We start from the raw sequence: 45132 nt of genomic DNA, 5'->3' as shown, positions 1-45132 counted from the left end.
CGCGCCACCGGCGAGCTCCTGGTCGCCGAGAAGTTCGATCCGGTGGTGAACTGGGCTTCCAAGGTCGACATGGACAAGGGCTCCAAGACCTACGGTCGCCCCCTGGTCCAGGCCAAGTACTCCACCGAGCAGAACGGCGAAGATACCAACTCCAAGGGTATCTGCCCCGCGGCCCTCGGCACCAAGGACCAGCAGCCTGCTGCGTTCTCGCCGAAGACCAACCTGTTCTACGTGCCCACCAACCACGTCTGCATGGACTACGAGCCGTTCCGGGTCTCCTACACCCCGGGTCAGCCCTATGTCGGCGCGACGCTGGCCATGTACCCGGCCCCCAACAGCCACGGCGGCATGGGTAACTTCATCGCCTGGGACGGCGTGGCTGGTAAGATCAAGTGGTCGAACCAGGAGCAGTTCTCGGTGTGGTCGGGCGCCCTCGCCACCGCTGGCGACATCGTGTTCTACGGTACCCTCGAGGGTTACCTGAAGGCCGTTGACTCCAAGACCGGCAAGGAACTCTACAAGTTCAAGACCCCGTCGGGCATCATCGGCAACGTGATGACCTACCAGCACAAGGGCAAGCAGTTCGTCGGCATCCTGTCGGGTGTCGGTGGCTGGGCCGGCATCGGCCTCGCGGCCGGCCTGACCGACCCGAACGCCGGTCTCGGCGCGGTGGGTGGTTACGCTGCCCTCTCGAACTACACCAACCTCGGTGGTCAGCTGACCGTCTTCTCGCTGCCGAACTAATCGGTCGCACGAAGTCTGAGACAATAGGGTGCCGGCGCGGGTTTCCGCGCCGGCACCTTTATGATTAGATCGTTATTAAGAACACTTCGAACGTCGGTCGAACGGGCCGACGGTTGCTCCTGGGAGAAACGTCGTTGCAGTATCAAAGCAAAGCCGCCATCCGTCCGCTCGTGGCCGCCCTCGTTTTCGCATTCGCTTCCGCCGGCGCCGTTCAGGCCCAGGATGCCAAGCCCGCCGCTGATCCTGCCGTTGCGAACCAGCTCGATCCGAATGCTCCTGAAAAGGACGCCAAGCTGATCGACAAGTATCAGGCGGTGAAGGTCGAAGACGGCAAGTATTCCGACGGGGATGGCGCCCCGACCTACCACATCACCAACGACGGCAAGAAGTTCGACTGGTACGCCTATTCCGGCTACCGCCGCTACCATGCCGAGTGCCACGTCTGCCACGGCCCCGACGCCATGGGTTCGACCTACGCGCCCGCCCTCAAGGACTCGCTGAAGCGCCTGTCTTATGAGGAGTTCGTCGGCATCATCGCCGGTGGCAAGCAGGACATCAGTTCGAGCGGCACCAACGTGATGCCCGCCTTCGGCGATAACAAGAACGTGATGTGCTACGCCGACGACCTCTACGTCTACCTGAAGGCCCGCGCCTCCGGTGCCATGCCGCGCGTGCGACCGACCGACAAGGAAGACAAGCCGGAAGCGGCCAAGAAGGCCGAGAAGGAGTGCCTGGGCGGCTAATGGCACGCTTTGGCTCCTTTACCACGACGGTTTGCGCGCTCCTGCTGATCTCGGCAGGGGCGCGTCCCGCGTTGGCGCAGTCGCTTCCCGACCTCGTCACCACGGATGTCCTGCGCGTCTGCGGCGACCCGGGCAACATGCCGTTCTCCGAACGCAAGGAGAATGGATTCGAGAATAAGATCGCGGCGATCCTCGCCGACGAGCTCAAGGTCAAGCTCCGCTATTACTGGCTGACGCAGGGGCCCGGATTCGTTCGCAATACGCTCGGGACCGGGTTGTGCGACCTGATCATCGGCTCGGCTGCCGGCGGTGAACTCGTCCAGCACACCAATCCCTATTACCGCTCCAGTTATGCCCTGGTCGTCCGCAGCGGCGAGTTCGACGACGTGACCCGGCTCGACGATCCGAAGCTCAAGGGCAAGTCCATCGGTGTCATCGGGGGGACGCCACCCGTGAACCGGATGGGTGAGCTCGGCTTGATCGCGTCGATGAAGGCCTACGCTCCCTACCAGCTCGATCCTTCGCGCAAGTACCAGACGGTCTCCGCCGAGGTCATCGGTGATCTCGCCGAGAAGACAATCGACGCCGCGATCCTGTGGGGGCCGGCCGCGGGTTGGCTCGCCAAGCAGAGCGGTGTCGCCATGAAGGTCGTGCCGCTTCTGCAGGAGCCTGATCGTCCTGCACTCACCTTCCGCATCGCCATGGGCGTGCGGATGGAGGAGAACGATTGGAAGCGCAGCCTCAACACGATCCTGCGCAAGCGCCGGGCCGATATCGAGAAGGTTCTGCGCGACTACGACGTCCCGTTGCTGGAGGACGAAGGCAACAAGCTGCTCGAACCGGCCGCGCCCTGACAGGTCGTCAGGACTCGCGGGGTTTGGTATGAGCCCCCCAGGTTCGAGCGGAGAGAGTGGCAATGCGACGATGGCGGATCGGCTTTGCGGTCGGAGCTCTCTTCGCCTTGGGTGCGGTGGGGATCGTCGCGGTCGATCGCGCCCAGATCGGCCGCGTCGCACCCGAGCTCGTCGCAGAGCCTGAACGGGCCGACCGTGTTCTCGTCGAGAAGTCGGCCCGCCGCCTGACTCTTCTGCGTGAGGGCCGCGTTCTGGCGACCTATCCCGTCTCTCTCGGATTCTCGCCCATCGGTCACAAGCAGCGGGAGGGCGACGGGCGTACGCCTGAGGGGCTGTATTCCATCGCCTACCGCAACCCGCTCAGCGTCGCCCATCTTTCCCTGAAAGTGTCCTATCCGAACGAAGCCGATACGCTGGCCGCCCATGACGGCGGCTACGAGCCGGGCGGCGACATCATGATCCACGGGATCATGAACGGCTTCTCCTGGCTCGGCCGGCTCCATCGGCTGAAGGACTGGACCAGCGGCTGCGTCGGCGTGGCCAATGACGAGATGGCGGCCATCTACGCGCGGGTGGATGTGGGAACGCCCGTCGAACTGCGTCCGTGAGTGGGCGAATCTCAGTCCCGCACGATACCGGTGGTGTCGAGCTTCGACAGGGCTTGGCTCACGGTCTCCGGCCCGATGACCAGATCCGGCGCGATCTCGGCGAGCGGAACGAGGACAAAGGCGCGCTCCCGCACGAAACGATGCGGTAGGACGAGACGCTCGTCGGAGATCGCCGCCCCCTCATACGAGAGCACATCGATATCGATGACGCGTGGCCCCCAGCGCCGCTCGCGCACGCGACCCATCGCGGTCTCGATGGTGAGACCTGTCTCCAGCAGGTCGTGGGGAGTCAGGTCGGTCTCGACGGCGATGGCCGCGTTGAGGAACCAGTCCTGATCGGTATCGCCCCAGGGGGGCGTGCGGTAATCGCTTGACCGTGCCGTGAGACTGATGCCCGGGCTGGCTTCGAGCCGCCGGATGGCTTCGGCGATGGTCGCGGCCTTGTCGCCGATATTGCTGCCGAGACCGAGATAGGCGGCACTCATCGCGGGAGTCCGGCCCGGCTGCGCAGGATCGAGATGGCGACGCCGTCGATCACCGCCGGTACCGGCGCGCTCGGCTTGTCGACGCGCACGACGATGCTGTCCACGCCCTCGAACCGCTCGAGGATCTCGGCGGCGATGGCCTCGGCCAGAGCTTCGATGAGGGCGAAGCGCCGGGTGGTGGCGATGCGCACGACGATCTCGGTGAGGTCGGCATAGCTCACGGTCTTCGCCACGTCGTCCGACAGACCGGCCGGCCGCAGGTCGATCCGGCAGTCGAGGGAAATGTAGAAGCGCTGCCCTATCCGCGCTTCCTCCTCGAGGAGGCCGTGATAGGCGAAGACGGCGATGCGTTCGACCAGGATGCGGTCGGTCATGGAGCTGTCCGCATCACGGCGTCGACCACGCGAAGGGCGTCGACATGGGGCGCCACATCGTGGACGCGGACGATGTCGGCCCCCAGCGTGGCGGCGAGGACGTGGCTCGAGAGCGAGCCGAACAGGCGATCCACCGGCTTCGTCTCGGCATTGTGCAGGCGCCCGAGCATCGACTTGCGCGAGACGCCGACGAGGACGGGAAAGCCCAGCGCCTTGATCTCGGGCAGGCGCCGCATGGCTTCGAGATGCTGGGCCCAGCTCTTGCCGAAACCGATCCCCGGATCGAGTACGATGTCCCTATCCGAGATGCCGGCGCGGCGGGCGATGTCGAGGGATCGCTCGAAGAAGCGCAGCATGTCGGCGATGATGTCGATCGCGGGATCGATGGTCTCGCGATTGTGCATTACCATGACGGGCGCGCCATGGGCAGCCGCCACGCGGGCGATGTCGGGCTCGCGCTGCAGGCCCCAGACATCGTTGACGATGCGCGCGCCGGCCGCCAGCGCCGCATCGGCGGTGGAGGCCTTGTAGGTGTCCACCGAGATGGGGACCGCAAGGCGCGGGGCGAGATCGCGGATGACGGGCAGGATGCGGGCCTGCTCCTCCTCGGCCGACACGGGCGTATGGCCCGGCCGCGTCGATTCTCCGCCGATATCGACGAGGGCCGCCCCTTCCGCCACGAGCGCGCCGGCCTGGGAGCGTGCCGCCTCGACACCCTCGAAACGTCCGCCATCGGAGAAGGAGTCCGGGGTGACGTTGAGGATACCCATGACGAGCACGCGCTCTCCGAGACCGGGCAGAAGGGTTTTCAGGATCGGAGGAGAAGACGTCACGGGAGCTCTTCGACGAGGGATCGATCTCTATGCTGTAGACCAGGATGGTCCCATTCTTCCACCTCATCCTGAGGTGCCGAAGCAAAGCGAAGGCCTCGAAGGAGGCCTCCAGGTCGCGTCGCGAGCATTGGAGGGCGCCTTCGAGGCCACTTCGCGGAGCCTCAGGATGAGGTGGGTGGATAGGGGCGCCGTATCTGGGGTGGATCCCGCCGGTTACACTCCGCCGCGATAGCAGCGGATCTCGGCTTCGGCCTGGGCGCGGCGAAGATCCGCGACCTTGTCGTCGAACACTTTGGTCGATTTGAATTCGTTCGAGCGGGCGCCGATGCCTTGGCGCATGGACAGGACCGTGCTCGCCTGGACGTATTTGTCATAGGTCAGGATCGACGCGAGGGCGTCGATGGAGCAGGAGCAGCGAGAGAGCGCTTCCCGCGATTGTCCGTTGGCCGCCATGCAGCCGAACACGTAATCGGCCCGTGCCTCGGTAGGGTAGTCGTTCTCGCTCTCCACGGCCTGGGCCGGTGCGGCGGCGACGCCGAGCGCGAGCGCGATAAGGCCGCCTTTAGCCAGCATTCGGATCATAGGTCAGGTTCTCCTGGAGAAGCTCGCCGCCATCCTTGGACTTCGACTGCGCTTCGATGGAGAGCAGCTCGCCGGGCACGGCAGACGAAGTCACGAAGGTGTATTTCAGGTTCTCGAGGCCGCGCATGCGGTCCTTCATCTTGTCGTCGATGAAGGGCTGCACCTCAACGCGCCAGGCATCCACGGTCTGCCCCTTCACGGTCGCCGTCGTCGCGGTCACCGTCGCGTTGTCTCGCAGGGCCTTGCGGATTCCGTTCTTGATGTAGCGTGGGTTGGCCGAGAGCACCTTGGCGAGGTCGATGAGGTGATGTTCCAGAAAAAGGGTCATCACCGGGTTGCCGGGCATGTCGTTGAACGGGCCGGCGGGGAAGCGGTTCGCGCCCGAAAACATCTGTACGCGGATCGTCCGGTTTTCCGGCGCCGCACCGGGCTCGATGGTGAGCTTGATCTGGTCGTCCATGGTCGGGCCGAACGGACCCTTGGAGATGCCGCTGCGCCGGAGATAGGCGTAGGTGAGGGTCGAGCCCGGCGGCACGTTCTTCATCTGCGGCTCTTCGAAGAGCAGGTCCGAGGCGTTGGGCGGGGTGGCGGTGTTGGCCTTGGTGACAGCGGGCGCATCGGCCGGGGGCGTACCCTGCGCCACGGCGGGCAGGCCGGCAAACGAAAGAGCGAACGCGACGAGAACGGGCTTCACAGGGGAGCATCCTCTTTCAGGGGCGGCGGCGCAACACGGTCCACGTTGCTGCCGATCGTCCGGTAGACATAATCGGGCGGTGTCTCGGCCGCCTCTTCCTTGGCGAGTTCCCGCACCTTCGAATGGAGGGGGGAGAGCGAGCAGGCTGGGTCGGTGGCGGCGGCATCGCCGGCCAGAGCCAGCGCCTGACAGCGGCAGCCGCCCCAATCCTTCTCACGCCGGTCGCAGGAGCGGCACGGCTCCTTCATCCAATCCGTCCCGCGATAGGCGGTGAAGGCCGGGGAATTCGCCCAGATATCGGCGAGCGAATGGTCGGAGACGTACCAGAATTCGAGATGCTTGATGGTCTCGGCGGCGTGGCAGGGGAGCACCTTGCCAGCGGGCGTGACGTTCATCAGCTTGCGGCCCCAGCCGCCGGCGCAGGCCTTGGGGTACTTCGCGTAGTAATCGGGCACGACCAGATCGATGACGAGCTGGCCCTTCAGCCGCTCGCGCGCCGCCTCGACGATACGGATCGACTGATCGACCTGGGCCTTGTCCGGCATCAGAGCGGCGCGGTTCACATAGGCCCAGCCGTAATACTGGGTGTGGGCGACCTCCAGGCGCTTGGCGCCGAGCTTGACGGCCAAGTCGATGAAGCCCTCGACCTCGTGGATGTTGCCCCGATGGATCACGGAATTCAGCGTCAGCGGAAGGCCGAGCTGCGTCACGCGTTCGGCAAAGGCGAATTTCTGCGGCTGAGCGTTCTTCAGGCCGCCGATTTTCTCCGCGTTGGCCGCGTCGACGCCTTGCACCGACAGCTGCACATGGTCGAGGCCCGCGTCGTAGAGGGCGTCGAGCTTGGCCAGAGCACCGCCGACGCCCGACGTGATGAGATTGGAATACAGGCCCAGCTTGGCGCAGGTCTGGGTGATCTCGACGATGTCGCTGCGGGCCGTGGGCTCGCCGCCGGAGAGGTGGACATGCAGCACGCCGAGACCCGCCGCCTCCGTCAGCACGCGCTGCCATGTCGCCGTGTCGAGCTCGCCCGAGCGCCGGTCGAGTTCGAGCGGGTTCGAGCAATAGGGACAGCGCAGGGGACAGCGATGGGTCAGCTCCGCGAGGAGCCCGACCGGAGCCGGCAGGGAAGGGGTATTCGGCGTGATGGCGTTCATCGCTCCAGAACCCGTTTCGTGGCGAGGTCGTTGAGCATGGCCAGGACGTCGACCTCGATCACGTCCGGGTCGGCGGTGAAGGTCTCGGCGAGCTTCACCGCAATGTCTCGCACGCTGCGCTGCCCATCCACGAGGGACAGGACCGCCACGGCATTGGCGTCGAGGTCGAAGGTGCGCTCGGGCGCCAGCAAGACGTGCTGGCCGCGGACCTCGTCGTGGCGCAGGCGGACGCCGCGAGGCAGACGAGGCACGTCGCCCGACCGGATCGTGCCGGTGCCGGCCGCCTGCGCCACCTCGGGCACGAGGCCGGTGCCGGGCGTCCAGGCATCCGGCGGGGTCATGCCCGGAGCCACATAGGAGAAGTAGAGCGCGTCGAGCTGCGTCCAGAGCACGTTGCACTTGAAGGTCAGCGCGGCCATGGCCTGACGCTGCAGTTCGGGCGTCGTGGCGTGCTGCTTGACGTAGTCGATGGCGAATTCCGCATCGCGGGGGGCCTGGGTCAGGCGCTTGTCGAAATAGGCCAGCGTGTCCTTGGTGATGAAATCGTAGTTCTTTAGCATCCCGGCCACGCGCTCGGAGATGATTGTCGGCGAGAACATCTCGGTGAGCGAGGAGGCGATGGCCTCCAGCAGCGAGCGCTCCTTCACGAAATGCACGTAGGCATCCACCGAGAAGCGCGTCGCCGACAGGATACCTTGCGTGGATTCCACGTAGTCGCGACGGAAGCCGACGCCCTCGGCCAGCTTGAGCCAGCGCTCGATGCCGCCATCGCCGGGTGCGTCGCCATCATGATCGACGATGCGCTGGCGCCAGACGCGGCGCAGGCTCGCATCCTCCATGCGGGCGAGCACGGCGGCGTCCTTCACCGGGATCATGGCCTGGTAATAGTAGCGGTTGAGGGCCCAGGCCCGGACCTGATCCTTGTTCAGCTTGCCGTCGTGAAGCAGGCGGTGGAACGGATGCAGGTTGTGATAGCGCCTCGCGCCGATGTCTCGAAGCGCCGCTTCGAGTTCTTCGGGGCTGAGCAGGCGCTGGGACTCGTCGGTCTTGGGCGTGGGGAAAGGCGCGGTCATGGCGTAGCTCGGCGTTTCGACGAAGGGCGGCGAAGAGAACTTTTCTTATAGATGGCGCCGATTTCCGTGAAGGCCACGGACATGGACCGCACAATTCCATTGGACACAATATAAGATGGCGGCATTAAAATGCCAGCCGGGCGCCGATCTAGAGCGCCAGCGTCAGCCCGTCATGGGCGACGGTCCAGCCTTCCGCCTCCACCGATCGGCGTTCGTCCGATTCTTCCACCAGCACAGGATTGGTGTTGTTGATATGAACGAAGACGCGGCGACCGATTTCCACATCGGCGAGCGCGGCGATCGATCCGCCCTGTCCCGTCATCGGCACGTGGCCCATGCGCCATCCGGTCTTCACGCCGACCCCGGCGCGGATCATGTCGTCGTCGAGCAGCACGGTCCCGTCGAACAGAAGCGCGTCGACACCCGATATGCGTCGCTTCAGCCCGTCCGTGACGCGGGCGCAGCCGGGAATATAGGCGAGGCGACGCCCACCGGACTCGATCATCGCACCCACGGTGGTCTCGGTCTCTGCGCCGATCTCCATGGTCTCGTCCTCGAGCCAGAGCGGCACCTTTCCCGGCACCGAGAACAGTGTGACGGTCAGGCCGGGAACCGGCTCGAAGGCATGGTCGAGGGCGATCTTCTCGCGCGACACCACGTCGGCGGCCATCACGTCGAAGACCCGGTTGGCGTTGACCGAATCGAGGATGCCGGAGGTGGCGTAGAGCGTGTAGGGCTGGCCTTCGCGCAGGGTGAGCAGCCCCGCCACGTGGTCGACATCGCCATTCGTCAGAAGCACGGCATGGATTGGCGAATGGCGCAGGCCTTCGCGCGGATGCATGGCCGGATTGTCGAAGAGTTGCTGCCGGATGTCCGGCGAGGCGTTCACCAGGAGCCAGCGCTCGCCATCGGGCGACACGGCGATGCTCGACTGGGTTCGAGGGCGCACCTTCGAGGAATCCTCGCGGGCGAGCGAGCAGATGGGGCAGCGGCAATTCCACTGGGGAAGGCCGCCGCCCGCGGCCGAGCCGAGGATCACGACATGCATGGCTGAACCGGCGCTGCCTCGATCCTCAAGCACGACATGATGTCTTAGTTGAAGGTGTCGATCTCAGCCGACTCGTAGCTGGTGACTTCCATGCCGACACAGATCTCGGAAACGACGGGGGCAGCCCAGGTCATGGTGTTTCTCCTAGATGGTTTCTTGAACGTCAGCAGCGTCCAGATCTCGCTTAAGAAGATCCTAAGACACTGACGGCGCAGTCATTTCTGTCGCGGGAGCTATATCGACAATTCCGCCGGACTCTTCAAGCGATAAATTGCCGGATCGTCCCGGAACAGGCCGAGAAAGCGCATCGTGCTCAGTGGCGGAAATCCTGGCCCCGCAGGTCGAGCATGAAGCCCCGGCCCCGCACGGTAACGATGACCGGCCCGCCGAAGCGCACGAAATCGGACAGCTTGGTACGTAGGTAACCCACGTAGACATCGACGACATTCAGCGACAGGCCGCCCTGGCCCGCCCATAATTTGTCGAAGATGTCGCCGCGCGACACCGGCTGGTTGGCCTTGTCCATGAGGAGAGCGAGGAGCTCCGCCTCGCGCGGCGTGAGGCGCGCCGTCGCATCCCCGAGGGAGACCTGACGAATGTTGAGATCGAGGACGAGCTTGCCTGCGGTGACGATGGTGCGCGGCTGGTCCGATTCCTTGCGGCGCAGGAGATGCGTCTGCAGCCGGGCGAGGAGTTCGTCGAAGACGAAGGGCTTGACGATGTAGTCGTCGGCCCCGAGCGCCAATCCTTCCGCCCGGTCACGGACCTCGTCGCGCGCCGAAAGGAACAGGATCGGGCCGGGATAGCCGCCTTCGCGCAGGGAGCGGCAGACATCGTGGCCGGACCCGTCTGGCAGGGTGATGTCGAGGACGACGGCGCCGGGCGCCTCGTCACGGGCGGAGGTGAGGGCGTCGTCCACGCAACCGGCTACGCCCACGGAGAACCCTTCGGCCTCCAGGCCCCGCGCCAGCATGGCCCTGATGTCGCTGTCGTCCTCGACGATGAGCACTCGCGTCATGCGGCGCTGTCCTTCCGCTTCGTTTCCTGTCCGTCCCCGGGATCGAGGTCGAGGATGGGCAGGACGAGCGTCACGCGCGCACCCTTCCCGTCCTCGCCCGCACCGAGGCTGATCGCCCCATCATGGCGCTCTGTCACCCAGCGCGCCAGTGCCAAGCCGATGCCAAAGCCCGATTCCCCGGAATGGCCCTCCCGCCGGAAGCGCTCGAACAGATCCGCACCCGCCGACGGGAAGCCCGCGCCGTCATCCGTCACCGTGATCGTGGCGGAACGCGCCTCGTCCACGGTGAGTCCCACGACCACCCGCGTCAGGCCCGTCGCGTGCCGCAAGGCGTTGTCAATAAGGCTCTCCACCACCTGCCGCAGCCATTCCCTGTCCGCCAGGAGCGTGACGTCGCGGCGCCCCGGTTCGAGGGTCAGGGTCACCCGCCGGCGCGCCGCCTCAGAGGCCGCGCTGTCCACCGCATCGGTGAGGATGGCCACGGCGCTGGTGGCGCGCCGGTCGAGCTCGATCTGGCCGGATTCGGAGCGTGCGACCCGTAGGAGATCCTCGACGCGGCGCTGCAGGCGGAGTGCCCGCTTGCGGATGGTGGCGAAGACCGGCGCGTAATCGACCCCCGGCCTGCCGGCCGAGCGGGCGGCAATGTCGCATTCGCCGAGGATGACCGTGAGCGGCGTGCGCAGCTCATGGCTGACATCGGCGAAGAAGCGCCGGCGCGACCGGTCCACCGCCTCCAGGCGCTCGTTGGCCGCCCGCAGGTCGGTGGTCCTCGCCTCCACCGTATCCTCGAGGGCAGCGCGGTCGGCGGCGAGCCGCCCCTCGCGCCGGGCGAGGCGTGCGGCCATGCGGTTGAAGTTCGCCACCAGCAGGCCGAGCTCGTCCCGCGTCGCCACCGACAGCCGCGTATCGAGCTCGCCGCGCCCGACGGCGCCCGCTGCGCGTCGCACCGCTTCGATCCGTGCCAGGGTCGGCCGGGTCACCGCCCGGTACAGGACGAAGACGAGGGCCAGCGCCAGGACGACGGCGGCAAGCGACGCGATCCGCAGGGTCGAGGACAGGTGGCGGGCCTCGTCCGAACCCGCGATCATCGAGCGGCGCTCGACTTCGATGAGAAACGAGAGCGGCTGGCCGGTCATGGCGCCGAATCCGTTCAGCGCGCCGCGAATGGTGTTACGCCGCTGCTCTTCCTCCGACTGGCGCAGGACCTGGGAGACCTGCCGGTCGAGGATGGCCCGGGCAGAACGGAGCTGAGCGAGGGGACGCGTGCGCGCCGCGTATTGCATCCGGTCGAGGGGATCGTCGCTGACGGCGATGCTCTTGCCGAGAGCCTCGTCGACAGCCACCAATGCCCGGTCGACATTGGCCCGGGCGATGGCGAGCCCTTCCGGCTGTGCATCGGGATTGCTCACCGCCTCCAGGGCAGCGAGCCCGTACTGGGTCATTCGCCCGGACAGTTCCACCAGTAATTCGAGCCGGCCCTGTGCCGCGAGCGTCCGATCAATGGTGCGTTCGGCCGCGCCGATGGAGCCCAGCACCCCCAATGCCGCCAGGACGACCAGAAGCGCTGCGCCCCCGAGCAGCAGCGCGAACCTCACCTTCAGAGAGCGCATCGCTTATGGCCGCCCGTGTCTCGCCGTTCCCCGGAGGGTGAGCGATAGCGCAATCCGCCAGGGCGTCCAGACCCATCACAGATGGGACCGGGTCACAGGTCTTTCGGCAGGCTCTCCCGCGCCGCGCAGCGCCACCGCGTCACGTGCCATTCGGGGTGGCTCTCCTGCCAGGTGGCGAGCGCGCTCTGAGCGGTGCGCAGGCAGATGAACGGGTTCGTCGCCTCGTAGGACAGGGAGATCCTGTCCTCCTTGCACTGGGAGGGCTGTGCCGCGAGGCAAATGGAGAGCAGGATCAGCATGGGGCGAAAGCCTCGAGCCGCGAATGACAATCCGGCAATGGTCCGCCAGACCGGCGGGCGGACGCAAGAGCGGATGAGGGCGTTCGCACGCGTAGGGTTGTCGCGGACGACAGGGCCGTCGGGAGCATCCCCCCTCTCGCCGAGTGCGGAGAGAGAGGGGGGATGCGCACCGTCGTTGCGTCGGTCTCGCCCCCGGAGAGGAGAGGCGAGCCGATGGATCAGGCCTTCTTGCGCGTGGCCGGCTTCTTCGCCGTAGTGGTTTTGGCAGCACTCGTCTTTGCTGCCGTCGCCGTGCTTTTCGCGGCCGTCCCGGCCGGTTCCTTGGCCGCCGTCGCCTTGGTCGCCGCCTTCTTGGCGGGAGCCTTCGCCGTCCCCGCCTTGGTCGTGGTCTTGGCTGCCGTCTTGGTCGCGGTCTTGCGGGCCGGAGCCTTCTTCTTGCTGCCGCCCGCCGCTTCGCGGGCGGCGATCAGTTCAAGCGCCTGGGGCAGGGCGATGTCCTCGGCGGCCATGGTCTTGGGCAGGGTCGCGTTGGTGGTGCCGTCGGTAACGTAGGGGCCGTACTTGCCCGATTTCACCACGATGGCCTTGCCCGTCTCGGGATGCGCCCCGAGGGAGCGGCCGGGATCGGAGGCTGGACCCCGACGACCGCCACCCTGCTCTTTGGCAACGATGAGATCGATGGCGCGGTTGGCGCCGATCTCCAGCACGTCGTCGTCGCGGCCGAGATTGGCGTACATCTTCCCGTGCTGGACGTAAGGTCCGAACCGCCCGAGATTGGCCAGGATCGGCTCACCGGTCTCGGGGTGCTTGGCGACTTCGCGGGGGAGGGAGAGCAGGCGCAGGGCCTTCTCCAGATCCACCGCGGAGGGGCTGAGCCCCTTGGGCAGAGAGGAGCGCTTCGGCTTCTCCGCGCCCTTCTCCGTCGACGCCTCGCCGAGCTGCACGAAGGGGCCGAAGCGGCCATCGCGCAAAGTTACCGGCAGGCCGCTGACGGGATCGTTGCCGAGCACGCGGGTGCCCGGCTGACTGCCGTTCTCGGACGAGCCATCGCCCTCGCTCTCGACGCCGGAGGCGGCGAGCTGGCGGGTGTACTTGCACTCCGGGTAGTTCGAACAGCCGACGAAGGCGCCGAACTTGCCGAGCTTGAGCGACAGCTGGCCTGAGCCGCAGGTCGGGCAGGTGCGCGGGTTCGAGCCGTCCGCCTTTTCGGGGAAGATATGCGCCCCGAGGAGATCGTTCAGCGCGTCCAGCACCTCGGTGACGCGGAGCTCCTTGGTTCCGGAGATCGCGGCCGAGAAATCCCGCCAGAAGTCCCGTAGCACTTCACGCCAGTCGATCTCGGCATTCGAGACCCGGTCGAGCTGGGTCTCGAGGTCGGCGGTGAAATCGTACTCGACGTAGCGCTTGAAGAAGCTCTCGAGGAAGCCGGTGACGAGGCGGCCTTTGTCCTCGGCGACCAAGCGCTTCTTCTCGATCTTCACGTATTCGCGGTCGCGCAGGGTCTGCAGCACGGCGGCGTAGGTCGAGGGCCGGCCGATGCCGAGTTCCTCCATGCGCTTGACGAGGCTGGCCTCGGAATAGCGCGGCGGCGGCTCGGTGAAGTGCTGAGTCGAGACGATGCGCTCGCGCTTCAGCGCGTCGCCCGCCTTCATCGGCGGCAGGCGCTTGCCGTCCTCGTCCTCCTCGTCGTCCTTGCCCTCCTGGTAGAGGGTCAGGAAGCCGTCGAACTTCACCACTTGACCGGTGGCCCGCAGCTCGATCCTGCGCGGGCCGACGGAGGCGACGATATCCACCGTGGTGCGTTCGAGCTCGGCCGATTCCATCTGGCTCGCCACCGTGCGGGTCCAGATCAACTCGTAGAGCTTGGCCTGTTCGGCATCCACGTAGCGGGCTACCGACTTCGGTAGCCGGCTCATGTCCGTAGGACGCACGGCCTCGTGGGCCTCCTGGGCGTTCTTCGCCTTGGCGCTGTAGCGGCGCGGCGCGGTGGGGAGGTAGCGCTCGCCGTATTCCTTGCCGATGACGCGACGGGCATCGGCGATGGCCTCCGGCGCCATGTCGACGCCGTCGGTCCGCATGTAGGTGATGAGACCCACCGTCTCGCCGCCGATCTCGACACCCTCGTACAGCTTCTGCGCGGCGCGCATGGTCTGGGCGGGAGCGAGGCCGAGCTTGCGCGAGGCCTCCTGCTGGAGCGTCGAGGTGGTGAAGGGCGGGGCGGGGTGGCGCTTGGCGGGCTTCGCCTCCACGCTGCCGACCTCGAACGTGGCGAGTTCGAGGTCGCGCTTGAACGCGGCGGCGTCCTCGCCGTTGCCGACGTCGAGACGCTGGATGCGCTTGCCGTCGGCACCGACGAGACGCGCCTCGAACACCGCGCCCTCCTGGGTCACCAGGGTCGCGACCAGAGACCAGTATTCGCGGGGCTTGAACGTCTCGATTTCGCGCTCGCGCTCGCAGACGAGGCGCAGGGCCACGGACTGGACGCGGCCGGCTGAGCGGGCTCCGGGCAGCTTACGCCACAGGACCGGCGAGAGGTTGAAGCCGACGAGATAATCCAGTGCCCGGCGCGCCAGATAGGCGTCGACCAGGGCTTGGTCGATCTGGCGCGGGTTGCGCATGGCGGTGTCCACCGCCGCCTTGGTGATGGCGTTGAAGGTCACGCGCTCGATCGGCATGCCCTTGATCGCCTTGCGGGCGTTCAGAGCCTCGACGACGTGCCACGAGATGGCCTCGCCCTCGCGATCCGGATCGGTGGCGAGGATCAGGCCGTCGGCACCTTTCAGTGCCCTGACGATCTCCGAAACGCGCTTCGAGCCGCGGTCGTCGAGCTCCCAGAGCATGCGGAAATCCGCCTCCGGGTCGACGGAGCCGTCTTTCGCCGGAAGGTCGCGGATATGGCCGAACGAGGCGAGCACCTCGTAGTCGCGGCCGAGATATTTGTTGATCGTCTTGGCCTTGGCCGGCGACTCGACGACGACGACTTTCATGTGCGGATCAGCCTCTCGTCAGCGCCCGAGCTGCCGCCGGGGCTCGCAGCCGGCGGGGTTCACACCCGTCGGGACTCACAAATTGTGTGCAAGACGTAAAACATGGCCTGGCACCATGGCCGGCCCGGCGCTTGGCGGGGGACAAGTGGGTCAAGGGCGCGGGGTTGTCAAATCGGAAGGAGCCCGGGCCTTTGCAAGATCCGGTACCTGTCAGATCCCCGCATACCATTCGTAGCCGCGATCCTCCCAATAACCGCCCTGGCCGTCTCCGATCCCGGACAGGCTGTCCACGACCTCGATCCGCATGACGTATTTGGCGTGTTTGTAGCCGAGCTGCCGCTCGACCCGCAGGCGCAGGGGCGCGCCGTTCGAGACGGGCAGGGCCTTGCCGTTCATGTCGTAGGCCAGGATCGTCTGCGGATGGAAGGCGTCGGTGAGGTCGATGCTCTCGTAGTACCGGATCGGACGACCGTTCGGACCGCCATCGCCGGCCTCTATCTCCGCCACGTCCCCACCCTCGAGACCGCCACCGGCCATCTCCATCGTGTCGGCGCAATGGAACACGACGTAGCGCGCATTCGGTTTCAGCCTCGCCCGGGTCAGGACTTCGCCGAGCGGAACGCCCGTCCACTTGCCGATGGCGCTCCACCCCTCGACGCAATCGTGCCGGGTGATCTGGGTCCGGGAGGGCAGGGCGCGCAGATCCGCGAGGGACAGGTCCTGCGGCTGTTCGACGAGGCCGTCGATTTTCAGCCTGAAGGTCGCGAACCCGGCCTTGGCCAGGGTCTTGTAGTCGTCGTCCGGAGGGTCGATCGTCCCGTTCGGCTTGAACCAGGGCGAGATGTCACCTTCGTAAAACTCGTGGGCGAGGGAGGTGGGCGTCAGCAGGAGACGCTGCACGAACAGGTTGGCATCCTCTCCGAGCTTCAGCGTGCGCCTTCCCCAACCGGTGCCGGCGATGCGGTCGCAGCCGCCGAGGAAGGCGGAACCCAGCAGGCCGGCCGCGCCGGTGAGGATGCCGCGACGGTTGGGAGCGCGCGTCATTGGCCCTTCCTCGGATCGGAGGTCTTGCCCGGGTAGGAAGTCTTGCCCGGATCGGAGGTCTTGGTGGTCTCGATCACGAACCAGCCGGTGACCATGCCGCGCAGGTTGTTCCAGGCCCCCGAGACCAGCACCAGCGCCACATGGACGAGGGTGAAGAGCACGAGCAGGTTCGTGACGATGAAATGGACGGTCCGTGCCGATTGCCGGCCGCCGAACAGGGCGGGCAGGGGCAGCACGGCGTTGAAACCCGGCGACATGGCGAGGCCCGTGAGCAGCATCAGCGGCAGGAAGAGGACGATGACGACGAAATAGCTCAGTTTCTGCAGCGTGTTGTAGCGCCGGGCCTCGTCGCCTTTCGGGAAGGTCAGGGTGAGGTGCTCGCGGACCGAGCCACCGAAATTCCGCAACTGGTCTCTCTGAGGCACGATCCGGCGGCGCAACTGGCCGCTCTCGAGGCCGTAGATGAGATAGATCAGCCCGTTGATCACGAAAGCCCAGGCGAACAGGAAGTGCCAGCGGCGCCCGGTGGCGAGGTCCTGCTGCGCCGGCAGGGTGATCCAGGCGGGGAAGGCCCGGCCCGTGGCCTGTCCCTGCACGGTGGAGAGGCCGAGCCAGCCGGTCGTGTCGATCGCGTGACCGGCGATCCTCACGATCCCCCGCGCCGCGCCCTCCGCCGTCTCGTCGTTCGTGATGGCGAGGAGCGGCGCGTCGAAGGTCGAGGCCGAGCCCCAGTACAAAGCCGGATGGGCGTTGAAGATCTGTAGCCCGCTCATCAGCAGCACGGCGAGGCAGACGAGGTTGATCCAGTGCGCGGCCCGGATCACCGCGGGGTGGCGGAAGATCCAGCGGCGTTGGATCGTCTCGATCCGCTCGTCGGGCCGTCTCGTCGTGCTGGCTGCCAAGGGGCGGACTCCGGCCTCGATCACGTCTCGCGCCCATCCCGAATCACCGGGTGCGCGCATGCTCGGCGAGACTACGAGCCAGGGGGTGGAAAGGTTACACGTCTCGGACTTCTTGCCGGGCTCCTTGCCGCTCCCCGTCCGCCTCCCTATAGCCATGGTCTCAGAATGACCGTCGCACCCGCCTCCTTCCCCCATCGGCACCTTCTCGGCATCGAGGGGCTGTCGCGCCCCGATATCGAGGCCCTCCTCGACCGGGCGGAGGATGCCGTGGCCCTCTCCCGCCAGGTGGAGAAGAAGCGCACCACCCTGCGTGGCCGCACCCAGATCAACCTGTTCTTCGAGCCCTCGACCCGCACCCAGAGTTCGTTCGAACTCGCGGGCAAGCGTCTCGGCGCCGACGTCATGAACATGTCGGTGGCCTCCTCCTCGGTGAAGAAGGGCGAGACCCTCATCGACACGGCCGCCACCCTCAACGCCATGCGGCCCGACATCATCGTCGTGCGCCACCACTCCGCCGGGGCCGTGCATCTCCTGGCCCGCAAGGTGGATTGTTCGGTGGTCAATGCCGGCGACGGCGCCCATGAGCATCCGACCCAGGCCCTCCTCGACGCGCTCACCATCCGCCGCAACAAGGGGCGGATCGAGGGCTTGAGGGTGGCGATCTGCGGCGACGTCCTGCACAGCCGCGTCGCCCGCTCCAACATCATCCTGCTCCAGGCGCTCGGCGCCCGCGTGCGGGTCATCGGCCCCTCGACGCTGCTCCCCACCGGGATCGAGCGCTTCGGCGTCGAGGTCTTCACCGACATGCGCAAGGGATTGGACGGCTGCGACATCGTGATGATGCTGCGGCTCCAGCGCGAGCGCATGAACGGCTCCTTCGTGCCCTCGGTGAAGGAGTATTTTCGTTATTTCGGCCTCGATGCCGAGAAGCTGGCGCTGGCCGCGCCCGACGCCCTGGTGATGCATCCGGGACCCATGAACCGCGGCGTCGAGATCTCGTCCGAGATCGCCGACGGGGCGCAATCCCTGATCCGCGAGCAGGTGGAGATGGGGGTCGCCGTCCGCATGGCGGTCCTCGAAGCCCTCGCGACGCATCTGCCGAACGCCTGATGGTCATGACCGGACACGTCCTCCTCACCCATGCCAGCCTCCTCGATCCCGCCACGAGCCGCGAGGGGCCGGGCCATGTCCTCGTCCATGACGGCCGCATCGCCGATATCGCCTGGGGCGCGGCACCCGCTGCCCCCGAGGGCGCCGAGATCGTCGATTGCGGCGGGCATGTCCTGAGCCCCGGCCTCATGGATCTCCGAGCCTTCGTCGGCGAGCCCGGCGCCGAGCACCGTGAGACCCTGGCCAGCGCCAGCGCAGCGGCGGCGGCCGGCGGGGTCACCACCCTCGTCTGCATGCCGGACACCAACCCGGTCATCGACGGGCCGGCCATCGTCGATTTCGTCCTGCGCCGCGCCCGCGACACGGCCTGCGTCACCGTCCTGCCGGCCGCCGCCATCACCAAGGGGCTGGCCGGCCAGGAGATGACCGAGTTCGGCCTGCTGCAGGAGGCGGGAGCCGTCGCCTTCACCGACGGCCTCAAGGCCGTTCGCAACGCCCAGGTGATGCGCCGCGCGCTCACCTATGCTCGCGATTTCGACGCCCTGCTGATGCAGCACGTGGAGGAGCCCGACCTCGTCGGCGAGGGCGTGATGAACGAGGGCGAGATGGCCTCGCGCCTCGGCCTCGTCGGCATCCCGCGGGAGGCCGAGACGGTGATGCTGGAGCGCGACATCCGCCTCGTTCGCCTCACCGGCGGCCGCTACCACGCCGCCATGATCTCCTGTGCCGATTCGGTGGAGATCGTGCGGCGGGCCAAGCACGACGGCCTGCCCGTCACCTGCGGCGCCTCGGTGAACAACCTCGTCCTCAACGAGGGCGATATCGGCCATTACCGCACCTTCTGCCGGCTCTCGCCGCCGCTGCGGCACGAGACCGACCGCCTCGCTTTGGTGGAGGCCCTGAACGAGGGCGTGATCGACGTCATCGTCTCAGACCACAACCCGCAGGATGTCGAGACCAAGCGCCTGCCCTTCGCCGAGGCCGCCGATGGGGCGCTCGGCATCGAGACCCTGCTCGGCGCGGCGCTCCGCCTCGTCCATACCGGCGACGTGGCGCTGCCTCGCCTGCTGGAGGCCCTCACCGTCACCCCGGCGGCGATCCTGCGGCGCGAGGCCGGGCGTCTCGCCGTCGGCGCGCCGGCCGATCTCGTGCTGATCGATCCCGACCTGCCCTACGTGCTCGACAAGCGGACCCTGAAGTCGCGCTCCAAGAACTCGCCCTTCGACGAGGCGCGGCTGCAAGGTGCTGCAATCCTGACCATGGTCGGCGGGCACGTCGTCTACCGGGCCGCGCAGGGTACGGAGGCGGCGGCGTGAACCCCCTGCTCGATGCCGGCTGGCCTCTCCTGCTCGCGAGCCTCGCCGGCGGCTATCTCGCCGGCTCGATCCCGTTCGGGCTGATCGTCACGCGTTTTGCCGGCCTCGGCGACGTCCGCGCCATCGGCTCGGGGAATATCGGTGCCACCAACGTGCTGCGCACCGGCCGCAAGGGGCTCGCCGCCGCGACCCTGCTCGGCGATGCGCTGAAGGGTACCCTCGCCGTGCTGGCGGCGAAACAATTCGGCGAGGGCGCGGCCCTGGCGGCCGGGCTCGGCGCCTTCCTCGGCCACCTCTTCCCGGTCTGGCTCGGGTTCAAGGGCGGCAAGGGCGTCGCCACCTTCCTCGGCGTGCTCCTCGCCTTCAGCCCTGTCGGGCTCGCCGCCTTCGCGGCAATCTGGCTCGGCCTCGCCTTCACATTGAAATACTCGTCGCTCGCCGCGCTCGCCGCCTCGGCCGCGACACCCATCGTCCTGTGGGTGGCGGGACAGCCTGCGGTTGCGCTGCTCTTCCTCATGCTCGCGATCCTGCTATGGTGGAAGCACGCTCCCAACATCCGCCGACTGCTCGACGGCTCCGAGGGGCGGATCGGGCAGAAGGGCTGACCTTCCGTCGAGGGAGGTCCGGGGCATGGGCATGCAACTCAACGCCGCCCAGCGCCTCGACTGGCTCCGGCTGATCCGCACGGAAGGCGTCGGCCCGCGCACCTTCCGCACCCTGATCAACCGCTTCGGCGGCGCCGGCGCGGCGTTGGAAGCCCTGCCGGACCTCGCGAAGCGCGGGGCCAAGCGCGTCGTGCCGGTGACGCGGGCGCAGGCGGAAGCCGAATTGGAGGCGGCGGCCAGGATCGGGGCCCGCCTCGTGGCCATGGGCGAGGACGATTACCCTAAGCTGCTCCAGGCCGCCGATTCGGCGCCGCCCCTGATCGCGATCCGGGGGCAGGCGGCGATCCTCTCCCGGCCCGCCATCGCCATCGTTGGCTCCCGCAACGCGTCGGCCGCCGGCCTCGGCTTCACCGAGCGTCTGGCGCGGGGCCTCGGCGAGGCCGGCCTCGTGGTGGTCTCGGGGCTGGCGCGCGGCATCGATGCCCGCGCGCACAAGGCGTCCCTGGCCTCGGGGACGGTGGCGGTGCTCGCCGGGGGCCATGACCGGATCTATCCGGCCAATCATCAGGCCCTGGTGGAAAGCATTCTCGATTCCGGCGGCGCGGTGCTGGCCGAGATGCCCATGGGCTGGGAGCCCCGCGGCCGGGACTTTCCCCGGCGCAACCGCATCATCTCCGGCCTCGCCTATGGGACCGTGGTGGTGGAGGCCGCGCGGCGCTCGGGCTCGCTCATCACCGCGCGCTTCGCCCTCGAACAGGGCAGGGAGGTCTTCGCCGTGCCCGGCTCGCCCCTCGACCCGCGCGCCGAGGGCACCAACGACCTCATCCGCCAGGGCGCGACCCTGGTCTCGGAGGTGGAGCACGTCACTTCCGCCATCGCGCCGCTGCTCGGGCGCGGGGATTTCGAGCAGGGGGCCGGACAATTGGCCCTCGACCGGCCCGATCTCGCCGACGCCCCGATCTTCTGGGACGAGCTCGACGGAATCGGCGGCCCGGCCCCCGAGGCGGAGGAGAAACTTGAGGGGCTGGAGCCCGAGGAGGCGGAACCCGCCGACGACCGCGCCCGCCTCATCGCCTATCTCAGCCCGACCCCCATCGGCACCGACGATCTCGCCCGCGCGGCGGGCCTCAGCGTGCGCATCGTCCAGACGACGCTGCTGGAACTCGAACTCGACGGCCGGATCGAGCGGCATGGCAGCGGAGCCGTGTCGCTGGTGTCATAGGGAGGACGAGTGTCCGTCTCTCTCGCCGCCTGCCTACTGGTTCGCCCATCGCGCGGGATGCGCTGTCCTGCTCTCCTCCCCAGCGGATCTCGGGCCTGCCCGAGATTCATCGAGCTTGTGGGGAGGAGTTGGAGGTGGGGGTGGTTGGGCGACCCTGATCCTTTGGAGGCTGGCGGAGCCACCCCCACTCCTAGCCTCTCCCCACAAGGGGGAGAGGGACGCGTTCTGCCTGAAAAAGCAGGTGTGGGAATGCCATAGCACCGCCCGCGCGGATGCGCGCGCTACCGCAAAAAGTCCCCGAACGAGCGTGGGCCGTCCGGCACCGGGATGTCCTTGATTACTTTCAGCGTCGTGGCGTCGATGACGCCCAGCGTGTTGGAGCCCCAGTTGGTCACGTAGAGGCGGCTGCCGTCGCGGGAGGCGGCGATGCCTTCCGGGTGGTCGCCCACCTCGATGGCCGCCACGTTGGTGAGGGTCTTCAGGTTGAACACCGTCACGGTGTTCGAATACTGGTCGGTGACGAAGCCGCGCGTGGCGGTGAGGGCCACCACATAGGGTCGCTCGCCGGTGGTGACCCGGCCGAATTCCCGCCGTCCGGCCACATCGATGACGGAGACGTCGTTCGACATGACGTTGGCGGTGTAGGCGCGGGTGCCGGTCTCATCGAGGGTGATGCCGAACGGGTGCTCGCCGACCGGGATCTTCACCGTCTCGGTGGCGGTGGCCGCATCGACCACGGAGACGGAATTGCCCTCGCGGTTGGCCACCAGGATCGTGGCGCCGTCCGGCGTCACCGCGATGCCCGAGGGCGAGGCGCCCACCTGGATCTCGGTCTCGATCTTGGAACCATCGGCCGAGACCACGAAGATTCGGCTGCCGTACCAGTCGGCCACGTAGACTGCCCCGGATTTCGGATTGACGGCGACGCCGAGCGGGCCGCCGGGCAGGGCGAGCGTGCCCGTCACCGCGCGGGCGTCGAGATCGACGATGGCGAGGCCGTGGCCCTCGGGGCGGGTGACGTAGGCGGTCTTGCGATCGGGCGACAGGGCGATGCCGGCCGGCGCCCCGTCCACCGGGATCTGGGCGGTGACGACCTGCGTGTCGAGATCGACCAAGGCGAGGATGTTGGCCCCCTGCGCCGTGATCAGGGCCTCGTCGGCGAGGGCGGGGGCGGTGGTCAGGGTGAGGAGCAGGCCGACGACCTGCGCCACTCTCCTCCCCCTTGTGGGGAGGAGTTGGAGGTGGGGGTGGTTGGGGGACCCTCCTGCTGCGGAGGCTGGCGGAAGCACCCCCACCCTCGGTCCCTCCCCACAAGGGGGAGGGAGGAGCGCGTCGCCACTCGGTCCGGTACGAACCACCGGATCCGAGGCCCTAGGGTAAAACAGGATCAAGAGCCCTTCTCGGCCTTGGCCTTCACGTTATCCAGGCCGGCCTTGTAGAGGCCGAGGACGGCCGCCTTGGAAGCCTCGTCGTTCAGGTCCGGCGGCGGATCGTTGTTCATGTAGCCGCGGTAGAACGCGCCGCGCCACGTCACCTTGGACTTGGCGCCGTCGCCCTCGACCTCGATGGTCGAGGAATAGTCGTTCACCGGCAGCGTCTTCACGTCCACCTTGGTGATCCGGTACATGTAGGTCTTCTTCTCGGCATCGTACTTGGCGAGCTCTTCCTCGACCGTGGCGCCGCCCTTGAGGGTCAGGACGCGGGTGGCCTTGACCTCGTTGCCGCCCTTGCCCTCGGTCTTCTCGACCACGGGAATCCAACTGCCATCCTGGAAGTTGCCGAGCACGGCCCAGACCTTGTCGGCCGGGGCGTTGATCTCGATGGTCTGCGAGACCTTCTGGCGGGTCGGGCCATGGGCCTGCGCCGCGTAGGATACTGTGGCGAGCGCCGCCACGGCGGCCAGCGTCTTGAATCTCATCAACCCTGTCTCCTCGGGAACGCACCTTCTAGGGTGCTTGGGGGGCTCGTGCGAGAACCGGCTCGTCGCGCCCGAGGGCAGCGGCGACCTTGTCCTCGATCCAGTTCCAGGCCTCGCGCTCGGCGGGCCCGGCTGTCTTGGATATCGCGATGGCGTGGTAGCGCATCTCCGTCAGGATCTTGTCCGGCTCCAGCATGTGCAGGCGCGTCGACAGGATCGCCGCCTCCAGCACCGCGCCTTGAGCCCGGTTGTAGCCGAAGAACGGCATATGGCTGGCGCTATGTACCATGCGGGCACGATAGCGCGGGCGCGTCGCATCGTCCTCCACAGAGATCACCTCGAACTCGGCATGGCCGAAGCTCTCGGCGAGGCGCCGGCCCGGGATGCGGTCGCAGGGCAGGGTGGCCCAGTCGCGCCGCCCGGTGACCGCGCCGGCGATCACCCGCACGTCGCTCGGGCTCGACGCGGCGAAGACCGGGTTGGCCTCGAGGTTGAGGATGGTGGGCGAGGGCCGGAACGGGGCCAGCACCCAATCCTCGCCCTCGCGGATGAGGCCGAAGGGCACGAGATGCAGGTCGCCGGAGGGCGAGGTGGTGGTGACGATGGTCTCGAGGATCAACGGCATCGGGTCAGGACTCGCCGCTCTGGTCGGGCCGGTCGTTCGGGACGAATTTTCCGCAGACGATGCGGCCGCCCTCGTCCGAGAGCGCATCGCCGGCCCGCGACCGGCGGGGCTCGTTCGGGGCTGGCTCGATCGTCTCCGGCCTGGCCGCACCCGCTTCCGGGGGCACGGCATCGCGGGTGGCGCGCTCCGCGCCGCCGGGGCCGGAATGCTTGGTATGCCCGGCCTTCTTGAAGGCAGTGGTGTCCTCGACCTCCTCGTCGGCGGCGACGCCCCAGCGCAGGGGCTCGTCCTGGACGTAGCGCTTGCCGAGGCGCCAGGCCGTCTCGGCCTTGGTCAGCTCGCCGCCGAGATAGAAGGCGTGGGCCCCGTCGGCGGCGACATCGAGATCGGGAAAGAACGCCATCGCATCGGTGCCGATCGTGTGGACGTCGCGGTTGAAGGCGTGGATGCCGTCCTCGGCCACCGCGATGCGGTAGTTCGGGTCGCGCACCTCCGCCGCCTGGGCCGCGATCTCCGCCGGGGTCTGCACGAAGGGGCGCTTGTCGTGCACGGCCAGCAATTGGCGTCCGTAGCCCTTGGGCAGGGCGGAATCGGCCTTTGCGGCGAACATCACCCGGCGGGCGGCGTCGTGCTCCTCCACCGTGCGCCGGGTGTGGTTGGAGACCTGCACGATCAGGACGTTGCGGATCGACAGTTCCGAGCACATGCCCACGAGGAGGGCGGTGACGCCGAGGCTGTCGGCCTCGGTGAGTTCGGTGAGGTTGCCGGTGCCCATCATCATCTCGATGCCGGGCCAGCGCTTGCGCGTCTCGTGATAGCGCGTGATCGATTCGACGAAGCCGAAATGGATCGGCTCCAGGATCGGGTCGGCCATGTAGGGCCGGCCGGCCTTCTCCATGCGCTCGATGGCGCGGTCGAGGGAGGGCAGGTCGTCGGGCCGCATCGGCACCAGGATCGGCACCGCATCGGTCTCGAAGGCGAGGTCCAGGGTCTCCTCGTTGAGGCTGAGCAGGAAGTCGGCCCCGGCTTTCGCCCCGCGGGTCAACTCGTCGAGGGAGAAGGAATCGACGCTGACCTTCAGGCCCGCCCCCTTCAGCAGGCGCACGCACTCTTCGAGATGCGGGAACTCGGTGTCGGGGAGGCCGCCGAGATCGATCACGTCGGCGCCGCGTCGCGCCAGGTCGAGGCCCTTGGCCAGGATCTGCTCGGGATTCATCTTCGAGGCATCGACGATCTCGGAGAAGATGCGCAGATCGTGCCGCGAGAGATCGACGTTGCGTCCCGCGAGGCCGAGATAGGCCGGAAGGTCGACCACCTCGTCCGGCCCGCGCTCCACCGGCAGGCCGAAATGGGCGGACAGCGCCTCCGGATTGGCGCGGCAGCGGCCCGGCAGGACGATGCGCGTGGCACCGTCGGGGATCGTCACGCGGCGGCGGATGATCTCCTCGGTCATCAGCGCGGCGACCTTCACGCCGGCATCGGCGATGCTCCAGGTGAAGCGCTCGGCCGGCAGGGTCGCGGCGACCTTCTCCAGGCGAGCTTTCGCCATCCGGCCGGTGATGAAGACGAGATGTTCGGGCGCGCTCACGCGGCGGCCCTTACGATATCGGCGCCCGGACCCCGGATCACGATCTCGCCAGCGTAGGACGCGGCGAAGGCGGGAAAGGCCGCGTCGACAACGCCCATCCGGACGAGGTCGGACAGGCTGGCGCCCGCCGGGCGATCGATGGATTTCACCAGGATGCAGCGGGGCGCCTCGAGTTCGGTGGCGAGCCAGAGGGCGAGGCTGTCCGACGTGACGTCCCAGGACTCGGGGATGGAAGGGTGTCCGTCTTTTAGCGCGACAGGGTCCCAGATGACGGACGCCTCGGCCGAGCGGGCTTCCATTACGCTGCGCACGATGGCGAGGCGCGGCTCGCCCTCCGAAAGCACCTCCGCCATCCGGCCCATGGCATCGAGGGCGAGGCGATGGGCGAGGGCATCCGAGAAGCCCAGTTGCCCTTGGGCCTGACGCACCGCATCGGCGAACGGACCGCCGCCCGGCACGACGATGCAGCGGCCCTCGCCGCCATCCGCCAGGACGCCGAGAAGCCGTCCGAGCCGCGCCGCGTCCGAGACGAGGCTGCCGCCGAGCTTCACGATGGTGGGAGGCGCACCCGTCACGCCGCGTTCCGCCGGTCGAGCCCGCGAAGAGTCTGCACGGCCAGGGCCACGCGCTCCGGGTCGAGGCCGCGCGTCCGGTCACTGCCGAAGCAGAGGCCGCCGCGAAAGCCGAGATAATCCGGCCGGTGCACGGCGAGGACGGCGATGTCGGCGATCGTCAGCGATCCCGCGAGGCCGGAGAGCAGGCCGTGACTGCGGGCGTCGGCGGTGAAGGCCGAGAGGCGAGGGGCGGGCAGGAGGTCGCCGAGGCGCCGGCCGTCCTTGGTGGCGGTGTCGATCATCACCCCGGCAAAGCCCGCCCCGGCGAGGCGGCCGACGAGGTCGTCCGGCATCGGTGCTCCGGCGAAGAGGACTGCGATCAGGCGGCCGGGGGCGGCCCGCGCCGCGGCGGCGAGGGCGTCGTCGTCGAAATCGGCCCGCACGGCGACCTTGACGTAGCCGATCCCGGTCCCGGCCATCGCTGCGACCGATCCGGGCAGGGAAGCGGCATCCTGCGGCTCGCCGGCCACCGCACTGCTGACGGCCTCGTCCGCGATGGACGCGACGATCGCCCTGACCGTCTCGACCGGGAGCGCCCCGAGCGCGCCCCGGACGGGGTCCTTGGCATCGACGAGGTCGGCGCCCGCCCGTGCCGCCATCACGGCCTCGTCGGCGTCGCGGACGCTGACGAGGAGGCGGGGACGCGCGCGCAGATCGGATGACATCGGCTTCGACACGGAATGATGGGGCAACGGGAGACTCAGGATCGGTTGGGCAAGGGTTCGGCCAGGAGACGGTTCTTGACCACCCATCGCATGGCATGGGCCCATGTGTCGTCGGTATCGGCCCGGATCACCACCTGTCCAGCCCGCACGACCTTGCCGGAAGCGGCGTCCGAGATGACGACGTAGAGATTGAAGATCTGGTTGGAGCCCTTCTCCACGAAACCGTTGACGGCAAGATCGGCCCCGAGGCTCTTGGCGATGGTGGCGGCGCAGCCCTCGCATTTGAAGAGAGGAGCCTGCTTGGCGATCTCGGTGGCCTGGGGCGCCACGTCCACGACCTCCACCGCATTGCCGGCGGTGAGCGCCTTGCGGAGCTCGTCCGTGACCAGGGCGAGGCGTCGAGCTTCGTCGGGACGCGCCTTGCGGCCGCCGACCACACCCGGATCGTTGAGTTCGATCCCGAAGATCGCCGCCTTGTCGGGGGCGGCGAGGGCCGGTTCCACCAATACCGGACCCGCCAGAATCGCGAGCACGGCGGCCCGCGCCACCGCGTGTCCGAGGCTGGGGAGTGGCAATGAAACCATGGGCTTGGCGCGACGAGACCTGACGAATGGGGACATGGCGAACCTGTGTCACGATCGATGCGGCCTGCGGCGGACACCGCGCCCGTGCCTTGAAAGTCGAGCAGTGACCGGATTTGACAAGTCGTGCAAATCGGCTCGCCCGCTCCGAGCGATCTCGCGTGTATTCGCGCCCATCGGCACGCAAGCGACGCTCCGCCGCGCCTTAGGGTTTCCTTATGCTTCCGCGATTGAGCGTATCCGCGCAATGTTGTTAGCGTGCCGACCGTATGAACGCATCGCTCCTCTCCCGATCCGCCGCCCTCGTCCTCACGCTCGGCCTCGGCGGCACGGCGTCCCTCGCGGTGGCGCAGGAACCGGCAGCTTCCGCGCAGGCGGCGGAGGCCGCTCCGGGTGACACCCATATCGGCCTGATTTACCGGCCCGAGATCGCGCCGTCCTCCTACGATGCCGAGGCCGCGCCGGAGGATGAGGGCGTCGCCGGCGCCCGCATGGCGGTGAAGGACAACAACACCACCGGCCGTTTCACCAAGCAGACCTACGCCCTCGACGAGGTCGCTCTGACGGAAGGCAGGAGCGCCGTCGACGCCGCCCGCGACCTCGTTGGCAAGGGGATCCGCTATCTCGTCCTGGCGCTGCCGGCCGACGAGGTTCTGGCGGTCGCCGACGCGGTCAAGGGGGAGGGCGTGACCGTGTTCAACACCGCCGCGCCCGACGACCGCCTGCGCGGCGCCGAGTGCCGCAAAAACGTCTTCCACGTGATCCCGAGCCGGGCGATGCAGACCGACGCGCTGGCGCAGTTCTTCACGCTGATGCGCTGGCGCAAGATGTTCTTGATCGTCGGCCCCAACGACAACGACAAGCTCTATGCCGACGCGTTCCGGGCCTCGGCCAAGAAGTTCTCCCTGAAGATCACCGCCGAGAAGCCCTGGACTTTCGGCCCGCTCGCCAAGGCGCGGGGCGACACGCCGACCCGCTCCGAGGCGATGGTCTTCACCCGAGGCGTCGATTACGACCTCGCCATCGTCGCCGACGAGGCCAATGATTGGGGCGACTACGTCCCTTTCCGCACGGTGGACCCCCGGCCGGTCGCGGGAACGCAGGGGCTCATCGCGGCCACCTGGCACCCGACTCTGGAGACCTGGGGGGCGGCGCAGGCGCAGAACCGCTTCCGGCGTCTTGCCGGCCGGCTGATGCGGCCCCTCGATTACCAGGTCTGGGCGGCCGTGCGCTCGGTGGGGGAGGCGGCGACGCAGAAGAAGACCGCCGACCCGGCCGTGCTCGCACCCTACTTCGCCGACCCGGCCTTCAGCCTGCCGGCCTACAAGGGCGTCTCGCTCACCTACCGTCCCTGGGACCATCAGCTGCGCCAGCCGATCATCGTGGTGCAGCCCAAGGCCATGGTGACCGTGGCGCCCGAACAGGGCTTCACCCATCAGCGCACGCCGCTCGATACCCTCGGTGTCGACCTTCCCGAGACGGCGTGTCAATTCTGACGGTCCGCGAATGTTCGGGGATCTGCGAATTTTCGCGCCCGTCCTGCGGCAACGCGCTTGCGTTCCGCGTGCAGGCATGCGCTCCCCGTCAGGACAAACTGCACTATAATCACTGTCAATCGCGCAAAGAAGCGATGCCCAGGGAGAAGACGGAATGAGCCTCGGCTTCAAGGCAGGCGTGTGTGTGGCCGCCCTCGTCGGTGCGACGATGGCTCTGACCGCCACCGCGCAGGCCTACACGGTCTACGTGACCAACGAGAAGGGCAACACCGTCAGCGTCATCGACACGGCGACGATGGCCGTGACCGGAACCTGGAAGGTCGGTCGGCGCCCGCGCGGGGTGACGACGAGCAAGGACGGCAAGGAGCTGTTCGTCTGCGCCAGCGACGACGACCGCATCGACGTGCTCGACACCGCCACCGGCAAGGTGGTGCGTTCGCTCCGCTCCGGACCCGATCCGGAGCAGTTCATCCTCGGCCCCGGCGGCAACCCGCTCTACGTCGCCAACGAGGATGACAGCCAGGTCACGGTCATCGACATCGAGAAGAACAAGGTCCTGGCCGAGGTGCCCGTCGGTGTGGAGCCGGAGGGAATGGGTCTGTCGCCGGACGGCAAGATCCTGGTGAACACCTCCGAGACCACCAACATGGCGCATTTCATCGACACCACCACGTTCCAGGTGATCGACAACGTGCTGGTGGATGCGCGGCCGCGCTTCGCCGAATTCACCTCGGACGGCAAGTTCCTTTGGGTCTCGGCCGAGGTCGGCGGCACGATCAGCATCATCGACGTCGCCGCGCGGCGGGTCATCAAGAAGATCACCTTCAAGATCCCGGGCGTGAACGACGAGGCGATCCAGCCCGTGGGCATCCGCATCACCAAGGACGGCACCAAGGCCTTCGCAGCGCTCGGCCCCGCCAACCGCATCGCGGTGATCGACGCCAAGACCTACGAGGTTCAGAAGTACCTGCCCGTGGGACAGCGGGTCTGGCAGCTCGCCTTCACGCCCGACCAGAAATACCTGTTCTCCACCAACGGCTCCTCCAACGACGTCTCGGTGGTGGACGTGGAGGCGGACAAGGTGATCAAGAGCATCCCGGTGGGATTGCTGCCCTGGGGTGTGACGGTGTCGCCGAATTGAGGTGCACTTTCCCTCCCCACAAGGGGGAGGAGGGACGCGCGGATATGCCGAAGGACGGACCGCCTCAAGGCGGCCAACGGGAGGACGATCACATGACGAGGACGATGCGGACGATCACCCTCGCCCTGGCGGCCCTGCTCGCCACCGGGCCAGTCTCGGCCCTCGATCTCACGAAGAAGCGCTCCACCCTGCCGGATCTCGTCCTCGGCAATGAGGAGGGCAACGATTTCGTGGTCGAGAACCGGGAGATCGAACTCGAATCCGGCAAGGCCTATCGCCTGCGCATCGTCGCCAAGGGCCGGCAGGAATATAAGTTCTACGCCACCGAGTTCTTCCGCAACATCTGGTTCAATCAGATCGTGATCCAGCATCTCGAGATTCACGGCAGCGGCCCGCCGGACCATTTCGAATTCGACGATCCGGGCGAGATCGCCATCGAGTTCGTCACGATCAAGCCGGGCGAATATCCCTGGTCGATTCACGGGCTCGAATCCAAGGGCATGACCGGCAAATTCATCGTCAAGTAAGGCAGAGCCTCCGCATGCGTCTCCTCATCCCGACCTTCGCCCTCCTCCTCGCCGCCGGCCCGGCGCTCGCCGACGACAAGGCCGCCTGTGCCGAGGGCATCGCCATGATCAAGGACGCCCTCGCCAAGGGGCCGTCCGAGACCGCCGCGCCGAAGCTCAAGAAGGCGCTCCGCGTGGCCGAGCGCGAGCAGGGCGAGGGCGAGTTCGACGAATGCCTCGATGCCGTCGGTGACGCCAAGCGGGCGATGAAGCCGTGAGCGACGGGGCAGGGGAGAGTGCGGCCCTCGACGTGGCCGGCGTGAGCCATCGCTTCGGCGCGCGCGCGGCCCTGTCCGACGTCTCGATCCGGGTGGAGCGGGGCCGGTTCATGGCCCTGCTCGGCCCCAACGGCGCCGGCAAGACCACCCTGTTCTCGGTGATCACCCGGCTCTACGCCAACCAGGACGGGCGGGTCTCGATCTTCGGCCACGGCCTCGACCGCGAGCCGTCCCGGGCGCTCGCCCGCCTCGGCGTGGTGTTCCAGGCCCGGACCCTCGATACCGACCTCACCGTCGAGCAGAACCTCCTCTACCATGCCAGCCTGCACGGCATCGCGCGCCGGGCCGCGAAGGCCCGCATCGCGGCGCTGCTCGCCCGCGTGGGCCTGAGCGACCGGCGCGACGACAAGGTGCGCACCCTCTCCGGCGGCCAGTCGCGACGCATCGAAATCGCCCGCTCCCTGGTGCATGAGCCGAAACTCCTCCTCCTCGACGAGCCCACCGTGGGGCTCGATCTCGAATCGCGTGCCGACATCGTCGCCATCGTCCGTGCCCTGGTGCGGGAGGAGGGGCTGTCGGTCCTCTGGGCGACCCATATCTTCGAGGAGATCGACGCCGCCGACGACGCGGTCGTCCTTCACAAGGGCCGCATCGTCGCGCGGGGGACGGCCGCGTCCATCGCTGAAGGCGACGAGACTTTGGAAGCCGCCTTCCGGCGCCTCGTCGCCGAACCGCCGAGGCAGGCCGCATGACGAAGACCGTCGCCACCACCGTTTCGACGGCTGCGAACGTCACCGAAAAACCGGTGCCCCATCTCGGCCGCCTCGACGCGGTCGGCTACCTGATTTGCTTGGGCGGCATCGTTCGTCGCGAGTTGCTGCGGTTCTTCAACCAGAAGGAGCGGTTCTTCTCCGCGCTCGTGCGGCCGCTGGTCTGGCTGTTCATTTTCGCGGCGGGCTTCCGCAACACGCTCGGAGTCTCGATCGAGCCGCCCTACCAGACCTACGTCCTCTACGAGGTCTACGTGGTGCCGGGGCTGGCCGTGATGATCCAGCTCTTCAACGGCATGCAATCCTCGCTCTCGATGGTCTACGACCGCGAGGTCGGCTCGATGAAGGTGCTGCTGACGAGCCCCTATCCGCGCTGGCTGCTGCTGCTGGCCAAGCTGATCGCCGGCGTCACCGTCTCGGTGGTCCAGGCCTATGCCTTCCTCGCCATCGCGTGGTTCTGGGAGCTCGACATCCCCCTCATCGGCTATGTGGCGGCGCTGCCGGCCTTCATCGCCTCGGGGCTGATGCTCGGCGCCATCGGTCTGCTTCTGTCCTCGATGGTCAAGCAGCTCGAGAATTTCGCCAGCGTGATGAACTTCGTGATCTTCCCGATGTTCTTTGCTTCATCGGCCCTCTACCCGCTCTGGCGCATCCGCGAGTCGAGCGAGACGCTCTACCTGATCTGCATGGTCAATCCCTTCACCCATGCCGTCCAGCTCGTGCGCTTCGCCCTCTACGGGCAGTTCGAACCCGTGGCCTGCGCCGTCGTCCTGGGCACGACCATCGCCTTCTTCACCCTCGCCGTCATCGCCTACGATCCCGGTCGCGGCATCATGGCCCGGCGCGGCGGACCGGCCGGAGACAATTCATGATTTTTTCGCGGACATTCGTGCTGGCCATGGCGGCCGGCGCTCTCCTCTGTGGGCCGGCCCTCGCCCAGCCCAAGGCGGACCCGGACTGGCCTTGCGTCCAGCGCAAGGTCTCGACCCTGAGTCCCGGCACCGTCTGGACGGGGCCGGATCTGGAGGCCGCCGGCCCGTGGGGCGACGATTACGAGGCGGCCTCGCTCGCCCAGAAGATCGCCTCGCGCCGCACCGACCTGAGCGAGGTCGATCCGCTGCTCGACGAGTTCGTCGCCAAGGCCGGTGACGAGAAGGCCAAGCGCCTGACGCGGGTCTTCGCCGGCGTGTTCGAGGTCGTCAACAACGAGCGCAGCCGGGTCATCGGCGGCATCGCGCGCTATGCCCAGGGACAGCGGCGCATGGCCGAGCGCATCCGCCAGGAGGCCGACCAGATCAGCGCGGTGAAGGACGGCCCGAGCGCCAACGACGCCCGCGAGATGCCCAAGGAGGCCTCGGAACTGGAGACGAAATTCGCCTGGGATCGGCGCATCTTCCAGGAGCGCAGCCAATCCTTGAACTATGTGTGTGAAGTGCCGACCCTGCTGGAGCAGCGTCTCGGCGAGGTCGCCCGCAAGATCCAGGCGCGCCTCTGACCCAACGGTCTCGACGCCCGCAAACCCGCATCCTCGTCAGGCCCGCCGAATCCCGGCGGGCCTTTTTCATGTCTCCTACGAAGTTCTCCGTGTGCCCGACCCATGGGCCACGCTCACGCAGGCCCGGTCTTCGATCCATGCGGCCGTGCGGGTCCCACCCACCACGTTCGATTCGTCCGGCATGACGTGAGGCCGCCACGTTCGAGCGGCCTGCTCAATCCAAGAATTTACCGAAAACATTCCGGCACCGTAGATTGCCGAATGATCCCGTTTGTCGTTCCTATTGGTCCCGAAGCCTCTGAATTCTCAGGTGAATTATGTTGCGCAGAGGTCACGCGAAGACACCATCTCCGTAAGACCCTTATGAGAATCGGTGAAACCCCTCGTCACCGGATTGTCCAAGCCCGATACGCTCCGCAACATTGATCAACGAGCCGGGAAAACCGGCCACGCTGTGGAAACCGAAGGGTCTTGGGACATGAAGAAGCGGACGCTGCGGAGCAGCCTCCTCGTTTCGGTAGCGATGCTGCCGGGCGTCGCCTACGCGCAGGGCACGATCGTCGGCGGCCAGCAGGCCGTGACGCTGCAGGAGCTCGATGTCGTCGCCACCACGCCATCGGCGAGCGTGCGCAGCGCCCAGGGCGTCCTGCTCGGCCAGGAGCGTGACAAGCTTCCACAGAACACCAGCGTCCTGACATCTGCTGACGTGAACCGGGTCGGCACTCCGAGTGTGCTGCGCGCCCTCGACGAGCGGATCGGCTCGATCAGCATCAACAACGCACAGGGCAACCCCTTCCAGCCGACCATCACCTATCGCGGCTTCGAAGCCTCGCCGCTGGGCGGAAGCCCGCAGGGCGTCGCCGTCTACGTGAACGGCAACCGCTTCAATACCTCGTTCGGCGACACCGTGCAGTGGGACCTCATCCCCGACATCGCCGTCGACCGCATCGAGCTCGAAGGCTCGAACCCGGCCTACGGCCTCAACGCCCTCGGCGGCGCCCTGAGCGTGCAGCTCAAGAACGGCTTCACCTATCAGGGCACCGAATTGAACCTCTCGGGCGGCTCGTTCGGGCGCTTCGGCGGCTCGTTCCAGCACGGGCAGCGCTCGGACAATGTCGGCCTCTACATCGCCGGCACCGCGCTGTCCGAGAACGGATGGCGCAAGCACTCGCCCTCGCGTCTGCGCCAGTTCTACGGCGATCTCGGCGTGCAGGCGGAGAAGGGTGAGTTCCACCTCAACTTCATGGGCGCGGTCAACAGCCTGACCGGCAACGGTACCCTGCCGGTCGACCTGCTCGATTTCCGTCGCAGCGAAGTCTTCACCTATCCGGACAAGACGCTGAACGCCTTCGGGCGGATCGGGATCTCGGGCAACTACGACATCTCGCCCACGGTCACCCTCTCCGGCAACGCCTATTACGGCCGCTTCGAGCAGAACACCGCCAATGGCGACGCCGCCGAGGTGGAGCGCTGCGAGGAGAACGAGCGATTCCTCTGCTCGGAAGGCGCCAACGAGGAACAGTTCTTCCTGCGCGACCGGTTGAACCGCCGCGTCCAGGCGAGCAGCATCCGCACGGCGAACTTCGCCCGGCTTCCGGCCTTCGCCGAGCGGTTCGACGAGGGCGGCCCCTACGCCTTCCTCAATTCCACCCGGACCAACACCGAGAATTTCGGTGTCTCGGTCCAGACCACCGTGCGTGAGACGCTGTTCGGCCTGCCCAACCGCTTCGTCCTCGGCGGTTCGTACGATGGCGGTCGCACGGCCTTCACCGCCGACAATGCCGTTGGCGGCCTGACCTTCGACCGCGGCTTCTACGGGCCCGGCGTTGTCGTGCGCAGCGACGACAACTCGATCACCCCGGTGAGCGTGAAGTCGAGCAACGATTACGGCGGCATCTTCCTGTCGAACAACACCGACCTGACCGACCGCCTGACCCTGACGCTGCAGGGCCGCTTCAACATGGCCAAGATCGTGCTGGAAGATCAGCTCGGCACGGCGCTGAACGGCAACCACTACTTCCAGCGGTTCAACCCGGGCATCGGCGCGAGCTACAAGATCGTGCCCGACTTCCTCACCGTCTATGGCGGGTATGTCGAGGCGAACCGCGCGCCCACCCCGGCCGAGCTCTCCTGCGCCGATCCGCTCGCCCCGTGCTCGCTCACCAACTTCTTCGTCGGCGATCCGCCGCTGAAGCAGGTCATCTCGCGCACGGTCGAGGCGGGTTTCCGCGGCAAGCTGCCCTCACCGATCGAGCTCGGGGTGCTGAGCTGGAAGGCCGGCGTCTTCCGCGCCCGCAACGAGGATGACATTACCTTCGTGCCGTCCGACATCACCATCGGCCGCGCCTATTTCCAGAATGTCGGTTCCACCCGCCGCCAGGGCGTCGAGGCGAGTCTCGCCATCACCACCCCGGTCTGGAACGCCTTCGTCGATTACGCCTTCGTCGACGCAACCTTCCAGTCGCCGCTGACCCTGGCCTCCGGCGGCAACCCGTTCGCCACCCCGAACCCGGCCCAGCCGGACAATTCGGAAGCCAACCAGATCTTCGTGAGACGCGGCGACAAGCTTCCCGGCGTCGCGCCGCATCAGGTCAAGATCGGTGTCCAGTACATGGTCACGCCGGAATGGAAGGTCGGCGTGCTCGCCCGCGTCGCCACCGGCAAGTTCCTCGTCGGCGACGAATCGAACCTCAACAAGACCACCGGCAACTACGCGGTCATCGGGTTCAACACGAGCTACCGGGTGAGCGAGAATCTGGAGGTCTACGGCTATGTCGAGAACGCGCTGAACGCGAATTACGCGACCTTCGGCACCTTCTCGCCGGTCGGCGAGGTTCCGATCCTGGCCCTGCCCAATGCCAGCTCCAACCGAAGCCTGGCACCCGGCGCGCCGATCGCGGCCTATGGCGGAATGCGCATCTTCTGGTAGGCGCCCTCGAGCCCCTACGTTGGGCCACCGCTCCGGAGACGGAGCGGTGGCCTTTTTTGTCGGTCGCCACATTCGGTCGCCACGTTCGGTCACCATGTGCGGCGGAGTGTCCCGTCAGGGGATGATCGGCCCCGGCTCGACGATGTCGCAGCAACATGCGGGGTGATTCGAGCGTTGGCGTGCCATGTTCGACATCATCGGAAAGCATCGCATGACCAAGGCCCCCAGCGAGACCAGGACGTCCTCGACCAAGGCGCATTCGCCGACTACGGCCTCGCCGCTGATCCGCATCCTCGCGCCCGCCCTCGTCTTCACCGCCATTGCGGGTCCGGCCTTCGCCTCGGCCTGTTCCGACCAGATCGCCACGATCGAGCGTCGCCTCAACAGTTCCGGCGCCGTGTCGGTCACCGGCACCGCCTCGGCCGACGGCAAGGTCGCCACCAACCCGTCGATGGGCCTCGACGCGCCTCCCGGCGGAAAGCCCACCGACGCCTCGACCACTCCCAATGCCAAGAGCATCGACCACGCCCGTCACCTGATCGAGCAGGCGCGCAAGCAGGAAGCGGCCGGCGATGCCAAGGGCTGCGAGAACACGATGACCGAGGCCAAGAAGGCAGCGGGCTCCCTGCCGTAGCACAAGGCCCGATCACGCCGGCTTTCGGCGCAAGAATGGAAAGAGGCCGCCCTTCGCGATGCAAGGGGCGGCCTCTTTCGTGGTTGGGTCCCACTCTGGACTCGCTGAGCCTGACTTATCGAGGTGCGGCCGCGCGGCGGCGGTCATCCGCCGGACCTCACCGCTCCTGATCTATGTGTCAGGGGCAGTGAGGCTGGGTTCAATAGGCGTTCTTGGTGGTGACGAGGGACAGAGGCGTCGCCAGCATGATCTGCACGTCGAACAGGATGGACCAATTCTCGATGTAGTAGAGATCGTGGTCGACGCGGCGCTGGATCTTCTCGTCCGTGTCGGTCTCGCCGCGCCAGCCGTTGATCTGGGCCCAGCCGGTGATGCCGGGCTTGACCTTGTGGCGGGCGAAATACCCATCGACCACTTGGTCGTAGAGGGTGGTGCTGGTCTTGGCCTGAACCGCATGGGGGCGCGGCCCGACCAGGGACAGTTCCCCCTTCAGGACGTTGAACAGCTGCGGCAACTCGTCCAGCGACGTCCTGCGGATGAAGCGGCCGAGGGGCGTGACCCGAGGGTCGCCGCGCGTCACCTGCTTCGACGCGGTGAAATCGGACTGGTCGGCATACATCGACCTGAACTTGTAGACCTCGATCGTCTCGTTGTTGAAGCCGAGACGCTTCTGCCGGAACAGGATCGGACCCGGCGAGGTGACGCGGACGGCGATCGCCAGACCGAGCATGACCGGCGCCAGCACGACCAGCATGGCTGCGCCGACGACGCGATCGAAGATGGCCTTGGTGACGATGTCCCAATCGGCCATCGGCTTGTCGAACACGTCGAGGACCGGGACGGAGCCAAGATAGGAATAGGCCCTCGGGCGCAGCTTGAGCTTCGTCGCCTTGGCGGAGAGGCGGATGTCGATGGGCAGGACCCAGAGCTTGGCCAGCATCTGGAGCAGCCGATCCTCGGCCGCGATCGGAAGCGTGAAGATCACGAGGTCGAGGCGGGTCGAGCGCGCGTAATCCACGAGGTCGCTCACCGTGCCGAGCTTCGGGTAGCCGGCGACGACCGAGGAGGACCGGTTGTCCCCCCGATCGTCGAAGACGCCGACGATGCGGATGCCGGATTCGGTTTCCGCCTCGAGGGAGCGGATGAGCTCTTCCGCCAGCGGACCGCCGCCGACGATGGCCGTGCGCCTGTCGAACTGCCCGCGCAGCATGCGGGCCGTGACGAAGCGGAGGAGGGCGAAGCGTCCTGCGAGGAGCAGGACGAGCCCCAGGCCGTAGAACGTCGCGAGCCAGATCCGGGAATAATGGTCCGCGACCTTGGCGAAGACCATCGCCGTGGCGACGACGAGGAAGGTCAGCGACCAGGCGGCGGTCAGGCGCAAGGCCGGTTTGAAGAAGGTCCGGAAGGCGGCAATCCGGTAACTGCCGAAGATCTGGAACGACGCGACCGCCAGCACGGCCACGGCCAGGATCGCCGTGGAATAGCTCCACCCCAGGCCGACCGTGCCGCCGATCTGAACGCGATGCACGGCAAAGCCGAAGAGGGCGATGAGGAGCAGATCCGCCAGCCGAACGCTGCCCGACAGCACGACGGGAGACAGCACGCCGCCATGATCGCGCGGCGCCCCGATTTCGGCGGGGGGAATGGTCGACGGGGCAGGGCCACACTGGGACGCATCTCCCGCTTTGGGCTGGCTGGGTTGCCCCGCCGCCTTCAGAAGGTCGCGAACGTCGAAGGCGCTCATCGTTTGCTCTCGTTCAAGCTTTCCGCCGATGCGATTGAAGAGGATGCCAGACCGACATCACGGAACGTTTAACGAGGTTCTGGCCGCCAAAGCATGGCGAAGAGCAAGTCAGCGTCACTGTGGCGGTTCCTTCATCGCAGGCGGCGATGCTTCGTGCATCGATTTATCTCGCCGCAGCAGGGCGGCGGCGTAGCCCGACAGGACATCCGCCCCCATCCGCCGCATGGAGAAGCGTGCCCGCACCGAGTCACTGAGAGCTCGGGCTCGGGCGGCGCCCTCGGCGGTGTCTTCGTCGAGCAGGCGGACAATGGCGTTCTTGAGGGCAACGGGATCTCCGGGGCTGACGAGATCCGTTGCCGCCGTTCCGAAGATTTCCGGGATGCCGCCGACATTGGTGGAGACGAGGGGCTGCTGCGCGGCGGCGGCTTCCAGCACCACGTATGGCAGGGATTCGGCGAGCGACGGGACTACCATGATCCGTCCCTTCGCCAGGGCGATCCGGATCGGCTGGGGCGGCTCGAACGCCACCGCGCCCGATAGGCCGAGCTTCCGGGCCCGCTCCACGAGCTGGTCTTCATCCGGGCCGGAACCGACCATCAGCAGGCGGGTGGGGCGCCCCTCGGCGCGGAGCGCCACCAGGGTGTCGAGCAGGACCGGGATGCCCTTCGCCTCGCGCAACTCGCCGATATAGAGGAGGTCGTAGGCGTCCGCCCGGTGCAGGACCGGTGCGAACTCCACCTCGTCGATGCCGTTATGGACGATCCGCACGGTATGGGGTCTGCTCCCCACGAAGCGGCCATGCCGACCGGCGACATATTCGCTCTCGAACAGGAACACGTCGGTCCGCGTCGCGAGCAGGCGCTCGACCCCCATATACAGGCGGTGGCGCAGCGTGCCGGGCTTGTAATTGTAGCTGCCGCCATGGGGGGTATAGGCCCTGATCGGCGAGGCTACGCCCGCTGGCAGGCGGGCGATGCGCGCATAGGCGCCACCCTTGGCGCCATGTCCGTGCAGGATCGTGGCGCGGATCTCCGCGGCCCGCCTCGCAACCGCCCGGACCACCACGATGTCCGAAAGATGCGGGTTGCGCCGCATGGGAACCCGGACGATGCCGAGCGCGAGATGGGGCAGGAGCTCGTCCAGAGCCTGGACCGCTCGCTCGCCGCCGGTGGACGCATCGCAGACGAGCCCGATCTCGTGCCCGGCGGCGGACTGGATCCTGATCAGGTCGCAGACGTGGCGGAACAGCCCTCCCACCGGCGCACGGAACACGTGCAGGATGCGATGGACGGCCTCGCCCGCGCTGCTGGCGGGGCCGACGGACAGAACGGAGGCGGACGCACTCACGACGGACAAGCTCCACGCGACGACCATTCCAGCCGAATGGCGGTACGATGTCGACGGACACTGGTCCCCAGAGATGGTGCGATCGTTAAGGGCCATCCGCCTTGGCCTCGATTCGGGCCGGCGAACGCCCTGAAACCTCCCGTTCGGTTAGGCAGCCCCTAACGCACCGTCGCCGAAGCCCTGCGCCGGCCCAGGTGTGGAGAAGCCCGCCGGGGCGATAGGAACACCCGATACGTGCCGTCTTGCCGCAGGCCGGTTGGCCCACCCCGCCCGCTGCTTGGCTTCACCTCGACCGCCGGACACCTCGCGAGAAATACTGAGTTCTCCATTTATTGCGGCTTCCTACCTCAAATGGGGGTTGCCAATATTCGGTCCGCTCCATAGTCATTTTGACAAGCAATATATCCGATTCGTATTTAGTTTAGCAGCGGATATGGTTATATTGATGTTTTAATTCTGTATTAATTGGATCGGTCAACCCTATGGCTTCGATAAACGGAACTCAATATTCTGATCTGTTGAATGGTTCTTCATCGGCAGATGTCATAAAAGGTTTCGGCTATGGGGACGAAATCTATGGGAATGGTGGCAATGACACCATCTACGGAGGAACATCTGTCATCGTTGCTCCGGAGGATGATGATGACGGTGACGACTATCTCGATGGAGGAGCCGGCGATGACAAGCTATTCGGGGGCGTAGGCGACGACCTGCTTGTCGGTGGAACGGGCAATGACAGGCTCACCGGCGGCGACGGTGGCGACACCCTCTTGACTGGTGACGGAAATGACGTCGTCGTCATCGAGCGTTTTGCGGATGGGGAGCCTTATTACTCCAATTACGACACGGTGCTCGATTTCTCGCGGGCATTCGACCGTATCGATGTGTCGTCGCTGAATATCTCGTCGTTCGATACGATTCGGCACCTGCTGACATCCACCGGTAGTGGCGATGCGACGCATTCGTACACATTCGGTTCCTACGTGGAGCAGACGACGTTCCTCGGAGTCGCTCCCTTCCGGCTCAGCGCCTCGAACTTCGTGCTGTCAAACGTCGCGGCCGACGATGTCCTGGACGGAACCTCATCGAGCGACGATCTGTTCGGCGGGCTCGGCAACGACACGCTGACGGGCCTGGAGGGCAGCGACCGCTTGTTCGGCGAGGCCGGCAACGACACGCTGATCGGCGATGCCGACGAGGCCACGGAAGCGTATTCCGCCGATCTTCTGGTCGGTGGCGTCGGGAATGACCGGCTCTTCGGGAATGGTGGTTACGATCGTCTGAACGGCGGTTCCGGTGACGACGTCCTCGATGGCGGCAGCGACGACGACAAGCTCGTTACCGGTTCCGGTTCTGATACCGTCGTCTATGCGCCACACGAATACGGCGAGACCGATATCGTCCGGGATTTCGACGTGGCGAGCGACAAGATCGACCTACGTGCGTTCAACATCTCGTCGATGGCGACGGTCAACGATCTTCTCAGCGTCAATTCCGATGGCGACACCGTGCTGTCCATCGAAGGCGACGGCATCTCCACCGACCTGATCCTGGCCAACGTCGATCGGTCTACACTCGGGGCAAGCAACTTCGTCTTCGATCTTGTGGTCCAGAGCGAGCGCATCACTGGATCGGATTATGACGACGACCTGTTCGGTGCCCTCGGCAACGATACGCTGACCGGTGGCGACGCCAACGACCGGCTCTATGGTGAGGATGGCAACGACATCCTGCAGGGCGGCGTCGGGACGACAGTCGCGGACAAGTCACTCTATGACGGCGACGACATCCTCATCGGCGGCACAGGCGACGACTCGCTCTATGGGGGCGGGGGCAACGACGTCCTGCGTGGCGGCGACGGCGCCGACAAGCTCTTCGGCCAGAACGGCGACGACTCCCTCTATGGCGGCGCCGGCGATGACACCTTCGTCATGCGGAAGCTGACGGCATCGGAGACGGACACGATCTTCGACTTCGAGGCGCCGAGCTTCGATAGCGAGACCAATACGGCCCATGGCGACCGGATTGACCTGTCGGCCTTCGGCATCGGGTCGATCGAGGCGCTCGATGAGATCCTCAGCATCGACGAGGTCGGCAATGCTGTCATCGAGATTACGAGCAACGGATATGCCCAACGCCTCGTGATCGCCGGAGCTTCCCCCGACGAACTCGATGTGAGCTCGTTCGTGTTCAGTGCATCGACCGCGAACAACAGCGTCACGGGCAAGACGAGCACGGATGATCTCTTCGGCGGCGGCGGCAACGATACCCTCAAGGGAGGAGAGGGTGGCGATCGCCTGTTCGGCGAAGAGGGGAGTGACATCCTTTACGGAGGCGCCACGACCAAGGCCGTCACCGAGGCGGATGGCGGAAGCGATCTGCTCTACGGCGGTGCCGGCGACGACACGCTCTATGGCGGTGGCGGCAGCGACATCCTGCGCGGTGGCGACGGCGCCGACAGGCTGTTCGGCAATCTCGGCGAGGACACCCTCTTAGGTGGCGGAGGTGCGGATAGCTTCGTCTTCGATCGCGCGACCTCCAGCGGTTTTTCCAGCGATACCATCCTCGATTTCCGCGTTGCAGACGGTGACCTGATCGATCTGTCGATCATTGACGCCGTAGCTTCCTCGACGACGACGAATGAGACATTCACCTATATCGAGGGTGCGCGGTTCACCGGTGCAGGTCAGGTCCGCTTGTCCCGTGACGGCATCTATACGGTGATCGAAGGCAGCGTCGACAAGGACGCCTCCGCCGAGTTCGAGATCAGAATTGCCGGACGGCCCGCCATCGATGCGGGTGACTTCATCCTGTAAGCGCCGAACGCGACACGGAAGAACGGGGGCATCGATCCGGTGCCCCCGTTCCTCGTTTGGCGGGGTCGTCCTGTCTTCTCGATCATTGCCCCCACAATCGGCAATCGGGATCGGCCCCGCCTTCGCCCATTGATCGATGAGCCCATGACAGAGAGAACCCCACATGGCAGAGCTCAACGCATACGGTACCCTTAATATGGAGGGTATCTACGTTACAGGCGAGTATTATTTTTAGGAATATCTTTACTATGAAGATAATTATCTGAGCATCGGATATGAGTAATTCGAAGAGGGTGATTTAATCGAGCGCTATGGTTCAAACTTTACTTACGACGATGGCGGTTTTATCGCTAAAGGATTGATCGCGCAAATAGAGTATACGGCCTCTTTTATTGACTATAAAGAATATTATGATGAAGAAACGGGGTGATTGCGAATATTATGACGAATATGTCAGCGGGGGCTATAAAATCACAGGCCTGAGTGTCGATTTTTTTCTGATATATTGCTCAATTCCGTCGAAGAAAACCGAGAGCTGATCTTTGGTGGAAAAGATTTGATCACAGGCTCGAACGGGAACGACTCCCTGATCGGGTATGACGGCAACGACAGGCTTTATGGGGGCGGGGGAGACGACAGCCTCGACGGCGGAAACGGCTCCGACAGCGACTATGTCGGCAACGATAAACTCTATGGCGGCAACGGCAACGACAAGCTTATGGGGCGTTATGGAAACGACCGGCTTGAAGGCGGGAACGGCAATGACAAGCTGGATGCCGGCTCCGGCAACGACACGCTCCTGGGGCAGGATGGCGATGACGTTCTCACCAGCGGCAAGGGAACGGACTATCTTCTGGGTGGGGGAGGATCCGATATCCTGAATGGCGGCGCCGACAAGGACCTCCTGTCCGGCGGCGGTGGCAAGGGACTCGACACGTTCGTCTTCACACTGGACAAAACCCCGGGCGCGATCTCACGCTCGGATACGATCCTGGACTGGAATTCGACCTACGACAGCATCGACCTCAAATATGCCGGCACGCGAGACAACTATTTCGAGACCAGGACCGCGGCTACCTCCGCCGAGATGGCGTATGCGCGCTATGACGGCGTCCTGAAGAACGACGACATGACGCACCTGTTCCTCTACAACGCCTCGTCGAAGACGGGTTACCTGCTTTCCGACCAGAACGCCGACCACATGTTCGACACGGTGGTCGTGATTAACAATGCCGCCAGCGCTGCGAGCATGAATTATCTCGACATCGTCTGACCGGGCAAGAAACGACGAAGGCCCGGATCCGATGGATCAGGGCCTTCGTCGATCGACGACGTATCGAAGACGAGACGTCCTCAGAAGAAGCGCTCCTTGATGACGATCGTGTCGCCGGGCCTCACCAGATAGGTCATCGGGACGATGCCCGAGACGAGGCCGTTCGGCCCCTCGCGGGTGAGGACGGCGTAGTCGCGGGCCGCCCGCGGTCCGAAGCCCGCCGCGATCGCCACCGCCGTCTCGACGGCCATGCCGTTGACGTAGGGATATTGCCCCGAGGTCGTGACCTCGCCGAGGATGTAGAACGGACGATAGGCATCCACCTCCACGGTGACATGCGGCTCGCGCACGAAGCCCGCCGCGAGCTTGGCCTCAATGGTCCGTGCGGCCTGGGCCGTCGATTGCCCTCCCACCTTCACGAGACCGATGAGCGGCATGGCGATGCCGCCGGATCCGTCGATCGCATAGATGTTGGACAGGTTGTCCTGGCCGAAGACGATGACGCGCAGCCGGTCGCCGGTGGCGAGCGTATAGCGCCCGCCGATCGATCCGGTGGCGGTGGCGTCGAGCTGCGCGGTCCGGAAGTCGGGACGCAGGCATCCGCCCAGTGCCAGAGTGGAGGTGAGAGCGAGGAGAAGGGAGCGCCGGTTCATCATCCAAGCCGCTAAGAGCAAGTTTCTGCCTCTATTTGTAGGATCATATGGTTAACAAAAACTGATATCGCGGAGGGAATGCGATGCGTTGTGGCCGATCTTAACCGACGATCAATCTTAACGAGTTCTAGTCTTCCGGGAGGCGCCCGATGCGGCGTCCTGCTTTGCGTAAAGATCCTCTCATGCCTCGCTCGCAGCAGCCCGTTTCCACGATCGAGCCGATCCCCCAGCGTGACGAGGGGCTCGGCCTGTCCCAGCTGTTCGGAGTCCTGGCGCGGTCCTGGCGCTGGATCGTCCTTCCCACCGTGGCGGCGGGGATCGGGGCCATCGTTTTCGTGCAGGTCGTTCCGCCCCGCTACACCGGCGAGGCCAAGATCCTGCTGGAGAGCCGCGACGCGAGCTTCGCCCGCACCGCCCAGGAACGCGGCGAACAACCCCTGGCCATCGACGAACAGGCGGTGGCGAGCCAGGTCCAGGTGGTGATGTCCCGCGATATCGCCCGGGAGGCGATCCGCCGCCTGAAGCTCGTGGGCAATGCCGAATTCGATCCCGAGGTCGACGGCATCGGTCCGGTCCAGCGCGTCCTGATGATGATCGGACTCACCAAGAACCCGATGGAGCGGGCGCCCGAGGACCGGGTGCTCGAGACCTATTTCGACCGGCTCCTGGTCTACCCGGCCGGCAAGTCCCGCATCCTGACGGTCGAGTTCCGCTCGCGCGATCCGGAACTCGCGGCCAAGGCCGCCAACACCAT

At 66.5% G+C, this 45132-nt stretch carries 45 protein-coding genes (1 of these 45 cut by a window edge); 20 read left to right on the top strand and 25 right to left on the bottom strand.

Annotation, left to right across the window (positions count from 1 at the left end; genetic code table 11):
* The 4 genes from ASF32_RS05385 to ASF32_RS05370 all read left to right on the top strand — a co-directional run.
* A partial coding sequence (locus tag ASF32_RS05385; protein WP_156467699.1) for a PQQ-binding-like beta-propeller repeat protein occupies positions 1-744 on the top strand: 744 nt, incomplete at its 5' end.
* Positions 745-878: 134 nt separating this feature from the next.
* On the top strand, positions 879-1487 hold the full coding sequence (locus tag ASF32_RS05380; RefSeq protein ID WP_056424425.1) for a c-type cytochrome, methanol metabolism-related: 609 nt from the start codon (positions 879-881) through the stop codon (positions 1485-1487).
* Positions 1487-2341, top strand: coding sequence for a rare earth element methanol dehydrogenase accessory protein XoxJ (gene xoxJ / locus ASF32_RS05375; protein WP_056424422.1), 855 nt, complete (start codon positions 1487-1489; stop codon positions 2339-2341). The genes ASF32_RS05380 and xoxJ overlap by 1 nt, the downstream gene beginning before the upstream one ends.
* Before the next feature lie 62 nt (positions 2342-2403).
* Entirely contained in the window at positions 2404-2949 is a 546-nt protein-coding gene (locus ASF32_RS05370; RefSeq protein WP_056424419.1) for a L,D-transpeptidase family protein, read from the top strand.
* A gap of 11 nt (positions 2950-2960) precedes the next feature.
* Here ASF32_RS05370 and folK read toward each other — a convergent pair whose 3' ends face one another.
* The 15 genes from folK to ASF32_RS05295 all read right to left on the bottom strand — a co-directional run bounded on the left by folK (position 2961) and on the right by ASF32_RS05295 (position 17052).
* Complete coding sequence (folK, locus tag ASF32_RS05365) at positions 2961-3434, bottom strand: 2-amino-4-hydroxy-6-hydroxymethyldihydropteridine diphosphokinase (RefSeq protein ID WP_056424417.1); 474 nt, start codon at positions 3432-3434, stop codon at positions 2961-2963.
* Positions 3431-3808 carry a dihydroneopterin aldolase gene (gene folB / locus ASF32_RS05360; RefSeq protein ID WP_056256306.1) on the bottom strand — a complete coding sequence of 126 codons (378 nt, stop codon included), beginning with the start codon at positions 3806-3808 and terminating at the stop codon, positions 3431-3433. Before folB ends, folK begins: the two co-directional genes overlap by 4 nt.
* The gene (gene folP / locus ASF32_RS05355; RefSeq protein ID WP_056424413.1) at positions 3805-4641 is read right to left on the bottom strand and encodes a dihydropteroate synthase; all 837 of its coding nucleotides are present in this window, start codon (positions 4639-4641) and stop codon (positions 3805-3807) included. The genes folB and folP overlap by 4 nt, the downstream gene beginning before the upstream one ends.
* Before the next feature lie 213 nt (positions 4642-4854).
* Positions 4855-5223 (bottom strand): hypothetical protein, encoded by a 369-nt coding sequence (locus ASF32_RS05350; protein WP_056424410.1) that lies wholly within the window; start codon positions 5221-5223, stop codon positions 4855-4857.
* Complete coding sequence (locus ASF32_RS05345) at positions 5204-5917, bottom strand: hypothetical protein (RefSeq protein ID WP_056424408.1); 714 nt, start codon at positions 5915-5917, stop codon at positions 5204-5206. The genes ASF32_RS05350 and ASF32_RS05345 overlap by 20 nt, the downstream gene beginning before the upstream one ends.
* Positions 5914-7071 (bottom strand): pyrroloquinoline quinone biosynthesis protein PqqE, encoded by a 1158-nt coding sequence (gene pqqE, locus ASF32_RS05340; RefSeq protein WP_056256323.1) that lies wholly within the window; start codon positions 7069-7071, stop codon positions 5914-5916. Before pqqE ends, ASF32_RS05345 begins: the two co-directional genes overlap by 4 nt.
* Entirely contained in the window at positions 7068-8144 is a 1077-nt protein-coding gene (gene pqqC, locus ASF32_RS05335) for a pyrroloquinoline-quinone synthase PqqC (RefSeq protein WP_056424405.1), read from the bottom strand. The genes pqqE and pqqC overlap by 4 nt, the downstream gene beginning before the upstream one ends.
* Before the next feature lie 148 nt (positions 8145-8292).
* Entirely contained in the window at positions 8293-9192 is a 900-nt protein-coding gene (gene pqqB, locus ASF32_RS05330; RefSeq protein ID WP_056424402.1) for a pyrroloquinoline quinone biosynthesis protein PqqB, read from the bottom strand.
* Positions 9193-9236: 44 nt separating this feature from the next.
* Positions 9237-9326 (bottom strand): pyrroloquinoline quinone precursor peptide PqqA, encoded by a 90-nt coding sequence (gene pqqA, locus ASF32_RS05325; protein ID WP_018043604.1) that lies wholly within the window; start codon positions 9324-9326, stop codon positions 9237-9239.
* 179 nt (positions 9327-9505) lie between these two features.
* A complete protein-coding gene (locus ASF32_RS05320; protein ID WP_056424399.1) occupies positions 9506-10210 on the bottom strand; it encodes a response regulator transcription factor in 705 nt (234 codons plus the stop codon).
* Positions 10207-11820, bottom strand: a complete 1614-nt coding sequence (locus tag ASF32_RS05315; RefSeq protein WP_056424396.1) for a HAMP domain-containing sensor histidine kinase — start codon at positions 11818-11820, stop codon at positions 10207-10209. The genes ASF32_RS05320 and ASF32_RS05315 overlap by 4 nt, the downstream gene beginning before the upstream one ends.
* Before the next feature lie 92 nt (positions 11821-11912).
* Complete coding sequence (locus tag ASF32_RS05310; protein WP_056424393.1) at positions 11913-12119, bottom strand: hypothetical protein; 207 nt, start codon at positions 12117-12119, stop codon at positions 11913-11915.
* A 218-nt stretch (positions 12120-12337) separates the two neighbouring features.
* A complete protein-coding gene (gene topA, locus ASF32_RS05305; RefSeq protein WP_056424390.1) occupies positions 12338-15106 on the bottom strand; it encodes a type I DNA topoisomerase in 2769 nt (922 codons plus the stop codon).
* A 210-nt stretch (positions 15107-15316) separates the two neighbouring features.
* Positions 15317-16150: a molybdopterin-binding protein gene (locus ASF32_RS05300; protein WP_056424386.1), complete on the bottom strand. Its 834-nt coding sequence runs from the start codon at positions 16148-16150 to the stop codon at positions 15317-15319.
* Positions 16147-17052 (bottom strand): cytochrome b/b6 domain-containing protein, encoded by a 906-nt coding sequence (locus tag ASF32_RS05295; protein WP_056424556.1) that lies wholly within the window; start codon positions 17050-17052, stop codon positions 16147-16149. Before ASF32_RS05295 ends, ASF32_RS05300 begins: the two co-directional genes overlap by 4 nt.
* Positions 17053-17217: 165 nt before the next feature.
* Here ASF32_RS05295 and ASF32_RS05290 point away from each other — a divergent pair, with 165 nt between their 5' ends.
* The 4 genes from ASF32_RS05290 to dprA are packed head-to-tail and all read left to right on the top strand — an operon-like array spanning position 17218 to position 21305.
* Positions 17218-18162 (top strand): aspartate carbamoyltransferase catalytic subunit, encoded by a 945-nt coding sequence (locus ASF32_RS05290; protein ID WP_056424383.1) that lies wholly within the window; start codon positions 17218-17220, stop codon positions 18160-18162.
* Between the two features lie 5 nt (positions 18163-18167).
* Entirely contained in the window at positions 18168-19478 is a 1311-nt protein-coding gene (locus tag ASF32_RS05285) for a dihydroorotase (RefSeq protein ID WP_056424552.1), read from the top strand.
* The gene (gene plsY, locus ASF32_RS05280) at positions 19475-20083 is read left to right on the top strand and encodes a glycerol-3-phosphate 1-O-acyltransferase PlsY (RefSeq protein WP_056424380.1); all 609 of its coding nucleotides are present in this window, start codon (positions 19475-19477) and stop codon (positions 20081-20083) included. The genes ASF32_RS05285 and plsY overlap by 4 nt, the downstream gene beginning before the upstream one ends.
* 31 nt (positions 20084-20114) lie before the next feature.
* Positions 20115-21305 (top strand): DNA-processing protein DprA, encoded by a 1191-nt coding sequence (dprA, locus tag ASF32_RS05275; protein ID WP_056424549.1) that lies wholly within the window; start codon positions 20115-20117, stop codon positions 21303-21305.
* A 281-nt stretch (positions 21306-21586) separates the two neighbouring features.
* Here the strand turns inward: dprA and ASF32_RS05270 are convergent, their stop codons facing one another.
* From ASF32_RS05270 to ASF32_RS05240, 7 genes are all read right to left on the bottom strand, one after another.
* Complete coding sequence (locus tag ASF32_RS05270) at positions 21587-22516, bottom strand: beta-propeller fold lactonase family protein (RefSeq protein ID WP_056424377.1); 930 nt, start codon at positions 22514-22516, stop codon at positions 21587-21589.
* 176 nt (positions 22517-22692) lie between these two features.
* Positions 22693-23223 carry an SRPBCC family protein gene (locus ASF32_RS05265; protein WP_056424374.1) on the bottom strand — a complete coding sequence of 177 codons (531 nt, stop codon included), beginning with the start codon at positions 23221-23223 and terminating at the stop codon, positions 22693-22695.
* A gap of 28 nt (positions 23224-23251) precedes the next feature.
* Positions 23252-23848 carry a DUF447 domain-containing protein gene (locus tag ASF32_RS05260; RefSeq protein ID WP_056424371.1) on the bottom strand — a complete coding sequence of 199 codons (597 nt, stop codon included), beginning with the start codon at positions 23846-23848 and terminating at the stop codon, positions 23252-23254.
* A gap of 4 nt (positions 23849-23852) precedes the next feature.
* Positions 23853-25436 carry a DUF6513 domain-containing protein gene (locus tag ASF32_RS05255; protein ID WP_056424369.1) on the bottom strand — a complete coding sequence of 528 codons (1584 nt, stop codon included), beginning with the start codon at positions 25434-25436 and terminating at the stop codon, positions 23853-23855.
* Entirely contained in the window at positions 25433-26011 is a 579-nt protein-coding gene (locus ASF32_RS05250) for a uridylate kinase (RefSeq protein WP_056424366.1), read from the bottom strand. The genes ASF32_RS05255 and ASF32_RS05250 overlap by 4 nt, the downstream gene beginning before the upstream one ends.
* The gene (locus tag ASF32_RS05245) at positions 26008-26715 is read right to left on the bottom strand and encodes a (5-formylfuran-3-yl)methyl phosphate synthase (RefSeq protein ID WP_056424362.1); all 708 of its coding nucleotides are present in this window, start codon (positions 26713-26715) and stop codon (positions 26008-26010) included. Before ASF32_RS05245 ends, ASF32_RS05250 begins: the two co-directional genes overlap by 4 nt.
* A 35-nt stretch (positions 26716-26750) precedes the next feature.
* A complete protein-coding gene (locus tag ASF32_RS05240; RefSeq protein ID WP_056424546.1) occupies positions 26751-27299 on the bottom strand; it encodes a DUF3280 domain-containing protein in 549 nt (182 codons plus the stop codon).
* A gap of 266 nt (positions 27300-27565) precedes the next feature.
* On the opposite strand from ASF32_RS05240, the gene ASF32_RS05235 reads away from it, so the two are divergent.
* The 9 genes from ASF32_RS05235 to ASF32_RS05195 all read left to right on the top strand — a co-directional run bounded on the left by ASF32_RS05235 (position 27566) and on the right by ASF32_RS05195 (position 36545).
* The gene (locus tag ASF32_RS05235) at positions 27566-28792 is read left to right on the top strand and encodes an ABC transporter substrate-binding protein (RefSeq protein WP_056424357.1); all 1227 of its coding nucleotides are present in this window, start codon (positions 27566-27568) and stop codon (positions 28790-28792) included.
* Between the two features lie 154 nt (positions 28793-28946).
* The gene (locus ASF32_RS05230) at positions 28947-29933 is read left to right on the top strand and encodes a YVTN family beta-propeller repeat protein (RefSeq protein ID WP_056256373.1); all 987 of its coding nucleotides are present in this window, start codon (positions 28947-28949) and stop codon (positions 29931-29933) included.
* Positions 29934-30037: 104 nt separating this feature from the next.
* On the top strand, positions 30038-30460 hold the full coding sequence (locus tag ASF32_RS05225; protein ID WP_244478126.1) for a hypothetical protein: 423 nt from the start codon (positions 30038-30040) through the stop codon (positions 30458-30460).
* Between the two features lie 14 nt (positions 30461-30474).
* Positions 30475-30717, top strand: coding sequence for a hypothetical protein (locus ASF32_RS05220; protein WP_056424355.1), 243 nt, complete (start codon positions 30475-30477; stop codon positions 30715-30717).
* Positions 30714-31469, top strand: a complete 756-nt coding sequence (locus ASF32_RS05215; RefSeq protein WP_056424352.1) for an ABC transporter ATP-binding protein — start codon at positions 30714-30716, stop codon at positions 31467-31469. The genes ASF32_RS05220 and ASF32_RS05215 overlap by 4 nt, the downstream gene beginning before the upstream one ends.
* A complete protein-coding gene (locus tag ASF32_RS05210) occupies positions 31466-32359 on the top strand; it encodes an ABC transporter permease (RefSeq protein WP_056424349.1) in 894 nt (297 codons plus the stop codon). The genes ASF32_RS05215 and ASF32_RS05210 overlap by 4 nt, the downstream gene beginning before the upstream one ends.
* The gene (locus ASF32_RS05205) at positions 32356-32982 is read left to right on the top strand and encodes a hypothetical protein (protein WP_056424346.1); all 627 of its coding nucleotides are present in this window, start codon (positions 32356-32358) and stop codon (positions 32980-32982) included. The genes ASF32_RS05210 and ASF32_RS05205 overlap by 4 nt, the downstream gene beginning before the upstream one ends.
* 478 nt (positions 32983-33460) lie before the next feature.
* Entirely contained in the window at positions 33461-35911 is a 2451-nt protein-coding gene (locus tag ASF32_RS05200; RefSeq protein ID WP_056424344.1) for a TonB-dependent receptor, read from the top strand.
* A 211-nt stretch (positions 35912-36122) separates the two neighbouring features.
* Complete coding sequence (locus ASF32_RS05195; protein ID WP_244478121.1) at positions 36123-36545, top strand: hypothetical protein; 423 nt, start codon at positions 36123-36125, stop codon at positions 36543-36545.
* 199 nt (positions 36546-36744) lie between these two features.
* Here the strand turns inward: ASF32_RS05195 and ASF32_RS05190 are convergent, their stop codons facing one another.
* Together ASF32_RS05190 and ASF32_RS05185 are read right to left on the bottom strand one after the other, a co-directional pair.
* A complete protein-coding gene (locus ASF32_RS05190) occupies positions 36745-38289 on the bottom strand; it encodes an undecaprenyl-phosphate glucose phosphotransferase (RefSeq protein ID WP_056424338.1) in 1545 nt (514 codons plus the stop codon).
* 114 nt (positions 38290-38403) lie between these two features.
* Positions 38404-39636, bottom strand: a complete 1233-nt coding sequence (locus ASF32_RS05185; RefSeq protein WP_056424540.1) for a glycosyltransferase family 4 protein — start codon at positions 39634-39636, stop codon at positions 38404-38406.
* Between the two features lie 482 nt (positions 39637-40118).
* On the opposite strand from ASF32_RS05185, the gene ASF32_RS05180 reads away from it, so the two are divergent.
* Positions 40119-42452, top strand: a complete 2334-nt coding sequence (locus ASF32_RS05180; RefSeq protein ID WP_082490372.1) for a hypothetical protein — start codon at positions 40119-40121, stop codon at positions 42450-42452.
* A gap of 505 nt (positions 42453-42957) precedes the next feature.
* On the top strand, positions 42958-43725 hold the full coding sequence (locus ASF32_RS05175; RefSeq protein WP_056424332.1) for a calcium-binding protein: 768 nt from the start codon (positions 42958-42960) through the stop codon (positions 43723-43725).
* 80 nt (positions 43726-43805) lie between these two features.
* On the opposite strand, the gene ASF32_RS05170 is transcribed toward ASF32_RS05175, so the two are convergent.
* Positions 43806-44378: a polysaccharide biosynthesis/export family protein gene (locus ASF32_RS05170; RefSeq protein WP_056424329.1), complete on the bottom strand. Its 573-nt coding sequence runs from the start codon at positions 44376-44378 to the stop codon at positions 43806-43808.
* 182 nt (positions 44379-44560) lie between these two features.
* Here ASF32_RS05170 and ASF32_RS05165 point away from each other — a divergent pair, with 182 nt between their 5' ends.
* Positions 44561-45132 carry the beginning of a GumC family protein gene (locus ASF32_RS05165; protein ID WP_056424325.1) on the top strand. 1696 nt of this gene lie beyond the right edge of the window, so only the first 572 of its 2268 coding nucleotides appear in the window; its start codon is at positions 44561-44563; the stop codon falls past the right edge of the window.

It is taken from the genome of Methylobacterium sp. Leaf91 (assembly GCF_001422815.1).
Classification (GTDB): Bacteria; Pseudomonadota; Alphaproteobacteria; order Rhizobiales; family Beijerinckiaceae; genus Methylobacterium.
This window is presented reverse-complemented; position numbering and strand designations above follow the sequence as displayed.

What these genes read in the sequence shown, in the direction of transcription:
- xoxJ (WP_056424422.1), top strand. Translation starts at nt 1,487, where the DNA reads ATGGCACGCTTTGGCTCCTTTACCACGACGGTTTGCGCGCTCCTGCTG.
- ASF32_RS05370 (WP_056424419.1), top strand. Translation starts at nt 2,404, where the DNA reads ATGCGACGATGGCGGATCGGCTTTGCGGTCGGAGCTCTCTTCGCCTTG.
- folK (WP_056424417.1), bottom strand. Translation starts at nt 3,434, where the DNA reads ATGAGTGCCGCCTATCTCGGTCTCGGCAGCAATATCGGCGACAAGGCC.
- folB (WP_056256306.1), bottom strand. Translation starts at nt 3,808, where the DNA reads ATGACCGACCGCATCCTGGTCGAACGCATCGCCGTCTTCGCCTATCAC.
- ASF32_RS05350 (WP_056424410.1), bottom strand. Translation starts at nt 5,223, where the DNA reads ATGATCCGAATGCTGGCTAAAGGCGGCCTTATCGCGCTCGCGCTCGGC.
- pqqE (WP_056256323.1), bottom strand. Translation starts at nt 7,071, where the DNA reads ATGAACGCCATCACGCCGAATACCCCTTCCCTGCCGGCTCCGGTCGGG.
- pqqC (WP_056424405.1), bottom strand. Translation starts at nt 8,144, where the DNA reads ATGACCGCGCCTTTCCCCACGCCCAAGACCGACGAGTCCCAGCGCCTG.
- pqqB (WP_056424402.1), bottom strand. Translation starts at nt 9,192, where the DNA reads ATGCATGTCGTGATCCTCGGCTCGGCCGCGGGCGGCGGCCTTCCCCAG.
- pqqA (WP_018043604.1), bottom strand. Translation starts at nt 9,326, where the DNA reads ATGACCTGGGCTGCCCCCGTCGTTTCCGAGATCTGTGTCGGCATGGAA.
- ASF32_RS05320 (WP_056424399.1), bottom strand. Translation starts at nt 10,210, where the DNA reads ATGACGCGAGTGCTCATCGTCGAGGACGACAGCGACATCAGGGCCATG.
- ASF32_RS05315 (WP_056424396.1), bottom strand. Translation starts at nt 11,820, where the DNA reads ATGCGCTCTCTGAAGGTGAGGTTCGCGCTGCTGCTCGGGGGCGCAGCG.
- ASF32_RS05310 (WP_056424393.1), bottom strand. Translation starts at nt 12,119, where the DNA reads ATGCTGATCCTGCTCTCCATTTGCCTCGCGGCACAGCCCTCCCAGTGC.
- topA (WP_056424390.1), bottom strand. Translation starts at nt 15,106, where the DNA reads ATGAAAGTCGTCGTCGTCGAGTCGCCGGCCAAGGCCAAGACGATCAAC.
- ASF32_RS05300 (WP_056424386.1), bottom strand. Translation starts at nt 16,150, where the DNA reads ATGACGCGCGCTCCCAACCGTCGCGGCATCCTCACCGGCGCGGCCGGC.
- ASF32_RS05290 (WP_056424383.1), top strand. Translation starts at nt 17,218, where the DNA reads ATGACCGTCGCACCCGCCTCCTTCCCCCATCGGCACCTTCTCGGCATC.
- ASF32_RS05285 (WP_056424552.1), top strand. Translation starts at nt 18,168, where the DNA reads ATGACCGGACACGTCCTCCTCACCCATGCCAGCCTCCTCGATCCCGCC.
- dprA (WP_056424549.1), top strand. Translation starts at nt 20,115, where the DNA reads ATGCAACTCAACGCCGCCCAGCGCCTCGACTGGCTCCGGCTGATCCGC.
- ASF32_RS05265 (WP_056424374.1), bottom strand. Translation starts at nt 23,223, where the DNA reads ATGAGATTCAAGACGCTGGCCGCCGTGGCGGCGCTCGCCACAGTATCC.
- ASF32_RS05260 (WP_056424371.1), bottom strand. Translation starts at nt 23,848, where the DNA reads ATGCCGTTGATCCTCGAGACCATCGTCACCACCACCTCGCCCTCCGGC.
- ASF32_RS05245 (WP_056424362.1), bottom strand. Translation starts at nt 26,715, where the DNA reads ATGTCATCCGATCTGCGCGCGCGTCCCCGCCTCCTCGTCAGCGTCCGC.
- ASF32_RS05240 (WP_056424546.1), bottom strand. Translation starts at nt 27,299, where the DNA reads ATGGTTTCATTGCCACTCCCCAGCCTCGGACACGCGGTGGCGCGGGCC.
- ASF32_RS05235 (WP_056424357.1), top strand. Translation starts at nt 27,566, where the DNA reads ATGAACGCATCGCTCCTCTCCCGATCCGCCGCCCTCGTCCTCACGCTC.
- ASF32_RS05230 (WP_056256373.1), top strand. Translation starts at nt 28,947, where the DNA reads ATGAGCCTCGGCTTCAAGGCAGGCGTGTGTGTGGCCGCCCTCGTCGGT.
- ASF32_RS05225 (WP_244478126.1), top strand. Translation starts at nt 30,038, where the DNA reads ATGCGGACGATCACCCTCGCCCTGGCGGCCCTGCTCGCCACCGGGCCA.
- ASF32_RS05220 (WP_056424355.1), top strand. Translation starts at nt 30,475, where the DNA reads ATGCGTCTCCTCATCCCGACCTTCGCCCTCCTCCTCGCCGCCGGCCCG.
- ASF32_RS05210 (WP_056424349.1), top strand. Translation starts at nt 31,466, where the DNA reads ATGACGAAGACCGTCGCCACCACCGTTTCGACGGCTGCGAACGTCACC.
- ASF32_RS05205 (WP_056424346.1), top strand. Translation starts at nt 32,356, where the DNA reads ATGATTTTTTCGCGGACATTCGTGCTGGCCATGGCGGCCGGCGCTCTC.
- ASF32_RS05200 (WP_056424344.1), top strand. Translation starts at nt 33,461, where the DNA reads ATGAAGAAGCGGACGCTGCGGAGCAGCCTCCTCGTTTCGGTAGCGATG.
- ASF32_RS05195 (WP_244478121.1), top strand. Translation starts at nt 36,123, where the DNA reads ATGACCAAGGCCCCCAGCGAGACCAGGACGTCCTCGACCAAGGCGCAT.
- ASF32_RS05190 (WP_056424338.1), bottom strand. Translation starts at nt 38,289, where the DNA reads ATGAGCGCCTTCGACGTTCGCGACCTTCTGAAGGCGGCGGGGCAACCC.
- ASF32_RS05180 (WP_082490372.1), top strand. Translation starts at nt 40,119, where the DNA reads ATGGCTTCGATAAACGGAACTCAATATTCTGATCTGTTGAATGGTTCT.
- ASF32_RS05170 (WP_056424329.1), bottom strand. Translation starts at nt 44,378, where the DNA reads ATGAACCGGCGCTCCCTTCTCCTCGCTCTCACCTCCACTCTGGCACTG.